This is a genomic window from Algoriphagus aquatilis (assembly GCF_042657405.1).
In the GTDB taxonomy this organism is placed as follows: Bacteria; Bacteroidota; Bacteroidia; order Cytophagales; family Cyclobacteriaceae; genus Algoriphagus; species Algoriphagus aquatilis.
This window is the reverse complement of the sequence record NZ_JBHSKS010000008.1, coordinates 114,313-171,350: the sequence shown is the minus strand read 5'-3', so window position 1 is coordinate 171,350 and position 57,038 is coordinate 114,313. Positions and strand designations below refer to the sequence as shown.

Annotated in this window: 54 protein-coding genes and 3 tRNA genes (2 of these 57 only partly in view); 29 read left to right on the top strand and 28 right to left on the bottom strand. The window is 43.7% G+C overall.

Features of this window, described 5'->3' with window-relative positions; genetic code table 11:
* Together ACFPIK_RS11830 and ACFPIK_RS11825 are read left to right on the top strand one after the other, a co-directional pair.
* Positions 1–1,256: the 3' portion of a M14 family metallopeptidase gene (locus ACFPIK_RS11830; protein WP_377915521.1), read on the top strand. The gene continues 481 nt to the left of window position 1, outside the view; only the last 1,256 of its 1,737 coding nucleotides appear in the window; its start codon lies beyond the left edge, outside the window; it ends in the stop codon at positions 1,254–1,256.
* 86 nt (positions 1,257–1,342) lie between these two features.
* Positions 1,343–1,924 (top strand): flavodoxin family protein, encoded by a 582-nt coding sequence (locus tag ACFPIK_RS11825; protein WP_377915471.1) that lies wholly within the window; start codon positions 1,343–1,345, stop codon positions 1,922–1,924.
* 49 nt (positions 1,925–1,973) lie between these two features.
* Here ACFPIK_RS11825 and ACFPIK_RS11820 read toward each other — a convergent pair whose 3' ends face one another.
* The 6 genes from ACFPIK_RS11820 to ACFPIK_RS11795 form a co-directional block, all read right to left on the bottom strand.
* On the bottom strand, positions 1,974–2,543 hold the full coding sequence (locus ACFPIK_RS11820) for a hypothetical protein (protein WP_377915470.1): 570 nt from the start codon (positions 2,541–2,543) through the stop codon (positions 1,974–1,976).
* 500 nt (positions 2,544–3,043) lie between these two features.
* Complete coding sequence (locus tag ACFPIK_RS11815) at positions 3,044–3,523, bottom strand: DUF4252 domain-containing protein (RefSeq protein WP_377915468.1); 480 nt, start codon at positions 3,521–3,523, stop codon at positions 3,044–3,046.
* 22 nt (positions 3,524–3,545) lie between these two features.
* Complete coding sequence (locus ACFPIK_RS11810; protein WP_377915466.1) at positions 3,546–4,091, bottom strand: DUF4252 domain-containing protein; 546 nt, start codon at positions 4,089–4,091, stop codon at positions 3,546–3,548.
* Complete coding sequence (locus ACFPIK_RS11805) at positions 4,088–4,522, bottom strand: hypothetical protein (RefSeq protein WP_377915464.1); 435 nt, start codon at positions 4,520–4,522, stop codon at positions 4,088–4,090. The genes ACFPIK_RS11810 and ACFPIK_RS11805 overlap by 4 nt, the downstream gene beginning before the upstream one ends.
* Complete coding sequence (locus ACFPIK_RS11800) at positions 4,519–5,010, bottom strand: RNA polymerase sigma factor (RefSeq protein ID WP_377915462.1); 492 nt, start codon at positions 5,008–5,010, stop codon at positions 4,519–4,521. Before ACFPIK_RS11800 ends, ACFPIK_RS11805 begins: the two co-directional genes overlap by 4 nt.
* A 272-nt stretch (positions 5,011–5,282) precedes the next feature.
* Positions 5,283–5,355: transfer RNA gene (locus ACFPIK_RS11795), tRNA-Phe, on the bottom strand.
* Between the two features lie 102 nt (positions 5,356–5,457).
* Between ACFPIK_RS11795 and ACFPIK_RS11790 the strand changes: the two genes are divergently transcribed.
* The 5 genes from ACFPIK_RS11790 to ACFPIK_RS11770 all read left to right on the top strand — a co-directional run bounded on the left by ACFPIK_RS11790 (position 5,458) and on the right by ACFPIK_RS11770 (position 10,675).
* Entirely contained in the window at positions 5,458–6,792 is a 1,335-nt protein-coding gene (locus ACFPIK_RS11790) for a 4Fe-4S dicluster domain-containing protein (RefSeq protein ID WP_377915460.1), read from the top strand.
* 120 nt (positions 6,793–6,912) lie between these two features.
* Positions 6,913–7,704, top strand: a complete 792-nt coding sequence (locus ACFPIK_RS11785) for a (Fe-S)-binding protein (protein WP_377915458.1) — start codon at positions 6,913–6,915, stop codon at positions 7,702–7,704.
* A gap of 78 nt (positions 7,705–7,782) precedes the next feature.
* On the top strand, positions 7,783–8,271 hold the full coding sequence (locus ACFPIK_RS11780; protein WP_377915457.1) for a hypothetical protein: 489 nt from the start codon (positions 7,783–7,785) through the stop codon (positions 8,269–8,271).
* Positions 8,272–8,309: 38 nt separating this feature from the next.
* Positions 8,310–10,241 (top strand): CHU_0125 family OmpA-like outer membrane integrity protein, encoded by a 1,932-nt coding sequence (locus tag ACFPIK_RS11775; protein WP_377915455.1) that lies wholly within the window; start codon positions 8,310–8,312, stop codon positions 10,239–10,241.
* A gap of 5 nt (positions 10,242–10,246) precedes the next feature.
* Positions 10,247–10,675, top strand: coding sequence for a DUF5946 family protein (locus tag ACFPIK_RS11770; protein ID WP_377915453.1), 429 nt, complete (start codon positions 10,247–10,249; stop codon positions 10,673–10,675).
* Positions 10,676–10,718: 43 nt separating this feature from the next.
* Here ACFPIK_RS11770 and ACFPIK_RS11765 read toward each other — a convergent pair whose 3' ends face one another.
* The gene (locus ACFPIK_RS11765) at positions 10,719–13,661 is read right to left on the bottom strand and encodes a glycoside hydrolase family 3 N-terminal domain-containing protein (RefSeq protein WP_377915451.1); all 2,943 of its coding nucleotides are present in this window, start codon (positions 13,659–13,661) and stop codon (positions 10,719–10,721) included.
* Positions 13,662–13,918: 257 nt separating this feature from the next.
* On the opposite strand from ACFPIK_RS11765, the gene ACFPIK_RS11760 reads away from it, so the two are divergent.
* Genes ACFPIK_RS11760 through ACFPIK_RS11745 form a run of 4 tightly spaced genes read left to right on the top strand, consistent with a single transcriptional unit; the run spans position 13,919 to position 17,902 of the window.
* Positions 13,919–14,323 carry a hypothetical protein gene (locus ACFPIK_RS11760; protein ID WP_377915449.1) on the top strand — a complete coding sequence of 135 codons (405 nt, stop codon included), beginning with the start codon at positions 13,919–13,921 and terminating at the stop codon, positions 14,321–14,323.
* Entirely contained in the window at positions 14,316–16,163 is a 1,848-nt protein-coding gene (gene mutL, locus ACFPIK_RS11755) for a DNA mismatch repair endonuclease MutL (protein WP_377915447.1), read from the top strand. The genes ACFPIK_RS11760 and mutL overlap by 8 nt, the downstream gene beginning before the upstream one ends.
* Before the next feature lies 1 nt (position 16,164).
* Positions 16,165–16,956, top strand: a complete 792-nt coding sequence (locus ACFPIK_RS11750) for a rhomboid family intramembrane serine protease (protein WP_377915445.1) — start codon at positions 16,165–16,167, stop codon at positions 16,954–16,956.
* A 1-nt stretch (position 16,957) separates the two neighbouring features.
* On the top strand, positions 16,958–17,902 hold the full coding sequence (locus ACFPIK_RS11745; protein WP_377915443.1) for a rhomboid family intramembrane serine protease: 945 nt from the start codon (positions 16,958–16,960) through the stop codon (positions 17,900–17,902).
* Positions 17,903–17,970: 68 nt separating this feature from the next.
* Here ACFPIK_RS11745 and ACFPIK_RS11740 read toward each other — a convergent pair whose 3' ends face one another.
* The 3 genes from ACFPIK_RS11740 to rlmN all read right to left on the bottom strand — a co-directional run bounded on the left by ACFPIK_RS11740 (position 17,971) and on the right by rlmN (position 22,306).
* Entirely contained in the window at positions 17,971–18,441 is a 471-nt protein-coding gene (locus ACFPIK_RS11740) for a hypothetical protein (RefSeq protein WP_377915441.1), read from the bottom strand.
* A gap of 51 nt (positions 18,442–18,492) precedes the next feature.
* Positions 18,493–21,162, bottom strand: coding sequence for a TonB-dependent receptor plug domain-containing protein (locus tag ACFPIK_RS11735; RefSeq protein WP_377915439.1), 2,670 nt, complete (start codon positions 21,160–21,162; stop codon positions 18,493–18,495).
* Between the two features lie 79 nt (positions 21,163–21,241).
* Positions 21,242–22,306, bottom strand: a complete 1,065-nt coding sequence (gene rlmN / locus ACFPIK_RS11730) for a dual-specificity RNA methyltransferase RlmN (RefSeq protein ID WP_377915437.1) — start codon at positions 22,304–22,306, stop codon at positions 21,242–21,244.
* Positions 22,307–22,465: 159 nt separating this feature from the next.
* On the opposite strand from rlmN, the gene ACFPIK_RS11725 reads away from it, so the two are divergent.
* From ACFPIK_RS11725 to ccsA (ACFPIK_RS11705), 5 genes are all read left to right on the top strand, one after another.
* Positions 22,466–23,887, top strand: a complete 1,422-nt coding sequence (locus ACFPIK_RS11725) for a hypothetical protein (protein ID WP_377915435.1) — start codon at positions 22,466–22,468, stop codon at positions 23,885–23,887.
* 149 nt (positions 23,888–24,036) lie between these two features.
* Positions 24,037–24,732, top strand: coding sequence for a cytochrome c biogenesis protein CcsA (gene ccsA / locus ACFPIK_RS11720; RefSeq protein WP_377915433.1), 696 nt, complete (start codon positions 24,037–24,039; stop codon positions 24,730–24,732).
* Positions 24,733–24,825: 93 nt separating this feature from the next.
* Positions 24,826–25,068, top strand: a complete 243-nt coding sequence (locus ACFPIK_RS11715; RefSeq protein ID WP_377915430.1) for a CcmD family protein — start codon at positions 24,826–24,828, stop codon at positions 25,066–25,068.
* A gap of 12 nt (positions 25,069–25,080) precedes the next feature.
* Positions 25,081–25,497 (top strand): cytochrome c maturation protein CcmE domain-containing protein, encoded by a 417-nt coding sequence (locus tag ACFPIK_RS11710; RefSeq protein WP_377915428.1) that lies wholly within the window; start codon positions 25,081–25,083, stop codon positions 25,495–25,497.
* Positions 25,498–25,523: 26 nt separating this feature from the next.
* Positions 25,524–28,043: a cytochrome c biogenesis protein CcsA gene (ccsA, locus tag ACFPIK_RS11705; RefSeq protein WP_377915426.1), complete on the top strand. Its 2,520-nt coding sequence runs from the start codon at positions 25,524–25,526 to the stop codon at positions 28,041–28,043.
* Positions 28,044–28,094: 51 nt separating this feature from the next.
* On the opposite strand, the gene ACFPIK_RS11700 is transcribed toward ccsA (ACFPIK_RS11705), so the two are convergent.
* The 8 genes from ACFPIK_RS11700 to ACFPIK_RS11665 all read right to left on the bottom strand — a co-directional run bounded on the left by ACFPIK_RS11700 (position 28,095) and on the right by ACFPIK_RS11665 (position 33,642).
* Positions 28,095–28,913: a Cof-type HAD-IIB family hydrolase gene (locus tag ACFPIK_RS11700; protein ID WP_377915424.1), complete on the bottom strand. Its 819-nt coding sequence runs from the start codon at positions 28,911–28,913 to the stop codon at positions 28,095–28,097.
* 47 nt (positions 28,914–28,960) lie between these two features.
* Complete coding sequence (locus ACFPIK_RS11695; protein ID WP_377915422.1) at positions 28,961–29,380, bottom strand: hypothetical protein; 420 nt, start codon at positions 29,378–29,380, stop codon at positions 28,961–28,963.
* A 56-nt stretch (positions 29,381–29,436) separates the two neighbouring features.
* The gene (locus ACFPIK_RS11690) at positions 29,437–31,017 is read right to left on the bottom strand and encodes a PKD domain-containing protein (RefSeq protein WP_377915420.1); all 1,581 of its coding nucleotides are present in this window, start codon (positions 31,015–31,017) and stop codon (positions 29,437–29,439) included.
* Positions 31,018–32,144: 1,127 nt separating this feature from the next.
* Positions 32,145–32,226, bottom strand: a tRNA-Ala gene (locus tag ACFPIK_RS11685).
* Positions 32,184–32,459, bottom strand: coding sequence for a GIY-YIG nuclease family protein (locus ACFPIK_RS11680; RefSeq protein WP_377915520.1), 276 nt, complete (start codon positions 32,457–32,459; stop codon positions 32,184–32,186). Before ACFPIK_RS11680 ends, ACFPIK_RS11685 begins: the two co-directional genes overlap by 43 nt.
* A gap of 58 nt (positions 32,460–32,517) precedes the next feature.
* Positions 32,518–32,591, bottom strand: a tRNA-Ala gene (locus ACFPIK_RS11675).
* A gap of 136 nt (positions 32,592–32,727) precedes the next feature.
* Positions 32,728–33,336: a recombination mediator RecR gene (gene recR, locus ACFPIK_RS11670; RefSeq protein ID WP_377915418.1), complete on the bottom strand. Its 609-nt coding sequence runs from the start codon at positions 33,334–33,336 to the stop codon at positions 32,728–32,730.
* A 12-nt stretch (positions 33,337–33,348) separates the two neighbouring features.
* A complete protein-coding gene (locus ACFPIK_RS11665) occupies positions 33,349–33,642 on the bottom strand; it encodes an ATP-dependent Clp protease adaptor ClpS (protein ID WP_377915416.1) in 294 nt (97 codons plus the stop codon).
* A 52-nt stretch (positions 33,643–33,694) separates the two neighbouring features.
* On the opposite strand from ACFPIK_RS11665, the gene ACFPIK_RS11660 reads away from it, so the two are divergent.
* Positions 33,695–35,140: a sodium:solute symporter gene (locus ACFPIK_RS11660; RefSeq protein WP_377915414.1), complete on the top strand. Its 1,446-nt coding sequence runs from the start codon at positions 33,695–33,697 to the stop codon at positions 35,138–35,140.
* Here the strand turns inward: ACFPIK_RS11660 and ACFPIK_RS11655 are convergent.
* Together ACFPIK_RS11655 and ACFPIK_RS11650 are read right to left on the bottom strand one after the other, a co-directional pair.
* Complete coding sequence (locus ACFPIK_RS11655; protein WP_377915412.1) at positions 35,137–35,475, bottom strand: MGMT family protein; 339 nt, start codon at positions 35,473–35,475, stop codon at positions 35,137–35,139. The genes ACFPIK_RS11660 and ACFPIK_RS11655 overlap by 4 nt on opposite strands.
* On the bottom strand, positions 35,456–36,349 hold the full coding sequence (locus ACFPIK_RS11650) for a mechanosensitive ion channel family protein (RefSeq protein ID WP_377915410.1): 894 nt from the start codon (positions 36,347–36,349) through the stop codon (positions 35,456–35,458). The genes ACFPIK_RS11655 and ACFPIK_RS11650 overlap by 20 nt, the downstream gene beginning before the upstream one ends.
* Before the next feature lie 58 nt (positions 36,350–36,407).
* Between ACFPIK_RS11650 and ACFPIK_RS11645 the strand changes: the two genes are divergently transcribed.
* From ACFPIK_RS11645 to thrC, 6 genes are all read left to right on the top strand, one after another.
* Positions 36,408–37,085, top strand: coding sequence for an SDR family NAD(P)-dependent oxidoreductase (locus ACFPIK_RS11645; RefSeq protein WP_377915408.1), 678 nt, complete (start codon positions 36,408–36,410; stop codon positions 37,083–37,085).
* A 2-nt stretch (positions 37,086–37,087) separates the two neighbouring features.
* Entirely contained in the window at positions 37,088–37,549 is a 462-nt protein-coding gene (locus ACFPIK_RS11640; RefSeq protein WP_377915406.1) for a nuclear transport factor 2 family protein, read from the top strand.
* Positions 37,550–37,554: 5 nt separating this feature from the next.
* Positions 37,555–38,010 (top strand): hypothetical protein, encoded by a 456-nt coding sequence (locus ACFPIK_RS11635; RefSeq protein WP_377915404.1) that lies wholly within the window; start codon positions 37,555–37,557, stop codon positions 38,008–38,010.
* A 445-nt stretch (positions 38,011–38,455) separates the two neighbouring features.
* Positions 38,456–40,906, top strand: a complete 2,451-nt coding sequence (gene thrA, locus ACFPIK_RS11630; protein ID WP_377915402.1) for a bifunctional aspartate kinase/homoserine dehydrogenase I — start codon at positions 38,456–38,458, stop codon at positions 40,904–40,906.
* Positions 40,906–41,835, top strand: coding sequence for a homoserine kinase (locus tag ACFPIK_RS11625; RefSeq protein ID WP_377915400.1), 930 nt, complete (start codon positions 40,906–40,908; stop codon positions 41,833–41,835). Before thrA ends, ACFPIK_RS11625 begins: the two co-directional genes overlap by 1 nt.
* A 75-nt stretch (positions 41,836–41,910) precedes the next feature.
* Positions 41,911–43,209, top strand: a complete 1,299-nt coding sequence (gene thrC, locus ACFPIK_RS11620) for a threonine synthase (RefSeq protein WP_377915398.1) — start codon at positions 41,911–41,913, stop codon at positions 43,207–43,209.
* On the opposite strand, the gene ACFPIK_RS11615 is transcribed toward thrC, so the two are convergent.
* The 3 genes from ACFPIK_RS11615 to ACFPIK_RS11605 form a co-directional block, all read right to left on the bottom strand.
* The gene (locus ACFPIK_RS11615) at positions 43,181–44,155 is read right to left on the bottom strand and encodes a Fic family protein (RefSeq protein ID WP_377915396.1); all 975 of its coding nucleotides are present in this window, start codon (positions 44,153–44,155) and stop codon (positions 43,181–43,183) included. The genes thrC and ACFPIK_RS11615 overlap by 29 nt on opposite strands.
* A gap of 73 nt (positions 44,156–44,228) precedes the next feature.
* Complete coding sequence (locus ACFPIK_RS11610; RefSeq protein WP_377915394.1) at positions 44,229–44,633, bottom strand: type II toxin-antitoxin system VapC family toxin; 405 nt, start codon at positions 44,631–44,633, stop codon at positions 44,229–44,231.
* Positions 44,630–44,881, bottom strand: a complete 252-nt coding sequence (locus tag ACFPIK_RS11605; protein WP_377915392.1) for a DUF6364 family protein — start codon at positions 44,879–44,881, stop codon at positions 44,630–44,632. Before ACFPIK_RS11605 ends, ACFPIK_RS11610 begins: the two co-directional genes overlap by 4 nt.
* 122 nt (positions 44,882–45,003) lie before the next feature.
* Here ACFPIK_RS11605 and ACFPIK_RS11600 point away from each other — a divergent pair, with 122 nt between their 5' ends.
* Positions 45,004–46,086 (top strand): glycoside hydrolase family 43 protein, encoded by a 1,083-nt coding sequence (locus ACFPIK_RS11600; RefSeq protein WP_377915390.1) that lies wholly within the window; start codon positions 45,004–45,006, stop codon positions 46,084–46,086.
* Between the two features lie 75 nt (positions 46,087–46,161).
* Here ACFPIK_RS11600 and ACFPIK_RS11595 read toward each other — a convergent pair whose 3' ends face one another.
* Entirely contained in the window at positions 46,162–47,085 is a 924-nt protein-coding gene (locus tag ACFPIK_RS11595; RefSeq protein ID WP_377915388.1) for an SGNH/GDSL hydrolase family protein, read from the bottom strand.
* A gap of 220 nt (positions 47,086–47,305) precedes the next feature.
* Here ACFPIK_RS11595 and ACFPIK_RS11590 point away from each other — a divergent pair, with 220 nt between their 5' ends.
* Complete coding sequence (locus ACFPIK_RS11590) at positions 47,306–47,866, top strand: C40 family peptidase (protein WP_377915386.1); 561 nt, start codon at positions 47,306–47,308, stop codon at positions 47,864–47,866.
* Between the two features lie 43 nt (positions 47,867–47,909).
* Here the strand turns inward: ACFPIK_RS11590 and ACFPIK_RS11585 are convergent, their stop codons facing one another.
* On the bottom strand, positions 47,910–48,884 hold the full coding sequence (locus tag ACFPIK_RS11585) for a polyprenyl synthetase family protein (protein WP_377915384.1): 975 nt from the start codon (positions 48,882–48,884) through the stop codon (positions 47,910–47,912).
* Between the two features lie 156 nt (positions 48,885–49,040).
* On the opposite strand from ACFPIK_RS11585, the gene ACFPIK_RS11580 reads away from it, so the two are divergent.
* The 3 genes from ACFPIK_RS11580 to ACFPIK_RS11570 all read left to right on the top strand — a co-directional run bounded on the left by ACFPIK_RS11580 (position 49,041) and on the right by ACFPIK_RS11570 (position 52,335).
* Positions 49,041–49,520, top strand: a complete 480-nt coding sequence (locus tag ACFPIK_RS11580) for a DUF4199 domain-containing protein (RefSeq protein ID WP_377915382.1) — start codon at positions 49,041–49,043, stop codon at positions 49,518–49,520.
* Between the two features lie 81 nt (positions 49,521–49,601).
* Positions 49,602–51,299: a 1-acyl-sn-glycerol-3-phosphate acyltransferase gene (locus ACFPIK_RS11575; protein ID WP_377915380.1), complete on the top strand. Its 1,698-nt coding sequence runs from the start codon at positions 49,602–49,604 to the stop codon at positions 51,297–51,299.
* A complete protein-coding gene (locus tag ACFPIK_RS11570; RefSeq protein WP_377915378.1) occupies positions 51,277–52,335 on the top strand; it encodes an NAD(P)H-dependent glycerol-3-phosphate dehydrogenase in 1,059 nt (352 codons plus the stop codon). The genes ACFPIK_RS11575 and ACFPIK_RS11570 overlap by 23 nt, the downstream gene beginning before the upstream one ends.
* Before the next feature lie 225 nt (positions 52,336–52,560).
* On the opposite strand, the gene ACFPIK_RS11565 is transcribed toward ACFPIK_RS11570, so the two are convergent.
* The 3 genes from ACFPIK_RS11565 to fbp all read right to left on the bottom strand — a co-directional run bounded on the left by ACFPIK_RS11565 (position 52,561) and on the right by fbp (position 56,151).
* Entirely contained in the window at positions 52,561–53,724 is a 1,164-nt protein-coding gene (locus tag ACFPIK_RS11565; protein ID WP_377915376.1) for a PQQ-dependent sugar dehydrogenase, read from the bottom strand.
* Positions 53,725–53,884: 160 nt separating this feature from the next.
* On the bottom strand, positions 53,885–55,042 hold the full coding sequence (locus ACFPIK_RS11560; protein ID WP_377915374.1) for a PQQ-dependent sugar dehydrogenase: 1,158 nt from the start codon (positions 55,040–55,042) through the stop codon (positions 53,885–53,887).
* Between the two features lie 71 nt (positions 55,043–55,113).
* A complete protein-coding gene (gene fbp / locus ACFPIK_RS11555; RefSeq protein ID WP_377915372.1) occupies positions 55,114–56,151 on the bottom strand; it encodes a class 1 fructose-bisphosphatase in 1,038 nt (345 codons plus the stop codon).
* A 55-nt stretch (positions 56,152–56,206) separates the two neighbouring features.
* On the opposite strand from fbp, the gene ACFPIK_RS11550 reads away from it, so the two are divergent.
* Positions 56,207–57,038 carry the 5' portion of an aspartate kinase gene (locus ACFPIK_RS11550; protein ID WP_377915370.1) on the top strand. It continues 437 nt past the right edge of the window, so only the first 832 of its 1,269 coding nucleotides appear in the window; its start codon is at positions 56,207–56,209; its stop codon lies off the right edge, out of view.

Below are 57,038 nucleotides of genomic sequence, written 5' to 3'. Positions count from 1 at the left end.
AGGAGCCAAACACTGCCAGTTCGCCAAGATCGGGCATGCTCGTTTTGGACAATGACGGAGACGGACAGGCAGGTGAGGACATGATGAATGACCTCGACGGCGACGGTAGCATCACCATGATGATCCGCAAGTCACCGACGGGCAGATTTATCAAAGATCCCCTAGATCCCAGAAGACTGATGCAAGTCGGACCTGATCAGGTAGGAGAATATGAAATGCTGGGTCAGGAAGGCATTGATAATGATGGTGACGGCGAGGTCAATGAAGATGGTGTAGGGTACTATGATCCCAACAGAGATTGGGGCTGGAACTGGCAGCCGGACTACATTCAGCGTGGTGCCTTGAGGTATCCGTTTACCCTGCCAGAAAATCGTGCTGTGATGGAGTTTGTGATGAAGCATCCCAACATAGCCGGAGCTCAAAGTTTTCACAACTCAGGAGGGATGATCCTCAGAGGTCCAGGTGCCGAGGAAGATATCAATACTTACAATCGTGAGGATATCCGAATCTACGATGCTATCGGCAAAAAGGGGGAAGAGATGATCCCGGGATATCGCTATTTGACAGTTTACAAAGACTTGTATTCCGTATTTGGGGGTGAATTGGATTGGTTTTATGGTAACCGAGGCATTTTCACCTATACCAATGAGCTAATGGTTTCCTACCTGTATTTCAATAAAGAAGCAGGCAGAGGTAATCAGGAAGAGCAGCTAAAAGTTGATGAACTGCTCACTTTTGGTGATGCTTTTGTCAACTGGAAGGAATTTAAGCACCCACAGTTTGGTACAGTAGAGATCGGAGGATTCAAAAAGAATTTTGGCAGAGCACATCCAGGCTTCTTATTGGAGCAAGACGCTCATCGGAATGCAGCTTTCACCATTTATCACGCCTACCATACTCCCAAATTGTCTGTGATGGATGTAAAAGAGGAAGATCTCGGGGGAGGTTTGAAGGCCATCACCGCGACCATCTTTAATGAGCGGATGATGCCTACCCATGCCAGTCAGGATTTGAAGTACAAAATCGAACGTCCCGACTATGTGACGATCTCTGGTGCTAAAGTCATCGCCGGATTTGTGGTAGAAGACGAAGACATGAAGAAATTCAAGGAGCAGAAAGCCTCTCCTGAAAAAATGGCTGTGGAAAATATTCCGGGCATGGGAGCTGTGAAAGTAAGATGGATCGTCTCTTCGGCTTCCAATTACAGCGTTACTGTGGATTCTGCCAAGGGTGGAAAAGCCACCTGGAAGAAGTAATTGTAACTTGCGATAAAGAAGTCCCCATTTCATTGTTGAGATGGGGGCTTTTTTTTGCCAACTTGTCTGTTCTAAATAGCCATTCCATGAGCCTAAAAATTTCCCTTGTTGGTTTGTTGATTTTTCTATCCATAGCTGGCTATAGTCAGAATTCCCCGTCTGTCCTGATTACCTATTATTCTTCATCAGGTAGTACCAAAAAGATGGCAGAAGCGATTTATGAAGGCGCAAAATCTGTGGAGGGTGTTCAAGTGAAACTTTTGCCTGTCTCGGAAGTAAAGTCCCAGGATTTGATGGAGGCTACCGCAGTGATAGTCGGCTCACCGGTGTACAATTCTAATCCTGCGCCTCAGGTACTGGAATTTCTCAATTCATGGCCCTTTGACGGAAGACCGATGAAAGATAAACTTGGAGCCGCCTTTGCCACCGGTGGAGGCATTTCGATCGGTGAGGAAGGGGTCATGTTGGATATTTTGCGTACAATGCTGATTCACGGAATGATCGTGATGGGCGGAGAGGAAGTTGAATCTGCTTTTGGAGCATCTGCGATCACGGGTGAGGGACCGTTTGGAAAAGAAAAAGTAGATGATCTTTTTTTGAAAAAAGGAGCCGGATTGGGGAAAAGGGTCGCTCAAAAAGCGCTCAATTGGAAATTGATGACAAAATAAAACCCCGCCAAGGTTACCTCAGCGGGGTTTCGAACTAAGTTGGTTTAGCTTATTTGGATGCTACGTAAGCAGAAAAGCCAGTTGAAGTAGATACTTTGAAGCTGATTGCCTCTGGGAAACCTGGTCTGTTGATGGTGTACACTTTGTGAAGTCCCTGAGGATTGTCTACCTGCTCCGTGTGAATCAGCTTGTCTCCGTCAAAGATTTGAACCGTCACTTCTTGAGCTACCAAGTTGGCAACCAGGAGTCTGTACTGATTGTCTCCCAGTGCAGTTACTCTTGAAAATACCTCAGGCTTGGTTTTCACCTCGGTATTGAAAGTAGCCGTTCTCAAAGTACCGCTGGCATCAGATACTTCGATAGAATACTGTCCTACCGGAAGGGCATTCAGATCGTATCGCTTTGCAAAAGCTTCAGTTTTTGAGATTCTATCTCTGAGTACGAGCTGATTTTGAGCGTCTGTGATTTTCACTACAAGAGTGCTCTGTGGAGCCTCAGCCACTGCTATCATTACTTTGGCAGGCTCAGTCTGTCTGATTTCTACCGTTTTTTCGTCATTGTAAGCAAACGCTCCTGATGCGATCCCCGCAACAAAAAGCATGGTCATTAATTTTCTCATTGTTTTAGTTGGTTTAATAAGTTGTACTTGATTGAATAAATTCTTGGAATTGCTCCAAGTGGTTTGAGTTGAAATAGGTTTCTAGATTTTTTGTAACCACAGGATGGACGATTCCATCAGGGGAGGAGATTTTGGGTTACAGGGCCTTCGATGCAATTCGAATTACTGTACAAAGGTACCAAACGGAATCAATATTGCAATAGTTTCAATGAAATGATTAAAAAATTTTCAAAATGGCAATTAATATCAATAAATTTTAACAATAATATAAAATCACTTCGCAATCGATCGCATACCTGTTTCTATTTTGAGTTTTTGACTGTTTATAGAATTTAATTCTGATTTACTTTAAAAAAACAAATAAATAAGGCTAAATGAATCTCGGAAAAAGCCTCTCCGCAATCGATTGTATGGAAATGAAAAAAAATCAACTTTTTTGAATAAGTAAAAAAAAGGCCCGGAAACTCGGGCCTTGAACAGTAAAATGAAGCGCTTTAAACTCAGTTAAGTTGGGTTTTAGCTTTGGCTAGCATCTCTTGAGTGAAGCTTCCTTTGAGTTCTACCACTACCAGATCTCCTTCTTTTTCATCTCCTACCAAGATGACTAAGTCAGATAGTGTTCTAGCACCTTTTCCATAGATCAAAACGCCGCTTTTTCCCTCAGCTGCTTCCATGAGCAAGTCATAATTTTCTCGTTCGAGGCCTTTTTGGAGGGATTTATATTCGGTGATAGCTTGTGCACCTTCCGGAAGTGTGAAGAAATTGAGCTTTTCGACAGATTTGGCTACAGTTGCCATGTCATTTTTGTCCATGTTGATTTTAAAGCCGTCAGCAAAATTCATGAAGTTGCCTCCGAGTTCCAGTTGGAAGAAGTCATCATGGCTTTTGTATTTCTCTTTCAGGGCAGCGATACTTTTGCTTTGTGCCTGCACACCCAACACGACGGCAAATAGCATGAGAGTTAAGATTAGCTTTTTCATTTTTAGATTGGTTTAGTTTAAATTATTTAGGGCCTTTCGGTCCTTTTGAGCCTTTGTTGTATTGCTCCATGCCGGGAATGTTGGTTTTTTCCGAGAGCATGTTTAGGTCATCATAGGTAAAGCTTCCCAACATGGAAATCAGGGAGAAACTTTTGGTATCTCCGGAGATCATGGTCAATTCCTTAATTAGCCCACCTTCTTCTCGGATCATAAATTTTAAGCTGCTCCCTTTGTCCTGCACATCCATGAGCTCCTCATACCTATTTCGGCTGAGCGTACTCATGGCTTCGGTGTAAAGCGTTTTGCCATTTACTTCTTCAGAAGAGAGTATGCGGATACCTTTGATTTTTCCGATCAAGGCTCCAAGCTGCTCTGCATCCTTGTCGCCTTCTGCATTGTTTTTCAGAAATCCTCCGGCCATCTGCATCATTTTGGGTGAGATGTACACCCTTGAGAAACGCTCATCTTCCATGTATTTGGAAAAAAAGCGCTGGATAGCATCTTCCTGAGCAAAAGCCTGAAAGCCTATTCCTAGAGCCAAAATGGCTAATAATAAGATCTTTTTCATTTTTGTGATGTCGTTTGAAACAGCTGATTTGTTGTGTTGAGGTACTTTAGGTCATTGAGCGGCTGCATCTGTTCTTGACCTTTGGAGAGGTTGGTTTGGATCAGTGCCAAAGCTTCCATCACCTGTTGATAGGCGAGTTCTTCTTGCTTTTTTTGCTCATAATCCTGCCATACCCAAGCGGCACTTGCCAGCAAGGCGATCGAAGCTGCCCAACCTAACCACTGGATTCGGATGGTTCGAATTCGTTTTTGTTCTGGCAATTTGACCTTTTGGGGAACTTCATTTTTGAAGTCTTCCAAGATTCCGAAAAGGGCTTTCTCTTTAGGATATCCATCAGCAGCCTTGAGGAGGGATTTAAGTTCTCTCTCTTCGTCGAGGCTGGTTTCTGCTTCCCAGTATTTTTCCAAAAGGATCTCTAATCTTGTTTTCATCGGTTGATTCCTTGGTGGACTAATTTTTCTCTTACACTTTTTCTTGCTCTGTGGAGGTTGATTTTGACTTGCTCCAGTGTGATTTCCAGCTGTGTCGCAATCTCTTCATAGCTCATTTCTTCCACTTCGCGGAGGAGGAAAATCTCCTTCTGCTTCTGAGGAAGTAGGTCGACCAATGTGAAAATGTGCCTTTCCTGATCGCTACTGTCCAAGCCGTGGCTTTCAGGTTGAGGGAGTTCTTCGGTTCCTTCCAGTCCGGTCAATCTGTTTGTTTTCCGGTAGTGCATCAGGGTTTCGTTTTTTAGGCTTTTGACTAGCCAGCCACCGAGATTGGGATGGCTTTCCAGTTCCGTCTGACGCTCCACGGTTTTGGTGAAGACATTTTGAAGCAGATCCTCAGACAGGTCACGATCTTTGGTCCATAGGTAGACCATCCGATACAGCCTTCCTCTCAAGGGCCAGATGTGTGCTTCGAAAAATGACTTCATTCAGGAAGATGATGTGCGAAACAGGAAAAAGTTACAGCTGCGCGATTTTTTTTTCGATTTTTCCGAAAAAACCATTTCCAAAGGCCCATGTTATTCCTTGGTCATAAGGTTAAGGCTTGTGCAAACAGGTTAGATTGATTTTAAATTTCTTGAAAAATAGTATGCATGCAGACTATTTTATATTTTGGCAGTGATGAAAAAGGAAATCAACAAACCGAACTTCGCTGGGAAAAGGGCAAAAAAAATCCCGATCCTTGGGGGGATCGGGACCGTGGTGATAAGTGGACTCGAACCACCGACTCACGGATTTTCAGTCCGATGCTCTACCAACTGAGCTATATCACCATCGTTTAAAGTGTTGCAAAGGTAGAAAAATGAGTATTCCCTACAAATCCTTTTCAGAAAAAATAGACCCAAATTTTACAAAAACCAGTTAATCCGATCAATATGAGCATTTTACCACAACTCGCTTTTGTCCTCATTTTGGGTGTTGCGGGCTATATTTTGAGCAAAAGGATCCAATTTCTCCGGAGAAACATCCTGCTCGGTAAGGCTGAGACCCGCAACGACCAATCTGAAAATCGCTGGAAGACGATGCTTCTGGTAGCCTTCGGTCAGCAGAAAATGTTTTCAAGAATTGTTCCTGCTTTCCTACACTTATTGATATATGTGGGTTTCCTCGTGATCAATTTGGAAGTACTCGAATTCGTCTTGGATGGGCTATTGGGTACCCACCGACTTTTTGCTCCGTTCCTTGGAAGTGCCTACACGGTAGCGATCAATATGTTTGAATTTCTTGCTGTAGCGGTTTTAGTTTCTTGCGTGGCTTTCCTGATCCGCAGAAATGTGATGAAAGTCGAGCGATTCACCAAGCCGGAGTTGAAAGGTTGGGCTACCTTGGACGCCAATCTGATTTTGGTGATTGAGATCATCTTGATGTTTGCCATTTTGACAATGAATGCCACAGATCAGCTTTTGGCGACAAGAGGAGACGAGCATTATTTGGCTTTGGGAACCCTGTTTTTCAGCGGCCTCCTTCAGCCGTTGTTTGAAGGATTTTCCAACGGTGCCTTGGTAGCTATCGAGCGTTTTGCTTGGTGGTTTCACATTGTGGGAATTTTGGCTTTCGCAGTGTATGTCACTTATTCTAAACACCTACACATTTTCTTGGCTTTCCCCAATACTTGGTATTCCAACCTCAGGCCTAAAGGCGAAATGCAAAACATGCCTGAAGTGAGCAATGAAGTGAATATGATGCTTGGAATCCCGGTGGAAACTCCTGCAGCTCAACCGGCAGAAATAGGTCGATTTGGAGCCAAAGACATCAATGACCTGAGCTGGATTAATGTGCTCAATGCCTACTCCTGCACCGAGTGCGGTCGCTGTACGTCGGAGTGCCCTGCGAATTTGACAGGGAAAAAGCTCTCCCCAAGAAAAATCATGATGGATGTGCGTGATCGAGCAGAGGAAGTAGGAAAAAGCATCGATGCAGGTGGTCCGGGATTGGCGGATGGCAAATCACTCTTGGGAGACTACATCACCAAAGAAGAAATCAATGCCTGCACCAGCTGTAATGCCTGTGTGGAAGCCTGTCCAGTCAACATCGATCCGCTTTCGATTATCCTCCAGCTTCGTCGCTATGTGGCCATGGAAGAGTCCGGTACTCCGGCTCAATGGAACTCCATGTTTCAAAATATGGAAACCAGCTTCTCTCCTTGGAAATTCAGCCCTTCCGACCGCTTCAATTGGGCTGATCAAGTGAAAGATGAGGAAATGAAATAGGAGAATGTCCGATGTCGGATGACTGATGTCCGATGAAATCAGGAAAGTTGAATTTCAAGGAAAGGTCAAAAGCTTCTCAGCCCCTCGTAAATCGTAATTCTAAAATCGTAAATCCAAATTATGTCTACTTATAAAGTTCCCACCATGGCCGAAATGGCCTCTAATGGCCAAACCCCAGAAGTACTTTTTTGGGTGGGATGCGCCGGTTCATTTGACGAACGCTACAAGGCCGTCACACAGGCTTTTGTGAAAATATTGAACAAAGTCGGAGTTAGCTTTGCGGTCCTCGGACACGAAGAGACTTGCACTGGAGATCCGGCCCGCCGTGCCGGAAATGAGTTTCTCTTCCAAATGCAAGCGGTAGCCAATATCCAAGTCATGAACGGTTACGAAGTCAAAAAAGTCGTGACGGCATGTCCTCATTGCTTCAATACCATCAAAAATGAATATCCTGCCTTGGGAGGAAATTATGAAGTGATCCACCATTCCCAGTTTCTCCAGCAGTTGATCAATGAAGGCAAAGTAAGATTGCAAGGTGGGGGTGAGTTTAAAGGAAAAAAAATAACTTTTCACGATTCCTGCTACCTCGGTCGGGCAAACAATGTCTATGAGGCCCCACGTGAAGTCATCAAAGCGCTCGATGTGGAGCTTGTCGAAATGAAGCGCTGCAAAACCAAGGGCTTGTGCTGTGGTGCCGGCGGGGCACAGATGTTTAAGGAGCCGGAAGCAGGCAAAAAAGACATCAACATCGAGCGTACCGAGGAGGCCTTGGCTACCGGAGCGCAAGCGATTGCAGTAGGTTGTCCGTTTTGCCTGACCATGATGATGGATGGCGTCAAAAACAAGAACCGGGAAAATGATGTCCAAGTGTATGACCTTTCCGAAATGATTGCCAAAGAAATGGGCATTTAGAAATCCTAAGTTTGAATCAATTCAACCCTTTTTGCCGTTATGCAGAAAGGGTTTTTCTTTGAAAAAATATTCCACCTTATGCTTCTTCCATTTAACCAACTGCCCGACTATTCAAGAGTATGGGTCTATCAGGCCGAGCGAAAGCTAACTGAGCAGGAATTAGAATTAGTCAGGCATCGACTTTCCCGTTTTTGTGAAGGATGGAACACGCATGGAAATGGCATGCCAACCTCTTTTGAGTTATTTGATAGCCAGATTTTGGTTTTGGCAGTAGATGAAAGTGGATTGGGAGCGAGCGGTTGCTCCATCGATAGTTCGGTAAGGGTTCTCAGAGAATTGGAATCACAGCTTGGAATTAATCTGACAGACCAGGGAAAAGTAAGTGTTCGCAATTCCAACGGAGACTTAAAGGTATTTCCGGCTTTGGGCCTAAAAAGCAAAGTCCAGGCTGGAGAGTTGACCCTGGAGCAAGAAGTAATCAATCCGATGATTCGAACTAAAGCCGATCTTCACCAGCTATGGCAGCCTGTCCGAAATAGCTGGTTGAACAAATACTTTCCAAATTAATTAGTAATATTCAGGACTAGACCTTCAATCGCCAGTACATGAAACAGTATTTTTTATGGATTTCGACGTTTGCTCTCCTTGGCTTGGTAAGCTGCAAAAGCTTGGTCGAAAAAGGAGATAATCAATTTCTTTCTGGCCAGTATCACTATGCTATTTCCACATTTGGCCAAATCCTTCAAACCGATTCTACCAATCTAAAGGCCAATCAGACCATTGCCGAAAGCTACCGACTCTCCAATCGAATCGAAAAAGCAGAACCGTATTATCGCCAAGTGGTCGAGCAGGAACCCACATTTAACAATTACTTTTTCCTTGGCCAAAGCTTAAAAGCCCAGCAAAAGAATGCCGAGGCAAAAGAAGCCTTCGACAAAGCAAAGGGCTATACGTCTGATGAAAGTCTCCTTGCCCGAACCCAACGAGAAATTGAAGCTATCAAGCTAGCCGAAGGAATTTCAGATTATTGGCCAAACCACGTGTTGGTAAATTTTAAGGAGCTGAATACCCAAGGAGCAGATTATGCCCCTGTTTTAAGTGAGGATTTCCTCTATTTCACCTCAGGGAGACAAGCTTCGGGAATCTATGCTGCTACAGGTACACCTTACCACAAGCTGTTTAGAACCAGAGCGGATGGGTTGAAAGTGGATGTATCTGGAGTGCAGGCATTACCTGAATTCAAGAATGAAGAAGGGTTGAATCAGGCAGCAATAGCTATCAGCCCGGACGGAAATACGATTATTTATGCCCGAGGAAACTCAACTTCTTCCAAAGATCTACCCGACGTAGCGCTATTTGCATCCTATTTTCGAGGAGCAGGATTTACCCAGCCGATCTGGATGCCTGTCAATGAAGATGAATATTGGTGGAATTCTACTCCGGCGTTTAGCCCGGATGGCTCCGAGCTTTATTTTGCCTCCAATAGACCCGGAGGATTTGGGGGGATAGACCTATACAAAGCTACCAAGTTGGCTAATGGAGATTTTGGAAATGCGGTAAATCTTGGACCGTCTATCAATACCCCTGGAAATGAGATGTTCCCCAGACCTGCCCGTGATGGTAAGTTTTTCTTTGCCTCCGATGGACATCCCGGTTATGGAAAGCTCGATCTTTTTGTAGCTGAAAAAGACAATACTGGAGGGATGGTAATCAAAAACCTAGGTCAAAACTTCAACAGCAAGGATGATGACTTTGGGATTTTTTTCACTGAATATCCAAAAGCCGGCTTTATTTCTTCCAACCGTGAAGGTGGCGTTGGAGATGATGACATTTACTTTTTCGAGGATAAAACCCCAAAACCAAAGATTGTCAACGTTCTCCTTAATGTATATACCAAGGAATCCAAAGGGGAGGGCACTCCGGCAGTACTGTCTCAAGCCAGAGTAACTTTGTATGGTTCAGATAATAAGCAGCAGGGGGGTGACTTCTCCAATGCTCAAGGAAGAGTGAGATTTACCATGGCACCGGAGCAGGACTATACCATTATGGCTTCCAAGTCAGGGTATTTCTCCAAATCAATTCCTTACACGACTAAAGGAAAAACTCCTGACCCGAAGACGCTGGTTCAAGAGGTTACCAATGTAACTTTAGATACCACCATCATTCTGGATCAATTGATTTTGGAAAAAGCCATCGTGTTGGATAACATTTACTATGACTTGGACAAGGCGGAAATCCGAAGTGATGCAGCCGTCGAGTTGGATAAATTGGTAAAAATCCTCAAAGACAATCCTGCAATCCGAATCGAACTGAGCTCACATACTGACTCTAGATCCAGTGATGCCTATAATTTGGATTTGTCACAGCGGAGAGCACAATCTGCAGTGGACTACATGGTATCCAAAGGTGTTGCGGCAGAACGATTGGTGGCAAAAGGCTACGGCGAAACCCAGCTGATCATCAAAGATGCAAAGACCGAAGAGGAGCATCAAACCAACCGACGAACTGAATTTAAAGTGATCGAAATTAAGGAGTAATTCAAGTGGCTCATCTGATGTCAGAGGAGGATAAATTGCTCCATGAACTTTCGTTTTACACCCTATCTCATGCTTCGCCGGATTTTATCCATCAGCAAATTGTAGATGCCTATGGTGCTCAATCCGCGAATGAGACTACCAAGCCCATTCGAATCCTATTTTCTTTAGTAGGACTATACTTATACGTTGAAGAGGGTTTCACAGGCAAGGAAGTCCAGCTTTTTCATCAAAAAATGGCAAGGCAAAAAAAGGCTTGGCCGAAATTGCACCTTCCGAAGTTTAGAGGGGAAATCAAAATAGGGGATGTATTAAAAGCTGCTCCAGGAGAAGATCGGGATCGAATGATTAGGTTGTGGAGTGAAGATGTTTGGAAGGCTTTTCAAGATAATAGAACCACAATTATCGATTTGATTCAAGAGTATCGAGTACATTGACATGAAAAAGGGCTTTGATAATTTTTCAAAGCCCTTTTTCATGTCATTTCTCTATCGCTTCATAGATCAAATCATGGATTTGTGTCCTGATTCCGACATCCAATAACTTGTTGTTTCCTCCATCAGGATGGACTCGATTGGAGAGAAAGACATAAATCAGTTCATTTTCAGGATCAGCCCAAACACAGGTACCTGTGAATCCAGTGTGACCAAATGTGCTCTTTGGAGCCAATTTTCCGGCTGATCCGCCTTTCCCTTTTTCAGGTTCGGGCTTATCCCATCCCCACCCCCGTCTACTCATGTGGGATTGACGCTTGGTAAATGCTTCAATGGTTTCAGGTTTGATTATAGAGACTTCACCATAAGATCCTTTATTAAGCATTAGTTGCATCATGACCGCAAGATCATTGGCAGTACCAAATAGCCCCGCGTGACCGGCTACACCTCCATACATGGCTGCCCCCGGGTCATGTACATAGCCTTGAATTTGTCTTTTTCTAAAGGAAAAATCATTTTCAGTAGGGGCGATTCTTTCAATAGGCATTTTCTGAGCAGGATTAAAAGTGAGTGTTTTCAGCCCAAGGGGTGAATAGAAAATCTGATCTACAAACTCATCCAAAGGTTGGTTGACGATTTGCTCCACCACAGCCTGCATAAAATACATGGTCAGATCAGAGTAGACATATTTGTTTGGCTTGGGAAGGAGTTCGGATTTTACCGTCCAGTGCCAGATGCTGTCTCGGAGGCCATTCATGGCATACATGTCATTGGATACTGGCCTGCTGAAACCTGGGCTAGGGCTCGGTTGGTAATAGGTTGGCTTCCACTGCCCGCCCTGAACGGTATGGACAAAATGAGGAATAAATGCCTTTAATCCAGCTTCATGTGCCAACACATCTTTGAGTACAAGAGGAGCTTTGTTGGTTCCTTTCAACTCTGGCAGGTAGTCACCCAATGTTTTGTTCATGTCCAGTTCGCCGCGGCTGTGAAGAAACATGACTGCCTGAGTTGTGGCGAGGACTTTGGTAATGGAGGCAAGATCATATACCGTTTCAGGTGTTACTGGAGAAGATTGCTGGTAGTCCAAGTGCCCATAGGATCGCTCAAAGACTACTTTCCCATTTTTTACCACAAGCACATTAGCACCAGGAGCAGCCTGCATCTGAATCATTTGATGAGCGACTTCATCGATCTTACTTAATTTTTTGCTGTCTAGGCCTACGGTTTCAGGTACTCCATAAGAAAGTCTTCTTAAATCAGCCAAGTAGCCCCCTACTCCGTGAGAAAACTGACCATTTACAGTTACAGGCAGTATACCTTTTGCAGACCTTCCCCCAAATAATACCTGAGGCACCAGTTGCTGGGTGATGGAGTTATTCTCATAGGCTAAGACCACATGCCCCATTCCTTCGAGTGCATTTGCTGCGTAAGCATTGCCAAAGAGAACTGTGACTACCTGTTGTCGTTTCTCTAAGTTTCGGATCAGTTCCACATCTCCGGGTGCCACTCCAAATGCCCTTTGGGGACTGTTTGTTATTCCCATCATACCTACTATCACTACATCATAATCCTCCAGCTGTTTGATTATGTTGTAATGAGTGGTTTCGTTGGCTGCTTTAGGAATGAAAAAATGATCTACGTTAGAGTATTTATTTAGGTATTGGCTAAATACACCTCCTTCATCTCCAATAGTCAAGCTGGCCATCTTTTTCAGATCAAGGTGCTTGAATGGCAAAAGATCATCTTTGTTGGAAGCTACTGTAATTGCCTCAGCATACAGTTTTTCGACCACTTCTTTGGTCTTTTCGGTAGTGATCCGGTCGGCTATTTTGTAAGTATCCAAAGGCTTGTATTCATTCAATCCTGCCCAATATTTGGCCTTTAGGATTTTTTTGACCCTTCGGTTAATTTCATTTTCACTGATCATTCCCCGGGCTACGGCATCTTTGATGAGGGCTTTGGCTTTGGTCACATCCTGCGAATAGAGGAGCACATCATTTCCTGCCAATAAGGCTTTAAGATCCACCTCACCAGGCCTACTAGTATTTGCTACCCCTTTCATGTTCAGTGCATCTGTAAAAATCAGCCCTTGGAAATTCATTCGGTTTTGAAGCAAGTCGGTCACCACGGGCTTGGAAAGGCTGGTTGGAATATTGGCGCCATTATCCAGACTTGGGACATTGAGATGGGCGACCATGACGGACATGAGATTTTCCCTGAAGAGTGTTTGGTAAGGATACAAGTCAATGTCCCATATTCTTTTTTCGGCATGTTTGATTACAGGCAAAGCATAATGACTGTCCGTCTCCGTATCTCCGTGTCCCGGAAAATGCTTGGCGTTGGCAATGATGCCGTTTTCCTGAAGTCCCTTCATATAAGCCACGGCCCTTTGAGTGACTCGGTCTTTGTTTTCGCCAAATGCACGAAAACCGATGACTGGATTTAGGGGATTAGAATTGACATCCACTACAGGAGCAAAGTTGACATGCATACCCAGTTCTTTAAATTGCCTTGCAATTTCAGACCCCATTTCATAAATCAACCGGGTATCTTGTATCGCTCCAAGAGTCATGGCTTTTGGAAAATTCAAGACGGAGTCAAGTCTCATTCCTATACCCCATTCGGCATCCATGGCAATCATGAGGGGAGTCTTGGCTTGTGCCTGATAGTAATTGGTCAATCTGGCTTGACGGTTTGGACCACCCTGAAAAAAAATCAGTCCTCCCAGATTTTCCTCCTTGACCAATTTGCTGATTTCATCCACATGCCTCTGGTCCTTATTGGAGTAGGCAGCAACCATAAAAAGTTGTCCAATTCGCTCTTCAAAAGTCATCGCCTTGAAGACACTGTCTACCCAATGGAGTTGATGTTGGTCATCTTTGCTCTCCAAAGGATCTTCATTGGCAACGAAGGGATCAGACTTTCCGGAGGAAAAAAGCCCAATCAACGCGGTCAATGAGAGTAGTATCCAATGCTTTTTCTTCATGCAGGAGATTGATTTTATTTCCTTGACTTTTAAAGTAAATTTGTCTTTGAGGTGATTCTAAACCTAATTAGAATCGCATTCTGATGTTGGTTTAGCTTTGTCGAAAACGAAAAGCTCACTATCCAAGATACTAAAGATCGCCTAACAAATGGCCAACTTTAAGGTTTAATTGATCATAAAGTTGATAGTCGACAGATCCTAGGATTTTTGTTTTAGTATAGACAAAACGGCCAATCTCACTAAAAATTGATCGGATTATGAAACTTCCTTCCATATTCAAAACTCCCAATTACCAAAGGTTTGATATCAAACCGAGGTACTACGATCCGATTAAGGAAGAGATTGAAGAAAGGACAGCAAGGATCAAAAAGGAATTGGAACAGGAAAGTGGTCTTCAAGAGGAAGAAGGTTTGGGTAATTACCACCGTGCTTCCATTAAGGGATCATTTGCATCCTATAGAGGAGGAAAGTCAAGTCAATCCGCTTCTGTTTTTAGCTCAATTTCCTTGATCAGAACTTTCTTCTTTTTCGGGTTGATCATCGCTGCATTTGGCTATCTGTATATCGGACCCGAGATTTTTACCTATTTATCCGCAATGGTTCTTCTTATAGTTGTGGTTTATTTCTTTTTCAAATACATCAAGAAAGGAAAAAATGAGTGATATCATCCAGCTTCTCCCTGATGCGATTGCCAATCAGATTGCAGCAGGAGAAGTGGTACAACGACCAGCTTCCGCACTCAAAGAACTCCTCGAAAATGCGATCGATGCGGGTGCCACACAAATTCAAGTTCTTGTCAAAGATGCGGGAAAGCAGCTCATCCAAGTCATTGATAATGGCAAGGGGATGTCTTCCACGGATGCAAGGATGAGTTTTGAAAGGCATGCCACCTCCAAAATCAGAACCTCCCAAGACCTTTTTGCCATTCGTACGTTTGGATTTAGAGGAGAAGCCCTAGCCTCGATTGCGGCAGTTGCCCAAGTCGAGTTGAAAACTCGCCAAGCAAACAGTGAGTTGGGTACTTTAATCCAAATAGAAGGTTCGGAAGTTAAAAAGCAGGAGCCTGCTGCTCTTCCAGTGGGAACCTCAGTGTCCATGAAGAATCTTTTTTTTAACGTTCCGGCACGTAGGAACTTCCTTAAATCTAATCCTGTGGAGATGCGCCATATCGTAGATGAATTCCAGCGAGTGGCACTTTCTTATCCTGAGGTCAGTTTTACGTTGTTCCAACAGGATCTTGAGACGTACAACCTGACTTCAGGCAAGTTGAGTAACCGCATCGTGGGGATTTTTGGCAAATCCTACCAAGGACAGCTCATCCCCTGTGACGAACTCACCCCTCATGTCAATGTCAAGGGGTATATCGGTAAGCCTGAGCATGCTAAAAAAACCAGAGGAGAGCAGTTTTTCTTTGTCAATAACCGCTACATCAAAAGCAGCTACCTGCATCATGCGGTGAGTTCGGCTTTTGAAGGATTGATTCAGCCCGATCAACACCCATTTTATGTGCTTTTCTTGGAAATTGATCCTGCCCATATCGATATCAATGTGCACCCCACCAAAACGGAGATCAAATTTGACGACGAGCGGACGGTCTATGCGGTCATCCGATCTGCGGTGAAGCAATCTCTTGGAGCGCACCATGTAATGCCTGCCTTGGATTTCAGCGTAGATGTCAATTTTCAGGAAAACTGGACCAAAAATCCCGATACTGCTGTTCAAGTGGATCGCGAATACAGCTACAAGACATTCAATACACCTGAATTTAAGAAGTCTTCTGTATCCGGCTGGCAGCGACTTTTTGAAGGTAATGTTGATTTTCCAAAAGACCCGACCCCTAGGATACTTACGGAGGAAGATCAGGAAATCCTGACTTTTCCAAGCCGAGTGAGTACGGATGAAAGCAGGTTTTCGATACAGCCGCTGGAAGTAGAGGCGACGGGCACAACCTTTCAGGTGGAGCTAAGCTATATCGTTGCCCAGATGTCTACAGGCCTTCTCATTGTCGATCAGCAGATGGCACATGAGCGCATTCTCTATGAGCGCTATGTCAAGCAGCTTCAATTGGCACAGGGAGCATCTCAGCAATGTCTCTTTCCATCTACTTTGGCCCTTAATCCTTCCGATTTTGCCTTGGTGATGGATATGCTGCCCGAGTTGCACAGCTTAGGGTTTGTGGTGGAGGAGTTCGGCAAAGACACCGTTTTGATACAGGGAGTGCCTGCTGATGTGCAAGTGAAAAATGAGAAAGAATTGTTTGAAGGATTGATAGAGCAGTTTAAGAATTTCAAAAATGAATTGTCTCTTGACAAAAGAGAAAATCTTGCGCGCTCACTTTCCCGTAAATCTTCTCTGAAGAAAGGTCAAAAACTCAATTCTCAGGAAATGGAAACCTTGGTGGGACAGCTTTTTGCCTGCCATAATCCCAACTATTCGCCCGCGGGGAACAAAACATTCGTAAAATTGGATTTATCTAGCATTCACGCCTTCTTCGGTAAATAATATGTTTAGAAATATCACGCCGGTCGTTCAAAATCTGCTGCTGATCAACATTGCAGTCTATTTGGTGGCAAGTTTTGTCCTCCCAGTGCTCAACGATTGGTTCGCCTTATACTACATCCAAAGTCCTTATTTTAAGCCTTTTCAGTTTTTGACGTACATGTTTATGCATGCCGATTTTTGGCATTTGTTCAGCAACATGTTTGGACTATTGATCTTTGGTCCGCTATTGGAGCAGTTTCTTGGACCAAAAAAATTATTTACCCTTTGGATGGTATGTGGAGTTGGGGCCGGAGTTCTTTACTCTGGCTACACGATGTACCAGTATAAAAGTCTTGAGGAGAAAATTTCGACGTTCGAAGCTTCCCCAGATCCGGAATACTTCAACCGGCTGGTAATAGAAAATAGGGGGTACTTTTCCCCAGAGGTTTTTGACTTTGTCGATCAGTATAGCCGAAATCCAGAAGACCCCATGTATATCGAGCGCGCAGAAAAAACGCTAAGTGCGATTTTGAGTTTGCATGCCAACCAGCCCATGGTAGGAGCTTCGGGTGCGCTTTTCGGAATTTTGGTTGCATTTGGGATGCTTTTTCCCAATACCCAGCTCTTTTTGCTTTTTCCTCCCATGCCGGTCAAAGCAAAATACTTGGTCTTGTTTTATGGACTTTACACGGTTTACAATGTATTGCTTAACAGTCCCACAGACAATGTCGCACACTTTGCACATTTGAGTGGTCTGCTGATCGGAGCAGTATTGGTTTACAATTGGAAAAAAGACAGAAACTCTTTCTATTGATATGTACGGTAGCTTTTGGGACAATTTGAGAAACGCATTCAAGTACCGCGATAACAGCCTTTACAAGCTAATCGCGATCAACCTGATTGTGTTTTTTTCTGTCTTGATTGTCAGGGTTTTTATGACAATAGGAGGCTTTGGTGAGTGGTATCAGGCCGGCTTGCGATACCTCATGATGCCTGCCTCACTCTCTAAATTGGCCACGCAGCCTTGGTCTGTATTTTCTTATATGTTTTTGCACGAAGGTGTCTTTCACATCTTGTTCAATATGCTTTTTCTGTACTGGTTTGGATTGCTAATCCATCAATACCTAGGCAGTCGGAAACTCGCCAACCTTTACATTTTGGGAGGATTATTTGGAGCGGTTTTCTATGTGTTGATTTATAATCTTGCCCCTTATTTCAGTTCGTCGGTAGATTCTTCCATGATGCTGGGTGCCAGTGCAGGCGTTTTTGCCGTGGTCGTAGGTGCGGCTACCTTGACTCCCAATACCACCTTTTTTCTATTGCTTCTCGGTCCGGTCAAGATTGTGTATATCGCGGCGTTTTACGTGATTCTATCCTTTGCCAATTCGATTGGTGCCAATGCCGGTGGGGAAATCGCCCATCTTGGAGGTGCCCTGTTAGGCTATCTCTATATTGTCCAGTTGAGAAGAGGGATGGATTGGGGAGTGCCTCTTCAAAAAGTAGGGATGGTTTTTGAGAATCTTTTCAGTGGAAGGAAGAGTAAAGTGAAGGTTAGCTATCGTAGAGAAAAGGCCTCCACTTCTTCAGCTAGTCCATTTGATCGATTCAAATCACAAAAAACTGAACCTGAAGTTTCTGCTAAAAAAGAACTTATTACTCAGGATGAAATCGACCGGATTCTTGATAAAATTGCTGATAAGGGTTATGATGGCCTAAGCAAAGAGGAAAAAAGGAAACTTTTCGAGTTCAGCAAAAAGTAATACTTAGTCAAAGCAAGAGCGGCTTTCCTTCGATGGAAAGCCGCTCTTTTTTGAAAGGAATTCAAGGATTAAAGCGGAAAAGCCAACCCAAAACGGAAATACGTCTGCCGAAATCCCTGACTTTGAAACTTAAACTCTGTGCTCAAAGCTACCCATTCCACGATGGGAACTACTGCACCTACCCCGACATTAGCACCGCTTTGATTTCGTCGGGTACCTGCCGATCCGGGTTGTGGATTTTCACTGGTTAGGCTGTATCCAGTCATAGCATACACTTGGGATTTGCCGGTGGAGAGGTAATATCGAAGATCCGCGCTAAAGTTACTTGCATTGCCCACATTGGGAAAAATGCGTGTATAGTTGGGCATAAAGCCAAACTTCTCCGCAAAGAAATATTCCCAACCCAGTCCGATGCCCGGTTCATTCAATCTTAACCCATATTGCCCCAAGGCGTGCAACCGAGATTCTCCTTGGGTCTGTGCCTGAGTTAGGGAAATGGTACCAAATCCGATCAAAAGGAGTAAAAGAAGTTTCTTCATCTGATTCTGTTTTTGGGGAAAAAGGTAGATGGCTTTGGCTGATTTAGCAAATTATTGCAGGATTTTGACCATCCTTCCAAGCCTACCCAGACTGTCCATTCCTTCGATGACAATGAGATGACGTTTGGCTGAGTCTGAGTTGAAATAAGAAAAAGCCGCCTTTCCATTTTCGTCCGTTTTGACCAACGGATTCCAATACAGTGTGGCTCGTTTGTCTGTCACAGCGGTAGCCGGAGATTTTTCATCATACTTTTGGGAGTAAAATTCCCTTGGAGTAGCATACCCGCCGTATTTGGTGACAAGTGTACCGCCTACGCTTTGGTATCGAATCCCAGCGCCTGATTTGGTGTAGATTGCCACGGCTCCATTTGAACCTTGCGAACCAAATATTGCCGTGCGGGCAGGATCTTTGAATATTTCTATACTTTCTACATCTCTTGGACTCACTTGACCGAATGTAGCGGCATCTACAGGAACATTATCCAATAAATAAAGTGGCTCTGAACCCGATTGGAATGAATTTGACCCCCTGATCAATACGCTTCCTGAGAAACCATTGTAGGTGACTTGAACACCGGCTACTCTTCCTTGGATCATCTGAAAGACACTGACAAAAGCCACCGCTCCTGGGATTTTGTCCGGTTTGATAGAGGCATCTCCTTCTCCATAAAGCTTTCGAACCGAAGTTTCTTCTTCTTGAAGAGTTTTAGCTCCGACTGTGACACCTTCTAAGTCAATGATTTTGGAATCCGTTACCAAAGCCTGCATCAGATTACGTTCCCGAACCGTGGAGGTAAGTCCTGCTGGCCATGCTACTTCGGTGGGATATTTACCAGGGATGCTTTTAAATTGTGCCTCAGGTAGGATCAATTCGATATCTACAAAAGATCGTGCTCGTTGGTCTTCCGCTGTCAGGGTCACTGTGACCGAATCCTGATAAAGCAGGTCAGTCAGAAAAAATGATCCTTCGGGTCCGAATCCACTTGTGATCAGTTCAATACCTTCTCCGATCATCGCGCTTATTTTCCCACCAGCAAGACCCTTTTTGGTCTGACTTTGCTCCTTGACCTTGCCTTTAATTGATATGCCTTGCTCTATAAAAAATCCTCGGTCAGGGTAGATTTCTTCTCTTACATCTTTCCATGTAAATCTACTCCAACCGTGTGTGAGCATGACTAAGTCAAGAGCCTCTTTTGTTTCAGGTTTGTTGTCCTTGAAATATACTCCAGGGCTGTAAATAGTTCCTTTGAGATCTGAGCTCAACAATAGGAAAGAATACAGGTTGCCATAGAGATCACTTTCTTCCAAGACTTGATCTCCATCACCCACCGCTATTGAAAAACTTCCGGTAACAGGAATATTGGAATATGCTGAGCTGAGGTTTAACTCTACTTTTCCCCTGGAATTAATCTTTGAATCAGTATCTAATTCCAAGGTAAGCGCATCTTGGGCTGTGATAAAAACCAAGCGTTCAAGCAGAGGTTTGCCTTCCTGATTGAGTACCGTGATCGAATTGATTCCAGAGGGGAGGTTCTTTTTGGGAATACGCGCTCCCCACACCCCATTTGCTAAGGATCCTTTGATCAGGTAATTGATTATTCCCCGGGTATGTGACACCAAAAGCAAGTTTTCATCAAAATTGCTGCCTTGCACAAAAACAGAAATAAAAGCACCTTCTTCGGGATTTTGAACTTGCATGCTCAGGCCCGACGAGGCTGCCTGAGGAAGAGGGATTTTCCTTATTTCTCCAAATTTCTGCGATTCTACCACCGCATTTAGTGGTTGACTTGTGGGGATAAGATCGAGCTTGCCTAGTCCGGCAAAATTGGAAGAAAATTCAGTGTTGGGGATTCCTTCGATACTGCCAGACAAGGGCACCGGTAATCCATCTGGATCAACAGCTCTAAAAGCTAACTTTGCCTTTTTCCCAACTACCCAGTTTCCTCCTTCGGGTAAAAACTGAATATCCGCAAACTGGAATGCATAAGGCAGACGTACGGATTGGGTGACCGGATAATTTTCATTTTCCTCAAAGATGAGCTCCAATCGTTGGGAAGAATGAACTTTCTCAGGTATTGAAAAACCAAATTCCACCTCCCCATTAGCATTTAGCTGTACTTGCTGTGAGGCTAGGATTTCATTGCTCCCAATGGCCCGTACGTCAAGTTTTTTGTTGGAAAGGGGTTCTGCTTTTTCATTGACTGCCTGGATAGTGAGTTTATATCTGATTTTTCCCTCCGAAACAGTGATTTCCTGGAAATTGACCATAGGAAGAAAAGATCCTCCTGAGCCATCTATCACCTGAATGTTTTGACTGAAAAAATACTCCTCTCCAAAATTCTTCATCCAGGAGGTATAGGCTTTGATTTGATAGGTTCCAGCCTTTCCGAAATTTGGAATTTTGAAATCCCCTGCGCCTCTCCCATTTTCAATCAGAATCATTTTTTGGGTGAGTAACAGCCCATCTCCATCAAACAGATCCACATAAAGTGTCTTGCTCATCGGAGAAGGCACTTGTGTGCCCCCGGCGACCAAGTAGGCACTAAACCAAAGATCTTCCCCCAAAGTATAGGTATGTTTATCCAGATGGAGGTAAGCTTTTTCTACCGGAAAATCCTCTTGATACTTGTTTAGGTAGTTTTGGATCCGATCTGGCAGCTCATTCTGAGCAAAGACTTGAATAGATGAAAAGAGAAAAAATGCTAAAAAAAAGGCTCTCATAAAATTTGGGTTGGTTTAGGTTTACGGATGTATACACCGTAATTAAACTAAGGTTCTCATCTGAAACAAATAAAAAATGTTAATTGGTGGCTAGTTGAGCCACTTCATTTTTGTTGGCGAGCTGACCACAAGCCGCATCGATATCTTGACCTCTTGATTTTCTGACTTTTGCGATGATTCCTTGTGATTCGAGCACCCGAACGTACATTTCCACCGCTTCCTGTTTTGCCTGGCGAAATTCTCCTTCGTCAATGGGGTTGTATTGGATAATGTTGACCTTTGAAGGGATGATTTTGCAGAATTTGGCCAAGGCCTTTGCGTGTTTTTCGTCGTCATTTACACCCTGCCAGATGACGTACTCATAGGTGACTTTACGCTTGGTCTTTTGGTACCAGTATTTCAGTGATTCAGCAAGGTCTTCGAGCGGATTGGAGTCATTGATGGGCATGAGACGGGATCTGGTCTCATTGATGGCAGAGTGGAGAGAGATGGCGAGATTAAATTTCACTTCATCATCTGCCATCTTTCGGATCATTTTGGGGATGCCAACGGTGGATAGTGTGATTCTCCTTGGTGCCATGCCAAGTCCTTCGGGTGAGGTGATTTTGTCTATGGCTTCGATGACATTGTTGTAGTTGAGAAGCGGCTCACCCATTCCCATGAAGACGATATTGGTCAGTGGACGCTGGAAGTAAGTTTCGGCCTCGTCTTTGATGGCGACTACCTGATCGTAGATCTCATCTGGATTGAGATTTCGCATCCGCTTCAACCTAGCCGTAGCACAAAAATTACAGTCCAAACTGCAGCCTACCTGAGAGGAGACACAGGCGGTAATTCGCTTGGTCGTGGGGATGAGTACTGATTCTACAATCTTGTTGTCATAAAGTTTGACCGCGTTTTTGATGGTACCGTCACTGCTGTGCTGCATCAAATCCACATGAATGTGGTTGATCGCAAAGTGAGTTTTGAGCAGTTCCCTAGTGGAAAGTGAGATGTTGCTCATCTCGTCAAAATTTTTGAGAGACTTATTCCAGAGCCACTCATAGACTTGCTTGGCCCGGAATTTTTTCTCTCCATGCGCTAAGAAAAACTCTTCCAGCTCAGCCAAACTGAATTTACGGATGTCTTTTTTTTGATTTTCCACGGGGCAAAGTTAGATAAAGCAATTTGATTTTTGGGACTATGCTTTAAGCTGGGAAAAGGAGTCTTTGGTTGTAAAATCATAAAATTTCAATCCTTTGATTAGATTTGATTTTGGTCTCTTGTCCCATCATTAGGTAAATAGTAACAAACAATAGTCTTTTTGAGAGTCTTTCTGAAATATTTCTATTTCCCCTTGACGCTTTTTGCGATTGATTTTATCTTTGGATTACAAGTTTATTCAAATGATTTTTTTGGATATCTAGGATTGGTTACCATTATGGATCTTGATGATCTATCTACTTTTTACAATGGAGTTTATCCGCCGGGGTTTGTTTGGGTATTAAAGTGTATTCTAAATTTTAGTGATGAAGTAATCCTGTTGACCAAAATCTTAAATTATTTGAGTTTAGGATTAGTGTTTTATTTTATTTCTTCTAAAATTTTCAAAGAGCTAAATTTTTATTTGGTTTTCTTTTGTCTTGTAGTTCTACTAGTTTCTAATGAGATTTTTCTATCCAATAGTTTGTCTCCTGGTTCCTATGGTTTTTTTTTAGTATCCCTGATTGTTGGTACATCACATTATGAAGACAGAAGCAAATTTTCTGCTTTAATTAGTGTTTCAAGCTTGGTTATTGCCACACTGTTCAGATTTGAAGCATTTATTTGGTTGATCTGTCTGTGGGGTTCTGGGTTATTTTTCTTCTCTGGTCATTCAAAAAATCTTAGGGGATTTTTGACCATAGTCCTATCTGTTTCTGTTCTATTTCTGATTAATTTTTGGGGAACTTCTTCGTTAGTTGCGACCAAGCATTTTTTAACTTTCGAAAAGCCAAATTGGGTAGAGTTAAATCCTTTCACAAAATTCGAGAAGCAGTCTTTTTATGAATTTTCTCTAGGTTATTTGAATAACTTGGTTCGAAATGTTTTATACTTTTCTACTCTGATTATTTCATGGGTATTCCTCAAGTCATTTAGGAGATTGATTCTAACCTGCTTGTTTTATTTGTTACTAATCAACTTTCATCCTTCCCCAAGAGGAGTTTTTGCCATTCTACCTTTTGTTTATATTTTTTTAGGCCTCCTTTTCTTTTCAATTTGGGAAAGGCAAAAAAGGGTTGCTGTGGTACTTTCGATTTTTCTAATTCCAACTTTCCTATATTTCTCTTTAAGCAATTATTACCACAAAAGGACATCTCAAGTCCTGCAAAGTAGTTTTAAAAAGATTGGTAAGGTTATTACCAGAGTTGATAAAAGTTATTCAGCAGAATCAATCTTCACCAATTCTCATGATTTCTACATTAGAGATCAATTGCCAGACTTACCTCAAGTAAATGGTGGCTGGATTAAGCTGATCGACCGGTTTTATATTAAAAATCCTAATTTTGATTTGAGTCACCCAAATAACTTTTATGACGGTTTAAAAAGTCAAAAAGTGAAATTTTTGGTAATCGATAAAGTCTTACTTCATACCTCAATCTATTCTCAAAAAGACTTATTGATGTTTGAGGAACTTGGAAATTCTGAATTTTTCAACTTAATAAGTCTGGTAGATGACAGATTTATGATTTACAGCGTCAAATAATGAATTTATCCAGAAAGTCATTTTCGATTTTTTGTAGAAAAAATCCTAGTTAACATTGGTTCAGTTGGCAGAAGTGTTTTACAATATCGTACTCATTCCTTTTATCAGAAAAAGAAGCAGATTCAGGAACTTATACCCTATTTTTGCCCTTGAATAAGCAAATCTCGACTATGCGCCAATCCTGGTGGAAAATCCTGACTATCGGACTCTTGTTGTACACGTTGATTGCAGGATTATTGCTGGACGTTCCCCGTCTTCCTATTCTCAATGAGACCATTCGAGCCCTTCACTTTCATGTGACGATGTGGTTTGGAATGATTTTGATGCTGATCGTAGCAGTAGTTTACAGCATCAAGTACCTCCGAAGCAATGATTTGAAACATGACGACATGGCCTTGGAGTTTACCAATGCGGCCATCTTGTTTGGGGTGTTGGGAATAGTCACGGGAATGCTTTGGGCAAGATTTACCTGGGGAGATTACTGGAGTGGAGATCCTAAGCAAAACGCTTCGGCCATCGGTCTGCTGATGTACTTTGCCTACCTGATCTTGAGGGGATCTATCACAGATTCTCAGCAACGGGGAAGAATAGGTGCAGTTTATAATATTTTCGCCTTTGCGGCTTTCATTCCCCTGATATTTGTATTACCAAGGTTGACGGATAGCCTTCATCCGGGTAACGGAGGCAATCCCGGTTTCAATGCTTATGATTTGGACTCTAAGCTCAGAATGGTTTTCTATCCGGCAATCATTGGCTGGACCCTTTTGGGTACTTGGATTGCGACTGTTCGGGTGAGAGTCCGAAGAGCGGAACGAGTACTTGAAGACAGACTGATAAATTCTTGAAAGATGAAATCGAGCATGACACGTGTGTTAAATACAACATGGTTCTTAAGCAGGCAAGATTCCATATGGCCTAAAAAAACAATTTAAATACACATGAAAAAGATAGTGACAATAGCACTTTTGGTTTTTTCTCTGAGCGCCCTAGCCCAGGAAAAAATCGCGGTTACGGAAGCTGATTATGCTAATAATTCGGTGGAAATGGCAGATAAAATGCGTGCTGAAGGAAAAATTTATGTGTTGGTGGGAGTGATCGCAATCATTTTTGCGGGAATTACCGTGTATGTGATCAACACGGATCGAAGGATCTCCAAACTTGAAAAAAATCTACCCTCTTAACCTTGCTTGTCTATGAAAAAAGGACACATCATCGGACTTGGAATAATTGCCATCGCAATTGTTATCATCATGACCTCTATCGGAGATGCGAGTAGCTACGAAAGCTTCAGCACCGCTTGGGAAATGAAAGAAGACGGAGAAGATAAAGCCATTCATGTGGTAGGGCAGTTGAAAAAAGATGAAACCGGCCAAGTTGAAGGAATCGAAGTCCGAGAAGACAAGACTTCATTTACTTTTTTATTGGTAGACAATGAGGGTACCGAGCAGAAGGTCTTTTATAATGAACCTGTACCGGCTGATTTTCAGCGTTCGGAGCAGGTGGTGGTGATTGGATCCTACCGTGATAAAGATATTTTCGTGGCTGATAAAATCCTGATGAAGTGCCCTTCCAAATATCAGGAGACTGATGTGCAGGCGGCAGGAATGTGAGGTTGACTTATACTAAGTAAAAAATCATGATCAATACCTTTGTGGGTAATTTGGGCCATTTGATGACTATCGTGGCTTTCGTCAGTGCGCTAGTTTCGGCATTTGCCTATATCCAATATTTCCAAGCCAACGAGATCGATAAAGCTAGCTGGAGACGATTTAGCAGGATCAGTTTTTATATTCACGCGGCATCTACAGCGATGATCGCATTTTCTCTTTTTGAGATTATTTACAATCACCGCTACGAATATTTCTACGCTTATTCTCACAGTTCCAAAGCGCTTCCGGTTCATTACATGATTTCCAGTTTCTGGGAAGGGCAGGAAGGTGCATTCATTCTTTGGGCATTTTGGAATGTGGTCTTGGGTGTGATTTTGATTCACACCAACAAGTTTTGGGAGGCACCGGTTATGGTGGTATTTGCTTTGGTGCAAGCCTTCTTGGTCTCGATGATTATGGGTGTGGTGATTGGCGATTTGAAAATCGGAAGCTCACCGTTTATTCTTTTGAGAGATGCGACTCAGGCTCCGATTTTTGAGCTCAACCCTGATTTTGTACCTGAGGACGGAACAGGTCTGAATCCGCTTTTACAAAATATCTGGATGGTTATCCATCCTCCGACGCTGTTTTTGGGATATGCTTCTACCTTGATTCCCTTTGCCTTCCTGATTGGGGGTTTGGTGACCAAAAGATACTCTGAGTGGATCCGTCCTGCTTTGCCATGGGCGATTTTCTCAGCTATGATTTTGGGAATGGGGATTATCATGGGTGCCTATTGGGCCTATGTGACCTTGAACTTTGGAGGCTATTGGAACTGGGATCCGGTGGAAAACGCTGTCTATGTGCCTTGGCTGATCTTGGTTGCGGCGATTCACACCATGATCACTTTTAAGAAGAGTGCTACCGCCCTGAAGACATCTATTGTCTTGGTGATTCTGAGCTTTATTTTGGTGCTCTATGCCACGTTCTTGGTGCGTTCGGGCGTATTGGGAGATGCTTCTGTACACTCATTTACCGATCTTGGGCTATCCGGTCAGCTGCTTTTATACATGCTGTTCTTTATGGCGATTGCCATCTTTCTGGCCGCGAGAGCATGGAAGCATATTCCTACTTCCGAAAAAGAAGCCTCTGTTTATTCCAGAGAGTTCTGGATTTTCCTTGGGGCAGTGACCTTGGGATTAATGGCATTTCAAGTAATTCTTCCAACATCTATTCCGGCATGGAATGCCTTGGTAGAGAGCTTCGGTGGTATTTCCAATATGGCTCCTCCTGCGGATCAAGTGGAGTTTTATACCAAGTTTCAGCTTTGGTTTGCAGTGGTGATTGCCTTGCTTACAGCGGTGGGCCAATTTTTCTGGTGGCAAAAAATGGATAAAAAGGCTTTGAAAGATGCCTTGGTTACCCCTTATGTCATCTCTGTTTTGCTTTCTGCTTTGGTGATTGTTTTGGCTAAAGTTTACGATTGGAAATACATTATCATCGTTTTGGCGGGGATGTTTACGATCGTGGCCAACTCCGTGATTTTGGCAAGACTTTTCAAAAAGACCACCTTCAAGTTGGCAGGAGGCTCCTTAGCTCATATCGGTTTAGGGATGATTTTGATTGGTATCATGTTTAGCTCCGGTTATTCGGATGTCATTTCTATCAATATGTCCGGGTTGACTTATAGCAATAGCTGGGAAGATGAAATGAACAAAGAGCACGTGCTACTTTGGATCAATAAGCCCACGCAGATGAAGGATTACACAGTTATTTATCGTGGTCGTCAGAAAAAAGTGGTGGGTGTTCCTGAATATGTTCCTGCCAAACTTTTAGAATCCACCGGCAATGTCAACGAAGCGGTCGCATTGGCCGATTACAAGGACTATTTCAAAAAGGGGGATGTGGTAACCTTGGTTTTGGAGGAAAATGACTATTTCAAAATCGATTATTTGCAAAATGAGACCTTGAAGTTTTCGCTTTCCCCAATGTCCCAATTCAATGAAGGAATGGGAGGATTGATTTCTTCTCCGGATTCAAAAATATACCTCAATCGTGACCTCTATACCTATGTGGCGGCAATGAATGATTATGCCGATCCGGATTGGAAAGAAGATGAAAATTATGAAGTGTCGCCGGGAGAGCAGTTTCACATTGCTGACTTTGTGACTTATTTTGACGGGGCAGAGGTACTCAAGGAAATAGAAGGATACACCCTTCAGGAGGGTGACGTGGCGGTCAAAGCCAAGTTGCGTGTGTTGGATTATGATGTGGAAAAAGTGCTTGAGCCAACTTTCATCATCCGAAATAATCAGGTAGGAAAGCTTCCCGTCATAGATACCGAGCTGGGATTAAAAGTCAGTTTGGAGAATATTATTCCCGAGCAAAACAAATTTGTCTTCAAAGTCAATCAGTACCAAAAAGACTATGTGGTGATGAAGGCTATCGTGAAGCCATATATCAATGTTCTTTGGATTGGTACCATCGTCATGCTGATTGGCTTCACAGTCGCGATCTTCAGACGATTTGACGAGTTTGCCAAGATGAGAGATAAAGGGTTGGAGTAAGGATCTATACTACCAATAAATGCATGGAGGGGCTGAAAATGATTCAGCCCCTTATTTTTTGGATTCAAGAATTCGAGACAAGGTTTCAGCTACTCCGTCTTCTTTGTGATGGAGTGTGACTTCATTAGCCACCGCTTTGACTTCAGGTCTTGCATTGGCTACAGCGACACCCCAACCTACCTTTTGCAACAGATCAATGTCATTGTAATTGTCGCCAAAGGCAATCACCTCCTCCAACCCAAAGTCAAATCTCGCATTTAACAAGACCTCCAATCCTGTTGCCTTAGAGATTTTCCTTGGAGCTATTTCTATATAGGTATCCTTAGAACGGTACAGGTGGAGCTCTTTTCCATGATGAAGGTGGAGCTCGCCAAATAGCCAACTGATGTCATTTGATTCTCCCATCACCATGATTTTGTGGGCTCCGAGATTGTCTTTTGTCCAAAGATCCAACACCTCGGTCGTTGGCATCCAGGTAGGATTGACTTTGGTGTTTTGGATTTCTCTCTTGGACCAATAATCCTCTTTGGCTTCGTACCAATGTTCTCCATGAAATAAGCTGATATGAATTTCCGCTTTCTTGGTCCATTCGATGATGGATTTCACAAGGACCAACGGGATGGTGACTGATTCCAGGACTTCTCCCTTTCCATCAAGAACTAGCCCGCCATTATAGGCTACCATGGGATCAGATTCGCGGCCCAGGTCTTTCAAAAGATGTCTCATGGCATCAGGCATACGTGAGCTTGCCAAAATGACCGGAATTTCTGGAGAAAGTGATTTGATTAGATTTTTAAGTCTTGGAGAAAGGTCTCTTTCTGAATTGAGTAGAGTCCCATCCACATCAGAGCAAATCGCTTTGAATTTCATGATTCTTGGGATAATGGTAGGTGAAATTTTTGGGCTCTATAGGGGAATCAAAAATCGTTTACTTCAAACGTGTATTCTTCAAGAGCCATGTTTTGAGGGTCGTTGGGATCAGTTTGTACAAACTGAATCGTGATTTTTTGGTAATCACTGGCTTTTTCAAAATCTCTGAGGTAGAGTTCCGCACATTTTCTTGCCAGAATCTCTCGTTGACCTGAGAGTTTGTCGGGATCGCCATTTTCTAATCTCAGGAAAATCACTGATTCCAAGATGCCATTTTCTGAGGATTGGCCTAGCTGCACACTCATTCCTTGAAAATCACCCAAGGATTGAATTTCAGTGGAGGGTAAAAATCCTTCTCCGATAACACTTTCCATCCCTGAAAAGGCCAACTGGATCACATCTTCTGGATTACAAGCACAGCTGCTCAGTGAACAGGCGATGCATAGACTCAAAAAAATCTTTTTCATAGCAATAGATTTAAGACCCAAGTTAAAAATTAGCTCTGAGAACCTATGCTATTTGATTATTCAGATCGGATAAGCTTAAAGGATTCTGAATGGTTTTTCCATTGGATTCTCAAAAGGGTCAATCCTGAAGGAAGCTGCCCGATCAGTTGATCTAGCATGAAGGCATCATCGTAGCCTATTACCACTTCAATATTCTTGACGAAGTTCCCTCCATTGATTGCTTGGATTTGGATTTTTTCACCGAAGGCTAGATTTCCGTTGATGAATTTGAGGTTGACATTTCCGTCACGGCTTGGGTTGGGGTAGACTATCCAGTTACCATCTGGCTTCACCTCAGGGTCTCTTTTCACCATTTTCACTTCAGAATAGGTTTTGGTATCGCCTGAAATGTGCACTATTCGGTAGTAAATAAGGTCTTCAAACATTGGGAAAGTCTCATCTGAGAAAGAATAATCTACAGGGTCTTGAGAATTTCCTTTTCCATTTACTTCTCCGATTTCATAGAAACTGCTGGCATTGCCAAAGCTGCGTTCGATCACATAAACGCTACCTTCTTTTTCACTGTTCATCTGCCAATTGATTCCGACTTTGGCTCGGGATTCTTTGACCTCCACAGCTTTCCAATATATCTCCAAAACAGAAGCCACATCCATGATGTATTCTACAGTTTGGGTACATCCGTTTAAGTCAGTCACGGTCAATCGATACAGTCCGTCAGCTAGGTTATAGATGTCTTTACTGGTGCTGGTAAATCCATTTGGTCCTACCCAAGAGTAGGAGTAGGGCGCAGTACCTCCGGTCACACTCTGGACGTAAATGATACCGGTATTTCCATTCACTTTGGTCGGGAAAATATTCACCTGAATTCCAAAGTTGGGATCGATAAAGATGTTTTTAGTAATGGTGGTGATGGAGGTACCATCATTAACAGTCATTCGTATAGGGTAGGTACCAGTACTAGGGAAATTGTAAAGCGGATTAGCCAAGTTGGAATCAATGATTCCGTCATTGTTGAAATCCCAAGAATATGAATAGTTGTAAGGAGGAGTGCCCCCTATGGTTTGACTGGTAAATTGAATGCTGGTTTTACAAATACCGTTTGAGGCAAAGTTGAATTTTGGAAAAAGAGGTACTGCAGCGGTAAATCCTTCTGGGTTGCTGTAGCATTGTGCATTCACATTATTCTTCAAAACAATATTGCAAGTAGTATTGGGTTTTGCAGTGCCAGTCTCCCAATACATAAAGATGTCTCTGATTTGTATGACATCCCCCCAATTCCATGAAATATTCCTCACTTTGGTCCACACATTTTGTTGAATCTGAGTTCCTGAGAATATACAATCTACTTGGTCATTTGAGGATTGATTACCATTGATAAAGACATCATAATACATGGTCAGATTGTATCCGTTGGTGGTTGAACCTCCAAAATTGACCCAGAGCTCTCCCGAAATTGGTTGTCCTAATTGATAATTGTCAGTTACCGAAAATACTTGTCCCGATTGATTTCTAAGCTGATAACCGGTTACAACGATGTTGTTCTGGGAACATTGAGCAAAAAGTACAGCAGAAAAAGCAGTTGAAATACTGATTAGAGTAATTAGTATAAAGCTTTTTATATTTATGTAGCGTCTCATTTTTACTTCCCTCCTTTCTAGAGCAGAAATCTTACATAAATATATAATGACTTATATTAAGTCCTTGTAAATGGCATTGATGTGTAAGTGAAGTGCTATTCAAAATGCTATTTTTTGAAAAAATGAAACGCTTTTTTATAAGGTTGAAGTAGTTTTTGATCTATGTAATATGCATAAAATTGCATTTATTATAATTGATAATAAAATACAACATTATGTAAATAAAGTGCTTATGATCTGTAAACCGCCTTGAAATTTGGAAAGAAAATGAAGCTTTTTAACTTTAAAAAGCTTCATCCTAATTAATTGGAAAACAAGCGATTATATGCTTTTTGATGTGATTTTGCCATATTTTTTGTAGGTCTATGTATTAAAAATGTATTTTATATAGGGTTTTTATAGATCCTCTTTACAGGTAGACGAAATAGAGATAATGAAAATAAATTGATTTCTATTTGTAGATAAAATTCTCTAATCTATTTCTATCTCTAGTCAGAGTGATGGGCCTTTATAATAAAAATTGTGTGCTATTTTAATTTCTAAAATGGTAACTGTACTTAAAGAATAAGAACGATCCCTACCTGCTGGGAATTTAGATTTCACTGTTGTATTTATTTGAGGGCAATTGTTATGCATACCTGACTTTGACCTGAGGGGTATTCAAGCGTATTAAATTGGTAGAAAGTAGGTAATGCTTTTACGATTAGGAAAGACCTGCGTGGAGATTAGTAGCGCATTTCCGGTAAAGTGAGGGATTCGAACCGTTAGCCTGTCCAAAAGATTCTTGGGAATCTTCCCGCTAGCTAGCGGGACGCTCTATTCCCGAAGAATTTCGGGAAGCTAATTAACCATTCGATGTATCGTTTACTTTTTTTGTTTTTGATTTCTAATTCCCGCTTCAAAGCGGCAGTTCGATCGGGCAAAGTTTCTAAGTATTTGATTTCCCAATAAGGAGCTTCTGATTTGGTAGAGGGAGTTGCTCCAGCATTATGATGCTTTCATCTTGCTTCAGTATTGTCTGTAGAACCGATGTAGTACTTGCCAGACTTTGAGCTAAAAGTATATAGACAAAATACATGGCTAAAATGGTCTTAAAAAGAAAAAGACAAGCACTAAACTTGTCTTCGTGGAGGATAACGGATTCGAACCGATGACCTTCCCGCTAGCTAGCGGGACGCTCTAGTCCCGAAGAATTTCGGGAAGCTAATCAACCATTCGATGTATCGTTTACTTTTTTTCTTTTTGATTTCTAATTCCCTTTTCAAAGCGGCAGTCCGGTCAGTTAGCGATTCCATATATTTCAGCTTCCAATGAGGTGCACCGGATTTTGTAGAAGGTGTTGACCCTGCATTATGGTGCTTCAATCGCGATTCAATATTTTCTGTAGAACCGATGTAGTATTTCTCGGTTTTTGAAGAGTACAATATGTAAACGAAGTACATAGCGATCTAAAAAATAACAAAATGAAAGGGCAATTATGAAACTGCCCATTTTTAAAAGTGGAGGATAACGGATTCGAACCGATGACCTCTACACTGCCAGTGTAGCGCTCTAGCCAACTGAGCTAATCCCCCATTTATATTTTGAATTCGAACCGTTGACCTTCCCGATTGCCATCGGGACGCTCTAGTCCCGAAGAATTTCAGGAAGCTAATCCCCCAATTCGAGGTGCAAATATAGACTGAGATTGGTTTGAACCAAATAATTTCTTTAATCCTGAGAATAATTTATCCTCGTCAATATACTTCTGCCCAAGGTAACCTCGTCTGTAAATTCCAATTCACCTCCTACTGGAATGCCGCGGGCAATTGTACTGACTTTCACCTTGGAGTCCTTAAGTCTTTTGCTTAAATAAAAAGAGGTGGTATCTCCCTCCATCGTAGCTGAAAGGGCCAAAATAACTTCTCGGATTTCCCCCTCAGTAATTCTCGAAAGCAAGCTTTCAATTTTAAGTTCCTCTGGACCGATTCCTTGAATGGGGGAGATCACTCCTCCCAATACGTGATAAAGTCCTTGATATTGATTGGTGTTTTCAATGGCCAATACGTCCCTAATATCTTCTACCACACAGACTAAAGAACGGTCTCTCCGGTGGCTTTGACAAATACTGCATTCTTCATGGTCGGAAATATTGTGACATGTTTTACAGTAATTGATCTCCTCACGCATCCTTGTCAATGCTAAGGCTAGCGCCTCTGTCACGGCTCCATTCTGTTTGAGCAGATGTAAGGCAAGTCTCAGAGCTGTCTTTTTGCCAATACCAGGAAGACGAGAAATCTCTGTGACAGCATCTTCGATTAATTTGGAGGGGAAATTCAAGTTGGGGGAAAATTAAACTATGGCAGCTTGTATACCGGCGTTCAAGATAGCCTCACACATGGGCTTCAATTCTTCGCGGGAACCTTTCTTCACTGAACATTTGCCTTTGTAGTGAATGATCAGTGTACATTGCTCTGCTTGTTCATGAGTATGCTTACACACTTTTATCAACACTTGGATCACGTGCTCAAAGGTATTCACATCATCATTGAACACGATCAGATCGAGTGCATCCTGATCGATCAATTCTTCAAGGAGAAGTTCGATCTCTTCTAGTTCCGGAAGAGGCATGCTGAATTGGTTCATTTGGCAAAATTAAGAATAATGGGCAACTTAGCGAGTGTCAGATCCTAGCTTTATGAATCCCCAAATCGTACTCTTGGTCATTTCGGCCTATTTTCTTTTACTTTTTTTGATTTCTTGGTTTACCTCACGCAAAGTTACCGCAGACACTTTCTTTACAGGTGACAGGCAGTCTCCCTGGTTTTTGGTTGCCTTTGGCATGATAGGCGCGTCTCTGTCAGGCGTGACCTTTATCTCGGTTCCCGGAGAAGTCGGAAATAGTAACTTTTTTTACTTTCAGGTTGTATTGGGATATACCTTGGGTTATTTCACCATTGCCAAGGTGCTTTTACCCCTTTATTACAGGCTCAACTTAGTTTCTATTTATTCCTACTTGGAGGATAGATTTGGGTTTTGGTCCTACAAAACGGGTTCTTTTTTCTTTATCCTGTCACGCGCTTTAGGTTCTTCTCTACGGATGTATTTGGTGGCAAGTGTACTGCAATTGATCCTTTTTGATTCTTTGGGTATTCCATTTTGGGTTTCTGTCCTGATCACCGTTGGTCTGATTTGGCTATATACCCACCGTGGAGGGATCAAAACTGTCGTGTGGACAGACACGCTGCAAACTGCATTTATGCTTGCCTCGGTGGTCATTACGATCATACTCATCGGAAAAGACCTTGAGATCAAAAGCCTTGGAGACTATATTTCAGCAGTGGCTCAGGATGATCGATCTAGGATTTTTAACTGGGACTGGAAGGCCGGCACCAATTTTTTCAAGCAGTTTATTTCAGGAGCATTTATCACCATAGTCATGACAGGTCTCGACCAAGATATGATGCAGAAAAATTTGACTTGCCGCACCTTGGGAGATGCTCAGAAAAACATGTTTTGGTTTACCATCATTTTGGTGGTCGTAAATATCCTCTTTCTATCGCTTGGTGTGATGCTATATCTCTACGCAGAGACAAAAGGTATAGCCATGCCGGCCAAATCAGACCAACTTTTTCCATTGTTAGCCACCCAGCACTTTTCTTCTTTTACAGGGATTGTGTTTGTATTGGGGATCATCGCGGCTGCGTATTCTAGTGCAGATTCCACATTGACCGCTTTGACGACCTCCTTTTGTTACGATTTTCTCCAGATCGAACGCAACTACGCTCCTGAAAAGCGGGTGTCAATTCGTAAAAAAGTCCACATCGCGTTTACAGGCTTGATGTTTTTCTTAATCCTGGCCTTTTATTGGCTCAACGACCAAAGTGTGATCAATTCGGTGTTTATCATTGCCGGATACACGTATGGGCCTTTGCTGGGGCTATATTCTTTTGGGCTTTTTACTAAATTTCAAGTCAAGGACAACTGGGTGCCCTATCTGGCAGTGGCTGCTCCCTTGCTTACTTTCATGGTCAGCTCAAATTCAGAAAAATGGCTTTGGGGGTACAAATTCGGCTTTGAGGCTTTGATTTTAAATGGAGCCCTGATGTTTTTGGGATTGTATCTGGTTAGGAAAAAATCTTAGATACCCAGCTCTTTCTCAGGATCCCAAAAGACCTTTTCAAAGTCGACCACTTGGTCGTTTTCCACTTTTACTCCATCCGATTCTAACAGTTCCTGCATGAGAGTGGGTGTGCTAAAATGATGCCTTCCTGTCAACAATCCCTGTCTATTGACTACACGCTGTGCCGGTACATCAGGCAAACCATGGGATGCACTCATGGCATATCCCACCATTCGAGCGCCACTTTTCAGGCCTAGGTAGTGGGCGATGGCACCATAGCTTGTTACCCTTCCTTTTGGGATCTCGCGGACTACTTGGTAGACCAAATCAAAGTAATTAGGCTTGTCGTAATTCATGTCTCCAGTCGATGAGGGCTTGGTTTAGCGCTTTCTTTACTTGAATTTCGGTGGGTTTTTCTCCTGTTTTGATCGGGAACTGGAACCTCACCAAAATGGTATCCGCTTTCCTTTCCAGAATATTCAACTGAGCTCCTTCTTTGATCACAACTTCAGGGTATTTTTCCAGCACTTCCTCCAATTTTTCCTCCAATTGATTCAGATATATTTCAGTAGTGGAGGATATCTCCGTGTCAAATATGACTTGATGGGTATTGTTTTTTGAAAAATTCACCACATCTGTGGTCAAGGCCATCGAGTTGGGGATTAGAATGATCTCCCCTGAGTCATTTTTTAAGACCAAATTGATCAAAGTAATGTCTCTGATAAACCCAATGTGCCTTCCCACTTGGATTTTATCCCCAATCTCCAGCTGATCCGAAAACATCATAATCAAGCCATTGACAATATTGGTAATGTAATCTTTGGTGAGTAGGGCAATGGCCGCGGCCACGATAGTTATACTCGTCAAAAACTCCAAAGGACGGATCCCAAATGCCAGCATTAACGAAATTAGTACGGCAAGCATATTGAGAAGAGTCGCTATCCTGTCAATTCCGATCACAAAATTCGGCTGAACTTTAGTCTCCTCACGCTGCTGCAAGTAAATACTCAGGGTGATAAATCTTCCTAGGGAGAAAATCAGATTGGCACTCAACAGGAAAATCAAGGCCCGGATGATGTGTGTTAAAATTTCGTATTGCTCGAGAAAAGGCCTCAAAAAGGTGTCCCCTGCATAAAAAATTTCAAGAATAATCAGAAGAACTAGTTTGAATGCAAAGTTTCTTCGGCGGACATTTTCCTTGATGCGGATACTGCTTTTGAGGTGATTCATCGTTCAATCGAAAAATTAAGGCTAATTTTAGCAAATATAGGACGGATTAGAAGGACTGATGAGCAGAAATATAATCGTAACCGGAGCGGCAGGTGCCCTTGGCAGTGCTGTGGTAGAAAAATTCAAGCGTGAAGGCTATCACGTGATCGCTTTGGTGAGGCCTGACGCCAATGAAGTGTCCGAAGAAGCAGACGACACCTATGAAATAGATGTGACTGATGAGAAAGCAGTCACTGAATTCGTCAGAGAGTACCAAGTTCAATATGGAGAATTGGATGCTATTGCCATGATTGTGGGTGGATTTGCGATGGGGACACTTGAGACTACTACCCAAAAGGATCTAATGGCAATGTTTCAGCTCAATTTTTTTAGCGCATTTTCGATGGTCAGTGGCTTTCTTCCATTGTTCAAAAAACAGCAAAGCGGAACTTTCTTATTTGTAGGAGCTCGGCCAGCTTTACAACTACATGATGCTACGCAAACAGTTGCCTACTCATTGAGTAAAAAATTGGTCATTTCGCTTTCAGAAATAGTCGCTGAAGAAGTGAAGGGAACAGATATCAGGACTCATGTGTTTGTCCCAAGCATTATGGACACACCCGCCAATCGAGCAGCTATGCCGGAGGCCGATGCAAGTAAGTGGGTCAATCCTGCGGATATCGCCGAGGCCATGCACTATGCAGTAAACACACCAGCGTTACGACAGATGACATTCAAACTTTACGGAGGAGTTTAAGTATGTATAAGAAATTGATTTTATCAGCCCTTTTGGCATTTATGTTCTGTTTGTCGGGCTTTTCCCAATCGGAAGAAAAAGCCGTGGAGGACGTCATCCGAAGCCTTTTTGAAGGCATGAAAACAAAAAATGCAGAGCAGGTATCGGCAGCATTTTATTCCGAAGGACTCATGCAAACTGTCCAAGCAAAGCCCGAAGGAAGTTCGGTGGGTAGCAACTCTGTGGCAGATTTTGTGAAAAGAATTGCCACAACTCCGGCAGAGACCACTCTGGATGAGCGCATTTTAGATTATCAAATCAAAGTAGATGGAACCATGGCTTCTGCCTGGACACCTTATCGATTCTATGTCAATGGAAATTTCAGCCACTGTGGAGTTAATTCCTTTCAGTTGGTCAAAATGGCCGAGGGCTGGAAAATTGTCTACATCATCGATACCCGAAGAAAAGAACCTTGTGAAGAGTAAATTTTATGAACGAATTCAAAGCGAAAGTCTATCAAACTGCCATCGATCAGCTAAAACAAAAAGAAACCCTTTTGGCTGAGGAGCGAAAAAATATCATTGAGAGTATTCTTGAGGAGGAAAAAAACAGTGCCGGTGACAAATACGAAACCAGCCGTGAAACGATGACTCAGGATCTTAACTCACTCGAAAAGCAAATCAAACAAAGTAAACTTGACCTAGAGGAACTGTACCGATTAAATACCATCAAAGAAACTCCACCAACTGTGCAAGAAGGAGCTTTGGTAAAATTGGGTACCGAATGGTTTCTACTCGCTGTTAGCATCGGTCAGATCAAGGTAGATGATGCAAAAGTGTTTTTACTCAGCAAAAACTCACCATTGGGCGAACTCCTGATCGGAAAGAAGAAAAAAGAGCAAATCAATTTCCGAGGTAAAATGCAGGTGATCGAAGAACTGGCCTAAATACCTTTCTCTCTCAATACAAAACGCTCATCGTTTCCATAGACCATTTTGGAAGGATGAGCGTTTCCTTTTTTCGTTCTTTTTTAAACTTGCTTTCTTCTAGATTTTTGTAAAATTTTATTTTGAAGAAATTGCTAAAAGGACAATTTTTTAGACTATTCAGTGAAAAATATCTAAAAAAATCCCATTCGATTGAATTTTCTTTTGGTCAATCGGTTTTTTCGCTGTAAGATTGTCAAGTCAATTCACCGACCTATGGTATTTGCAGCTCAATTGTATCTTTTTTCTGATTCTTCCCGCATGACGGGTGAGGCGGCTGCTTTTTTGATGACATCTACAGGCATGATGACCACGATGATTACGGGGTGACCCGTCGTGATCATTGAGTACCCGCCCCTGAGGCCTTTTTTGGCCAGATATTAGTTTCCAGCAATCTATTCTTACTATGAAAATTATCAAGTTTGGAGGTTCTTCCGTAGCGAACCCCGAAAACATCAAAAAGGTCTTTGCTATCCTCCAAGACAAGCTTAAAAGTCACGAAATAGCGGTCGTTTTTTCCGCATTTGGAGGAGTTACGGAGAGCTTGCTTACCATTGCAAGACTTGCCCGTGAAGGCGATCAGGCCTACAGAGACCTGCTTCAAACCCTCGAAGAAAAGCACTTGGAAATCGTCCGTCAGCTCATTGCCGTCCAAAATCAATCCACCGTCATGACCTATGTCAAGGTGAGATTCAAAGAGTTGGAGGACCTTTTCCACGGCATTTTTCTGATCAAAGAAAATTCGGCTCGGACTCTTGACTATGTGGCCAGCTTTGGAGAACGGCTTTCGGCGTTTATTTTAGCTGAAGCCATGGCCGGAAAAGGCATCAAAACGCAGTTTGTAGATGCGCGTGATGTCATCCGTACCAATGACCGCTTTGGCCAAGCCAGAGTAGATTATGAAGTCACCAATGCTCAGATTAAGGAGTATTTCGCCAAAAACGACGGGGTAAAAGTCATTACAGGATTTATCGCTTCTACTGCAAAGGGAGAGACCACCACGTTGGGGCGTTCTGGATCTGATTACACCGCAGCCATTTTTGCAGGAGCTTTGGAAGCTACCGATCTGGAAATCTGGACCGACGTTTCCGGGGTGTTGACCTCAGATCCCAAGCTGGTGTATACTGCTTTCACCATTCCACAGCTGAGTTACAACGAGGCCATGGAGCTTTCGCACTTTGGTGCCAAAGTGATTTTCCCAGCCACGATGCAGCCGGCGATGAAGAAAAACATCCCGATCTACATCAAAAATACCTTCGAACCCGAAAATCCAGGCACCCTCATCAACGGGGAAGTCAGCCATGGAGCCCTGATCAAAGGGATCAGCTCGATGTCCAATATTTCCATCGTGACTGTTCAGGGTGCAGGACTTATCGAAGGTGGTGCGACCGTAAGCCGGGTTTTCAAAGCCTTGGCAGAAGCCAAAGTCAACATCGTATTGATCTCACAGGCTTCCTCCGAACACAGCATTTGCTTGGCGATCAAAACTCAGGAGTCCTACATGGCTAAGGAATCGATCGAGCGTGAGTTTTTTTATGAAATCAAATCCGGTGAAATGGATCAGGTTTCGCTCCTCCATGGCTTGGCAACTGTCGCAGTCGTGGGTGAAAATATGAAGCAAAACCCGGGAGCTTCAGGCCGCATGTTCCGCGCATTGGGGCAAAACAACATCAACGTGGCAGCCATTGCTCAGGGGAGTTCGGAGTTAAATATCTCGGCGGTAATTCCTCAGCCCGATTTGCAAAAAGCGCTCAATGCGCTCCATGAGGCATTTTTCCTTTCTGAAAACAAGGTACTTCACGTCTTTTTGGTAGGCACAGGTTTGATTGGAAAGGCTCTGATGAAAATGATTGCTCATCAGCAGCACAAGCTTTTGAATGACAACGAGCTCGATGTGCAGATTCACGGCATGGCCAATAGCCGATACATGGCTTTCCATGAGGATGGCTTTGACCTGAAGCAGCCTTATGAGCTAAGCGAAAGCGATCAGACCATGGATATGGACAAGTTTATTACCAAAATGGAGGAAATGAACTTCTCCAACTCGGTCTTTGTGGACTGTACCGCTAGTCAGGTGGTGGCAGATACTTACGCCAGAATTCTGGAAGCAAAGGTTGCAATCGTGACTCCTAATAAGAAGGCTAATTCTTCTTCCATGGATAATTACAGATCGCTGAAGCGAATTGCAAAACGCCGAGGGGTAAAATTCCTCTACGAAACCAACGTGGCCGCGGGTCTTCCCGTCATCAATACCCTGCAGGATTTGATGCTCTCTGGAGACAAGGTGATCCGTATCGAAGCCGTGCTCAGTGGCTCGATGAACTTTATTTTCTCCGAACTTGAAAACGGAGCGCCTTTCTCCGAAGTGGTCAAAGTCGCCAAAGAAAAAGGCTACACCGAACCAGATCCTCGTGATGACTTGAGTGGAATGGATGTGGCCAGAAAAATCCTGATTCTCGGCCGTGAAGCAGAGCAGGAACTCGAATTTGACCACATCACCATTCAGAGTATGGTGCCGGCAGACTGCCAGCACACCCAGTCGGTGGATGAGTTTTTTGAAAAGCTCAAAGGGCACGATGCTGACTTTGCCAAGCTTCTTGCTGATGCAAAAGCCAAGGGAGAGAAGCTGAGATTCATGGCGACCTTGGAAGACGGAAAGGCCAAAGTCGGCTTGAAGTCACTGCCTGAATCTCATCCTTTCTCCAGTTTGAAAGGCAGTGACAATATGATCCTGCTGACCACGGATCGCTACCATGACCGTCCAATGATCATCCGCGGACCGGGTGCAGGGGCAGATGTGACCGCTGCCGGAGTATTCGCTGACGTGATTCGAATCGGTAACTATACCCGAGAGTAATGAATTCGGTTAGAGCTTTTGCGCCGGCTACGGTCGCCAATGTGTCTTGTGGATTCGATATTCTTGGATTTGCAATCGATGCAATGGGCGATGTGGTGGAGGTGAGGGAGAAAAAAGATCCCGGCTTGCAGGTTGTTTCCATTACCGGTGATGGAGGTAGATTGCCTTTTGAGGCCGAGAAAAATACCTGTGCGGTAGCCATTCAGGCCATGCTTGATGAGTTAGGTCATCAAGTTGGAATGGAAATTTACCTCGAAAAAGGTCTTCCGCTAGGTTCCGGAATGGGTTCGAGTGCAGCTAGTGCCGTCGCTGCACTTGTCGCTGCCAATCGCCTTTTGGGCGAGCCTTTTGAGAAAAAACAACTGCTGCCCTTTGCGATGGTGGCTGAGAAAGTCGCCTGCGGTGCCGGACATGCGGATAATGTTGCCCCGAGTTTGTTGGGTGGATTTGTCCTGATTCGGGATTACCATCCACTGGACGTGATCAAGCTTCATGTGCCGGACGGTTTGCATTGTACGCTTTTGCATCCGCATTTTGAGTTAAAGACTTCTGATTCCAGATCGGTTTTGCGCGATAGCGTCTCTTTGAAGCATTCCACCATCCAATCCGGAAATGTGGCCGGATTGATCGCAGGGCTGTTTCAGGAGGATTTCGAACTGATTGGTAGATCCCTTCGGGATGTGATTGCGGAGCCTTATCGGGCTACTTTGATACCCGGATTTTATGAAGTGAAAGAAGCAGTGAAAGCTGCCGGAGCACTGGGAATGGGAATTTCGGGTTCGGGCCCCACGCTTTTCGCCTTATCCAAAGGAGAAAAAACCGTCCAATCCATCATCGACGCTGCCCAGCAAGTGTACGACTCCATCGGTCTTGGTGTGGACGCCTATCACTCTGCGATCAATACCCAGGGGGCTTTTGTTCTTGAATAACTAGAATTGTCAACAGTCAACGGTCGACAGTCGACTGCAAAATTGTGAGACTGTTGGCGGAAAAGGAATAATCGAATGCAGTACTACAGCACCAACAATCCTGATCATAAAGTTTCCCTTTCCGAAGCGGTCATCAAAGGACTTGCACCGGACAATGGCCTCTACATGCCCGAGCGGATTCCTGTTTTGTCAGAGGAACTCATCGGAAAGATGTCGGAAATGAGCTTCCGGGAAATTGGCTATGCCGTGATCGGGGCCTTGTTTTCGGAGGATTTGAGTGAAAAGCAGATCCATGAACTCGTCGATCATACCTTGACTTTTGATGCACCAATCGTAAAACTGGAGGAGGATGTCTACAGTTTGGAACTGTTTCATGGGCCGACTTTGGCCTTCAAAGACTTTGGTGCTAGGTTTTGCTCAAAGTTGATGAGCATGCTGGTAGGAGAGCAAAGCCAAAAAGTTCGTGTATTGGTCGCTACTTCAGGGGATACCGGAAGTGCCGTGGCCAATGGCTTTTTGGGCGTTCAAGGCGTGGAGGTGATTATTCTTTTTCCGAAGGGAAAAGTCAGTCCACTTCAGGAAAAGCAGTTTACGACCTTGGGCCAAAACATTACCGCTTTGGAAGTAGATGGTGTATTTGATGACTGTCAGACGCTGGTGAAGCAGGCCTTTTTGGATCAGGAGCTAAACCGAAAGTTGCTCTTGACCTCCGCCAATTCAATTAACATTGCCCGTTGGATTCCACAGTGTCTGTACTACTTCTATGCTTATTCCCGATTGCCAAAAGGAGGGAAAAAGGTCGTTTTTGCAGTGCCAAGCGGAAATTTTGGAAATATCGGAGCGGGGATTTTGGCACAGCAGATGGGCTTGCCGATCGACCGCTTCGTAGCCGCTACCAATGTCAACAAGGTCGTGCCCGAGTATTTGCATGGCTTTCCTTTCCAAGCCAAGCCATCAGTGCCCACCGTTTCCAACTCCATGGATGTGGGCAATCCGAGCAATTTTCCAAGGCTTCAGGCCCTGTATGGAGGCGATGAGGAGCTGTTTCGGGAACATGTCAAAGGCTATTTTTACACGGATGAGCAAACCGTCGAGGCGATTCAAGCTGTGCAGCCCCTGGGCTACACCCTCGATCCGCACGGGGCAGTGGGGTATTTGGGTTTGAAAGATTTTATCGCTGAGAATCCAGGCTTTGTGGGAGTATTTCTGGAGACCGCCCATCCGGGCAAATTCCGTGATGTGGTCGAGCAAGCTTTGGGAGAAAAATTGGTGCTACCGGAGCGATTGGCGGCTTTTCTGCAAGGAGAAAAACAGGTGATCCCGATGGGAAAAAGCTTTGAAGAGTTTAAGGGGTTTTTGGAGAGGTTGGATTGAGAATGTAAAAAGTCTTATTCCCAATCCCTTCTGCCCTAAGTTTTTCCTCCTCCACCGCTTTCTTCAAATCCCTACTTGCCGTAGCTGTAGAGATGGTCTTAAACACTTCCATGTAATCTTTTCGGGTGAAAGGGCTTTTACCCAAAGATAAAAAGTAAGTCATTCGATCTTCCGGATGGATGGTTTTTCCTTTGAAGCGAAGCAAATCTTCCAATGCTGCATCGAGAATTCGTAGCATGTACTCGATGAAAGCCGTAGATTTACCCGTTTTGTCACTTAGCGCTAAAGTCTCGTAATACTCCGATTGTGTCTTGTGGATCAAAGTTTCAAATGGGAGAGATTCGAAGACAGGATACTTTTCCTTTAGAATTACGGTTTGCCACAGCCTTCCCATCCGGCCATTACCATCCAAAAAAGGATGAATGAATTCCATTTCGTAGTGAAAAACACAACTTTTAATCAAGACAAGTTCTTGGTCATCCTTTAAGTATTTAAAAAGATCTTTCATCAAACCGGGGACATTTCCAGCAGGAGGGGCGAGATGTGCCACTTGTGAGCCTTTGACTACTCCCACACCACGAGTTCGATAGTTCCCTGGATTTTCTATTAATCCGTTCATTAAAGTGGCGTGAGCAGAGAGGAAGGATTTTTCAGAAGTAGATTTCAGCGAATCCAAATTTTCATAAAGAGAAACTGTATTGAGCACTTCCAAAATGTCTTTTTGCGGCCCAATCACCCGTTTATCCTCCAAAAGTGCTGTAATCTGGTCCTCGCTTAGGGTATTTCCTTCGATTTGAAGAGAAGAGTGGATCGTTTTAATCTGATTCTGTTTCCTGAGTTGGGGAGAAGGTTTGCTCAGAAAAAGTGCATTTGCCTCGCCTATCTTCTCCGAAATGGAGCTTATCCATTTTAAAATCTCAGGAGTGATATCATAGGGAGGCTTCATTGATAGTATCATTTGATACTATCAAAGGTAATTTTATTCTTGATTTCTTGTCTTGGAAAAGGGAAGAATCAGGCTAAATCACCTCCCAAGGCTCAAAAACCGGGATTTGACTGGTTTTGAAGTCTTTCTTGTTCCGTGTGATGATTCCTTTTATTTCCGGAATACTGGAAGCACAAAAATGCTGTACTCCATCTTCCAAGTCTTTAAAATCTGATTCTAGCGCTTGTTGAATATGGGCCTTTTGAGTTGGCTGTATTTCCAAAAAATTGATGAGCCTGCTGATTTTTATTCTGCTTTCCGCTTCTTCGATTTCCTTTGAAATGATGTAATAGCTAGTAAGAATCGAATTGTCAGATGTCCAAAGTTCCCATTCCTTGAGACGGGATTTGTTAAGAACTTCTAGGGCATATTTCCCAAAAGGCTGCCGATTTCCCAAAAAGTCCAATAGGATATTGGTGTCCAAAAAGTATCGGTTCATCCCTTGTGTTTTTGGCTTAAAATTTCCCGGATTGCCTCTTTTTCATTTAGGTCGGCGGGTAAATTGACCGAACCAAAAAGCCCTTTAAACTCCTCCGGTATGTTGGCTTCCTGCAATTCAGCTTCTGCAATCTCTTTTTCCAAGTATCGCTCTACCAGATCTGAAAGGCTTTTTCCGGAGTTGCCCGCAAATTCCTTCGCCTTTTCAATCACTGATTTTTCAATGGTGAGGGTAAGCTTAGTTTTCATTACACGTATGATTTGATTCAATATACGTGTTATCGTCTTTTCTTGATTCTAATTCTTGAGAAAATTTAGAAAAAGGGCTATCCTTCACTATTTTCAAGGCCTAACTCAAACCTAATCTAACCATGCGTCAATCAATCCCTTACTTCAGTATTCTACTTTTAGCAGGACTTGCCTGTTCACAGCCAAAAGAGGTTGTCCAGACAGTAGAAGCTGATTCCACCGTTTCCAAATTTGCACATGCTCCTCTGGTCGAGCATATCTACACAGCTGATCCTTCTGCGCATGTTTTTGGAGGAAAAATCTACATCTATCCATCACACGATATCGAAACCGAAGTAGCTCAAGATGACATGGGGTCACACTTTGACATGAAGGATTACCATGTTTTTTCCATGGAAAGTCCCGGAGGAACGGTCACCGATCATGGTGTCGCGCTTAAACTGGAGAATGTGCCCTGGGCAGGTCGGCAGCTTTGGGCACCGGATGCAGCCGAGAAGGATGGAAAATACTACCTCTACTTCCCTGCAAAAGACAAGCAGGACATCTTCAAAATCGGAGTGGCTGTTTCGGATAGGCCTGAAGGGCCTTTCAAAGCCGAACTGGAACCGATTAAAGGCACTTTTAGCATGGACCCCTCCGCATTTCAGGACGGGGCGGAGTATTATCTGCTATGGGGAGGCATTTGGGGAGGTCAGCTTCAATGGTATGAGGACCAGAAATTAGTAGCCGGAAGAAAAGGTCCAACTGACGGAATTCCAGCACCTGAGGAAAAAGCCCTGATGCCCTACATTGCCAAGCTCGGAGCCACGATGACCGAATTGGCGGAAAAGCCCCGTGAACTCCTCATCCTAGACGAAAACGGTGAGCCCATCAAAGCAGGGGATAATGCCCGACGATTCTTTGAGGCCGCGTGGATGCACAAGTACAACGGGAAGTATTATCTGTCTTACTCCACGGGCGACACGCACTTTATCGCGTATGCGATTAGTGACAATCCGTATGGGCCATTTACCTATCAGGGCAATGTACTCGAGCCGGTGGAAGGCTGGACCAATCACCATTCGATTGTAGAGTTTCAGGGGAAATGGTACCTCTTTTACCACGATACTCAACTCTCAGGTCAAACTCCACTCCGCAACATCAAAATGACCGAACTAACGCATCTTCCTGATGGGAAAATCCAGACCATTAATCCAATGAAGTAATTATAAGCCGGTGTGAAGCCGGCTTTTTTGATTTAGGAGAGTGGAAAAATTTGAAGATGACTTTCCGAGAATAGGTTAAGGAAAAATTAGTTTACGGATTTGAAGATTAAGCCCGACTACTTTTTGCTGAGCTTCTTCCAACGAAAGCCCTGTCGGGATTCCCGGGCGAAGGTGTCCTGTGGCACTCAACCAAGCCAGTTTTTGGATTTCCTGGCGCTGCTCAATGAGGGCGAGTACTTGCATTCCATGGGGGAAAGGGGAGAGTAGTTCTTCTATGGTTTTGGCATTAGTTACATTTTCTCCAAGGCCAGTAAGGAGAATTTTTACCATCAAAAAGTGCCCTGATTCATCGGGATGTATCCCGTCTTTTGCGAAAGCAAACTCGGGATTCACACTCCGCTTTTCCTCCAATTCTCTTCGCATGGGCCAGTGGAGATCGATCACCTTCCAGTGTTGGGTGTAGCGTAAGCTGACCAGCCAATCCGAGTAGATGTCCAATACATTGGCGTAGGCGGCACCTTTTCGCTCATCGTAGATCGGTGGGGTGACGTGGATGATTTCTGCTCCGGAAGATTCTATCGTCTGATGCATCCAAGCCATTCCTTTTTTAAAGGCCTCAAACCGCTCTTCTTCAAAGGGAAGGTAAATGCCATCGTTCATCCCATAATTGGCGATTACCAAATCCGGCTCGAGTTGCTCCAAAACTCGATCCAGACGCTCCCGAAGCTCAGGTCTTGGGAATTTTCCATCCGCATGACCTTCTTCCGAGAGCCCGGAGACCGTTTCGCTGGGGAGGCCTACATTGATGATTTCCAGATTTTTCTCGGGGTACTTCAAGGAAAGATAAGCGTCGAGGTAAGAAACAAACTTCCCATTGTAGGTAATGCTGTTGCCGAGAAAAACGATTCTTTTGGTGCTCTCAGGGATGGAATAGTTTTGGGTGAACCCCGCTTGCTGGAAAACAAAGAAGAACAGGAGTAAGCCAAGGACTTTGTTCATGGTCGTAAGGTATTTCCTCTAAGATAAGTCCAAAAATTCAGTTGGATGGGTAATGTATTGCTATCGTGTTTTCCAAAAGTTGAGATTACCTAACATTACAAAATCAAATTTCAAGTAGGGTAGTTTTGGAACGATTTATTTTTGGAGGCAGTTTGCCAGAAATAAGTCCTTGAATGACAGTCTACACTCGCATAGACTTTTCCTTTTCATCCAATTCCACATGGTGAATTTCAATAAAACCATCTTTCTAAAAATCTCTATAGCGGCAGTGTTTCTTCTTGGTATCTTGGGAGTGATTGCTTCTCGGTTTCCAACAAAACCCTACAAAGGCCAAGCAGAAATCTCGGTTGAAACCATAGAACCAGTAAAGTCTGACTCAGTGGAAGCCGATACCCTATTAAGGGATAGTCTGGAGCAGTTTGGGAAAACTTTCCTGGATGTACCCTACGTGTATGGAGGCACGAGTTCCAAAGGCTTCGACTGCTCGGGTTTCGTTTATTATGTCTATCAAGAATTTGGAATCAAAGTCCCTAGGACTTCCGCTCAGTTTGCTGATTTTGGCAAAGAAGTTCCAATCGAAACCGTGAAAAAGGGAGATATTCTAGTTTTTTTGAGTCCAACTCGTAATGCCATCGGACATATCGGGATCGTAACTGATCCAAAAGGAATGGAAAGCGAGTTTATTCACGCCTCCTCGAGTAAGGAAATGAAAGTGATGATTTCCAGTCTCAAGCAGCCCAGTTACACCCGTAGGTTCATCAAGGCGGTGCGAGTTATATAAGCTTAAAAATTTGAATTCGAAAGTGCAGACTCAGGCTCCACTTTTATTTTCTCCGCTCGATAGAATAGCTTACCAGGTCGCCAAGGGAGGTTTTGTAAACCGAGTCAGGAAACTCCTTCAAAATAGCCAAGGCTTCTTGGTAGAACCCGTTCATTTTTTCCTTGGCATACTCTAACCCTCCGCTTTTCTTTACAAAGTCGATTACTTCGTTGACCGCTTTTTTGTCTTCAGAGCGGTTACGAATGAGGTAAATGATTTTTCGCTTGGTCAGCCAATCTGCATTTCGAAGGGCATAGATCAAGGGAAGAGTCATTTTTTTCTCCTTAATATCTATTCCCACAGGTTTACCAATTTCATCATCTCCGAAGTCAAAAAGGTCATCTTTGATTTGGAATGCAATGCCTACTTTTTCTCCAAAAAGTCGCATTTTTTCAATTGTAGCTTGGTCACTTCCCACACTGCATGCTCCTACCGAACAGCAAGATGCGATCAAACTTGCTGTTTTTTGGCGGATAATTTCATAATAGATGTCCTCATCCACGTCGAGTTTTCGGGCTTTGTAGCTTTGCAAGAGCTCTCCTTCTGACATTTCTTTGACAGCATTGGATACGATCCGCAGCAGATCAAAATCCCCATATTCTACGCTTAAAAGCAAGCCTCGGGAGAGCAAATAGTCCCCAACCAAGACAGCAATTTTATTTTTCCAGAGTGCATTCACCGAAAAAAATCCCCTGCGGTAGTTGGCATCATCCACGACATCGTCGTGTACAAGGGATGCAGTATGGAGTAGCTCGATCAGGGCAGCGCCACGGTGCGTGGATTCATTGATTTTACCGCAAACCCCCGCCGTCAAAAAAACAAACATCGGCCGCATCTGCTTGCCTTTGCGCTTGACGATGTAATTGGTGATGTGGTCGAGGAGCTTGACCTTACTTTTCATAAAGTCCCGAAACTTATGTTCAAACTGAGCCATTTCGGACTCAATGGGGACTTGTATTTGTTTTAGGTCTAGTTTCATCAGGGTATGGTGCCGTAAAAATAATACGCTTTCCGGCACAGACAAGGGTTTATTTGACCACAGCATGTGAAACGCACTCAATTGAAAATCGTTCAGGCATTTTTTGTAATTTGTTAAGGGAGGGTTAATTCCTCCATTCACCTTAACACTCACACTATGAAGAAATTTCAAATCGAAATCAAATGGGGTATCCTCTTCATTTTATCCGGATTGATCTGGATGGTTTTGGAGAAAAGCCTCGGTTGGCATGATGAGCTGCTGGATCAGCACGCAACCTACACGATGTTTTACGCACCTATTGCCATTGCCTTGTACGTCCTGGCGCTGAGAGACAAGAAGAAAACTGATTACCAGGGAAAAATGACTTACCTCCAAGGCTTGATTTCAGGGCTGCTACTTACGCTGGTGGTGGTAATTTTGACTCCATTGAGTCAGTACATTTCGCATGAGTACATTTCACCCGAATACTTTCCAAATATCAGAAAGCTCTCAGTAGAAAAAGGTCAAATGACCCAAGAGGAAGCCGAAATGCACTTTTCTCTCATGAGTTATATTCAGCAGTCTTTGATCTTTGCTGCCTTTATGGGAGTATTGACTTCTGCAATTGTGGCGATTTTCACCAGATCAAAGCAATGACCTTCAAGACCATCCCTTCAATGAACCCTTGGGATGGTCTTTTTACTTATCTTTGAGGCCTTTTATCAACCCTGAAACCACTTGGAGGAGAACTATATCAAACATCGGTACGCTCCCATTTTGCCTAAAAAGGACGAATGGCCTGTGGTAAAATTGGCCCGGGAACGTAAAGAATTTATAAAAAGAGTTGCAGAGCTGGCAGAGTCCAAAATTCTGCTCCTGAATGGGAAAAACCCTGATATTCTTAAAGAAGAACTCGAAACTACCCTCTATCGGGAAAAACTCCGGATCAAGCAAAATCCTTGGGCTGTGGACCCGGATGATGAAGGTGAATTTTGGGGTGAGGTGAAATCAGCCCTTCTCCAAATCAACACTGATTCGGGATTGACCAAAGCCAAGCGATTGGAAGCCTATCAACAGGTGTTGAGTAAAATTACCTCTCGATATGCCGAAGAGATTGCGTCCAATTTCAAGGCTTCCCATTACAAGTTTACCCGAAGCATGGTCACTTTTGGCTTCGGCCGACTGTTGAATGCCGCACGTGTAAAGGGGTTCAAATCTATATTCAGTAACCAATACACGCTTCAGGATAAAATTCAGATTACCGGTCAGACCGATCAAATCCGGGATTTGGCTACCAAAGGCACCATTGTGATGGTTCCTACTCACTTTTCCAATTTGGACAGTATTCTGATCGGATGGATCATTTCGGTGTTGGGTATGCCGCCTTTTATCTATGGAGCGGGTCTCAATCTTTTTAATATATCCATCTTCGCCTACTTCATGAACGCCCTAGGAGCGTACAAGGTGGACCGAAGAAAGAAAAACGCGCTCTATCTTGAGACCTTGAAGACTTACTCCAAAGAGGCGATTCAATTCGGTTGCCATTCGCTTTTTTTTCCGGGAGGAACACGCTCCCGAAGTGGCATGATTGAGTCTAAGCTTAAACTCGGGCTTCTCAGTACTGCTATAGAAGCACAACGTGCCAACTACCAAAGCGGAATTCAGGATATCTCAGGTAAAGTCTTTATCGTCCCTGTGACAATCAATTACCACTTTGTCTTGGAGGCTCCGAGTTTGATTCAAGACTATTTGAGTATCACAGGACAAGAGCGCTACTACAAGGAGAATGACGAGTTTTCCACTTCTTATAAAATCTCCAAGTTTCTGTTGAAGTTCTTTACCAAGGGTTCGGACATCTCGGTTTCCATAGGTCGAGCAATGGATGTCCTTGGGAATTATGTGGATCAGGATGGAAATAGCTTAGATAAATGGGGTAGGACAATTGATACCCGAGATTACTTTGTCTCAGGAGGAAAAGTGACCGTTGATGCGCAGCGGGAAGAAGAATATACCCATATGCTGGGTAAACGGATTGTCGAGGAATTTCATAAGATCAACCGAGTATTTAGCTCACATCTGGTGGCTTTTGTAGCGTTTGAACTGATTAAAGCTAAAAACAGGAAGTTGGATATTTTCGACCTGATTCGATTGCCGGATGAGGACTTGACTCTGAATTATGAGGAATTTAAATCAGGTTGTCAGCTGGTTTTGGATAGAATTACGGAGCTCAAGGCCCAAGGTAAAATAGACATGGCTCCGCATCTAAAGAGAGATATGGATTCAGTCATCGCGCACGGACTGGACAACGTGGGGATGTATCATGCCAAGCGACCTTTGCTTAAGGATCAAAAAGGCAATATTGTCACGGAAGACATGAGCTTGCTTTATTTTTACCACAACAGACTACATGGATATGGCCTCGAAAAACTCTTCTAAACCCAAGCTGATCGGTGTAGTCGGAGTAGGGAGCTTCGGTACAGCGGTAGCCAATATGCTGGCTGAAAAAAATGAAGTCCTCGTCTATGCCCGAAAGCAAGAGGTGATTGACGAGATCAATACTGACCATACTGCTTATGGTAGAGAATTAGCTCCTTCTATTCGGGCTACCTTTTCCCCCGAGGAGCTGTGTCAATCCTGTGAAATACTGTTTTTCATGGTTCCTTCTTCCGCTTTTGTGGAGGTGACCCAGACGTTTGCGCCATTTTTACATCCATACCACTTGGTAATTCATGGCACAAAAGGCCTGGCGCTAAATCTGCCAAGCGGGGAAACCTTGGAAACTGTCAAAAAAATACAGCGAAACCAAATCATGACCATGAGCGAAGTGATCGTTCAGGAAACTGTAGCCGTGCGGGTAGGATGTTTGGCGGGTCCAAATATTTCCAAAGAACTCAGCTTAGGTCAACCAGCTGCCACTGTGATTGCCAGCAAGTACAATGAGGTGATTTTGGAAGGGCAACGACTGCTTCGATCCGAGCGATTCCAGGTCTATGGAAATTCAGATATCATTGGAGTCGAGCTTAGCGGAGTCTTGAAAAATATCATTGCCATCGCTGCAGGAGCATTGGCGGGATTGGGGTTAGGTGAAAATGCCAAAGGTCTCCTGATTTCCCGAGGGATGGTAGAGATGGTGCACCTAAGCAAGGCACTGGGAGGAAGTGTGCAGTCGGTCATTGGCTTGGCTGGTATTGGAGATTTGGTGACTACTTGCAATTCGGTGGATTCGCGAAACTTTACCGTGGGCTATCGCTTGGCGAAAGGGGAATCACTGGATCAGATTTTGGAATCAATGGAAGAAGTGGCCGAAGGGGTGAATACCATCCGAATTATTGATGCATTTATCAAAACGGTGGGGATTCGTGCGCCAATTACGGAAAATCTCCATCGGGTTCTTTTCGAAGATCTTTCTATTGAAGAAGCGCTTCAATTTCTGATGAAGTATCCCTTCAGTGTGGATGTGGACTTTGTGTAAGATTTTAGCGTATTTTCAGCTATGCAAATCCGGTATCTGACTAAGGAAGCGAGTAACAAGATTCGTGAAGAGGAGTTTTTGGCACTTACGCCTGCCGAATGATTGGTAGCTTTTTTGGAACTCAGCAGGAGAATTAACCGACTCTTTCCTTCAAAGGAGACCTTTGAAGATCGCACTAAAGGGAATTTTATCCTTGAAAAGAAAAAAGAGGGATAAACCCTCTTTTCAGTTTGCCGGTAAAAGCTTGATCAGTAGCCCGGTGCCTTCTGTAACTGCGTAGATGTAGCCGTCCGGACTCTGCGCCACTTGCCTTACACGTCCAATTCCCTGCAGTAATTTTTCCTCACCGGATGCCTTTGCTCCGTTCATTTCCACTCTTGCGATGTGGGTGGCAGCAAGGGCTGCAACCAAAATATTGCCTTTCCATGCTGGATATTTATCGGAAGTCACCATCGTCATCCCGCAGGTTGCGATGGAAGGTGTCCAGTATTTTACCGGTTGCTCCATGCCGTCCTTTTCAGTAATGTTGGTGATAGGAGTGCCATCGTAGTTGATTCCATAGGTGATCACTGGCCATCCGTAGTTTTTCCCTTTTTCCAACACATTCAATTCATCTCCACCTCTTGGGCCATGTTCTACTTCCCAAAGACGGTTGTTGGCTTTGTCAAAATACAAGCCTTGGGGATTGCGATTGCCATAGGTCCAAATGGATGGAATGGCTCCTGATGTGTTTATAAATGGATTGTCTGTTGGAATCCTTCCGTCATCATGAATCCGGTGGATCTTGCCATGGGAGTTTTTGAGATCTTGCGCATTGTTTTGGCTGCCACGCTCTCCGTTGCTGAAGTAGAGGAACTTTTGGTTGTCGAATACGATCCGGCTTCCGTAGTGAGTGCCGCCGTTCCATACGGGAGTGGTCACGATGAGCTCCTCAAAATTAGCCACTGAGTTTCCGTTTAATTTAAATCTTCCGATGGTAGTTGCTCCGCCACTGTTGACAGGCTTAGCATAGGCGATGTAAATCCATCCATTTTGAGTATAGTCAGGATGGACAGTGATATCCAAGAGTCCTGCCTGACCGTTGGTGTAGAAGGATGGAAGTCCGGTGACTTTCTGTCCGGTGTACTTGTCGTCTTTGAAAATCAGGATTTCTCCCCGTTTTTCTGTTACCAGCATTCTGCCTTCACCAATCCAAGTCGTTCCCCAAGGGTTTTGAAAACCTCTGTGAAGTGTGTCCACTTTGATGGTCATTTTGGCAGTTTTGGTGGTAAACTTCAAGTCTGGCAATGGATCCGGATCGGTTAATTGGTCAGAAGGAGTACAAACAGTGACTGTGGAAAAAAGGGCTAAAATCAAAAAGCCCAGAAAATTGCCAAATAAAATCTTCATTGGAATCGGTTTTTATGATGAGGATATAACGGCATGTTGGATCGAGTGGTTTGACGAACCGTTTGAAAATCAAGCCTCCCTGAAAAGTGTTATAACAGAAAAGAATGAAAAAAGGCCTTTTGGAGATCCCAAAAGGCCTTTTTTAGGGCATTAAGACTAATTATTGAATCGGAAGCAATTTTACCAATAGGCCTGTGGCTTCTGTGATCGCATAGATGTAACCATCCGGACTTTCAGCTACCTGACGCACTCGGCCGATTCCCAAAAGCAATTTTTCTTCAGCGATGTGCTTATTGTCCTTCAGTACCACTCTCGCAATGTGCTGCTTGGCCAAAGCGGCTACCAAGATGTTTCCTTTCCATCCTGGATATTTGTCTGAATTCACTACCGTAACTCCGCATGTGGCAATGGAAGGTACCCAATAGTGAACTGGCTGTTCCATTCCAGGTTTTTCAGTAAACTGTGTCAATTGGGTTCCATCATAGTTAATACCATAAGAGATCACTGGCCAACCGTAATTTTTTCCCTTTTCGATGATGTTGAGCTCGTCACCGCCTTTTGGACCGTGTTCAACTTCCCAAAGCGTGTTGGTTGCTTTATCGAAGAATAAACCTTGCGGATTTCGGTTTCCGTAGCTCCAGATAGATGCTTCTGCGCCTACAGAATCTACAAATGGGTTGTCTGTAGGGATAGTGCCGTCATCTTTGATTCGATGTACTTTTCCATGAGCGTTAGTCAAATCCTGAGCATTCATCGGGATGTTTCCTTTATCTCCGTTGGAGAAATACAGGAAGCCTTCGTTGTCAAATACAATTCGGCTACCAAAGTGACGTCCACCTTTCCAGGATGGCCCGGCCACGATCAGTTCTTCCTGATTTACCGCATTATTTCCTTCCAGCTTGAATCGCATGATGGTGGTTGCAGCTGTGCTATCCTCAAAATGCTTGGCATAGGCAATGTAGATCCAGCCGTTTTCAGCATGCTTTGGATGGGCAGCAATGTCCAGCAAACCCGCTTGGTTTACATTGTGGACAGGTGGAAGACCTTGGACTTTTTCTCCAGTAAATTTATCATCCTTGAAAATCAGGATTTCGCCCTTACGCTCAGTGATTAGCATTCTGCCATCGCTCAGCCAGGTCATTCCCCATGGATTTTCAAGTTCATTGTAGAGGGTGTCTACTTTAATGACCATTTTTTCGGTCTCTGTGGTAAACGCCTGTTCAGTTCCCTGTTCGGCTTCTTTTGGGCCACAAGCCGTCCAAATGGAGAGCGTTCCGGCTACCAATGCTATGGAAAGAAAATGTTTGTTTGAAGACATAGTTTTCGAATTAAGTGGCTCGAATTTAAACCTATTCTTGAAAAATCAGAATTAAGTTTTGAATGGTGGTCTCAGGAGGTGACCAAGGTCTCCATGGGGTTCATCATTCGTTCAACTTGCTCGACTAGTTCCACAGAACCAATGATGAGAGGAGTTCTTTGGTGCAGGTTTTTTGGTTGGATGTCTAAAATGCGCTGCTTCCCTTCGCTTGCTTTTCCACCTGCCTGCTCGATAATAAATGCCAAGGCGTTTGCTTCATACATCAATCTGAGCTTTCCCGAAGGATTTTTCAAAGTGGAGGGATAAAGGTAGATGCCCCCTTTGAGCAGGTTACGGTGAAAATCCGCTACCAGACTACCGATGTAGCGAGACTGCATTTTCATTTCTTTGCAAGATTGGACAAAATCAGCTATGCCTTTCTCCCATTCCAGCTGAAGTCCCTCATTGATCGAGTAGATTGTTCCAGATTTTGGAGCTTGAATATCCGGATGGGATAGGAAGAACTCGCCGAGGCTGTTTTCGTAAGTGAAGCCATTCACGCCAAAGCCAGTCGTGTAGACAAGCATGGTCGAAGAGCCATATAGCACATATCCCGCGGCCACCTGTTCGCTGCCGGGCTGCATGATGTCCTCGAGGAGGATGGGGCTGCCGATAGGAGACTTTCTACGGTAGATGGAGAAAATCGTACCGATGCTGATATTCACATCGATATTCGAGCTGCCGTCAAGAGGATCAATAGCCACCACATATTTACCCGAGTTGTTTTGAAGGTCTACGACCGCATCTTCCTCTTCGGAGACTATGGCGCAGACTTCTCCTCCTTTGCTGAGTGCGCGCATAAATCGGATGTTGGCGATCACATCGAGTTTTTGCTGTTCTTCGCCTTGTACATTGGTCTGTCCAAAAGCACCTCCGATATTGGCAAGGCCAGCGCGGTTGGTCTCACGATTGACTATCTTCGCTGCCAAGGCAATGTCACGGAGCAATTGGGAAAGCTCTCCCGAAGCAAAAGGGAAGTCACTTTGCTTAAGTTTGATGAATCGATCGAGCGTGATGCCGACCGAATACGCCAGATGGGATTGATCGGGCTGGAAGGTGGAAGTTTTCATTCTTTGAAAAGTTCAAAACTTGGGTTTATACAGTTGAAATTAGGCAATATTCTTTATGTCAAAAACTTGGATTTATAAATTTGGCGGTGCATCGGTCAAAGATACAGTTGCATTGAAAAACTTGGCAGAAATTCTCCGTAATCGATTGCGAAATAATTTGATCATTGTGGTTTCGGCAATGGGTAAAACTACCAATGCGCTAGAAGGTATCCTCACCAACAAGTTGAAAGGACTTAATTTTTCTGAGAATAGTGCAATTTTAAAATTTTTCCACCGAGAGATCTGTGAGGAACTGTTTCCGGAGGGTCACACTGTTTTTGCCCAAGTTGACAACCTATTCGCTCTTTTGGAGAATCAACTGGAAAAACCCCTTTCCCGAGACAATTACGATGAATACTACGATCAAGTGGTTTGTTTTGGGGAGCTCATTTCGTCTAAAATCGTAGCGGAGTACCTTTGTTACCAAAATTTGATCGTACTGTGGCAGGATGCCCGAGAGGTGATCCATACGGATTCTGACTTTCGCTTTGCCAAAATCAATTGGGATAAAACCCGCAAAGCCTGTCAGTCCACTTGGAAGCCCATGCTGGAAAATTTCCCGATTTTGACACAGGGTTTTATCGGCAAGGATCCAAAAGGGAAGACAACAACGCTAGGAAGAGAAGGTTCTGATTTTACTGCAGCGATCTTGGGAACGAGTTTGGATGCAGGTTCAGTCACCATTTGGAAGGATGTGCCCGGGGTCCTTAATGCCGATCCGAAGCTTTTTCCAAACACCCAAAAATTTGAAGAGCTTGGCTACCGTGAGGCTGCTGAGATGACCTATTTTGGAGCTTCTGTCATTCACCCCAAGACAATCAAGCCCTTAGCAAATGCAGGGATACCAC

Excerpts from the sequence above, each read along its gene's own strand:
- ACFPIK_RS11610 (WP_377915394.1), bottom strand. The coding sequence starts at position 44,633 with ATGAACCGATACTTTTTGGACACCAATATCCTATTGGACTTTTTGGGA.
- ACFPIK_RS11745 (WP_377915443.1), top strand. The coding sequence starts at position 16,958 with ATGTACGGTAGCTTTTGGGACAATTTGAGAAACGCATTCAAGTACCGC.
- ACFPIK_RS11715 (WP_377915430.1), top strand. The coding sequence starts at position 24,826 with ATGAAAAAGATAGTGACAATAGCACTTTTGGTTTTTTCTCTGAGCGCC.
- ACFPIK_RS11780 (WP_377915457.1), top strand. The coding sequence starts at position 7,783 with ATGCTTCTTCCATTTAACCAACTGCCCGACTATTCAAGAGTATGGGTC.
- ACFPIK_RS11655 (WP_377915412.1), bottom strand. The coding sequence starts at position 35,475 with ATGAATTACGACAAGCCTAATTACTTTGATTTGGTCTACCAAGTAGTC.
- fbp (WP_377915372.1), bottom strand. The coding sequence starts at position 56,151 with ATGAAAACTTCCACCTTCCAGCCCGATCAATCCCATCTGGCGTATTCG.
- ACFPIK_RS11650 (WP_377915410.1), bottom strand. The coding sequence starts at position 36,349 with ATGAATCACCTCAAAAGCAGTATCCGCATCAAGGAAAATGTCCGCCGA.
- ACFPIK_RS11665 (WP_377915416.1), bottom strand. The coding sequence starts at position 33,642 with ATGAACCAATTCAGCATGCCTCTTCCGGAACTAGAAGAGATCGAACTT.
- ACFPIK_RS11570 (WP_377915378.1), top strand. The coding sequence starts at position 51,277 with ATGGCCTCGAAAAACTCTTCTAAACCCAAGCTGATCGGTGTAGTCGGA.
- ACFPIK_RS11815 (WP_377915468.1), bottom strand. The coding sequence starts at position 3,523 with ATGAAAAAGCTAATCTTAACTCTCATGCTATTTGCCGTCGTGTTGGGT.
- ACFPIK_RS11765 (WP_377915451.1), bottom strand. The coding sequence starts at position 13,661 with ATGAAGAAAAAGCATTGGATACTACTCTCATTGACCGCGTTGATTGGG.
- ACFPIK_RS11600 (WP_377915390.1), top strand. The coding sequence starts at position 45,004 with ATGCGTCAATCAATCCCTTACTTCAGTATTCTACTTTTAGCAGGACTT.
- ACFPIK_RS11560 (WP_377915374.1), bottom strand. The coding sequence starts at position 55,042 with ATGTCTTCAAACAAACATTTTCTTTCCATAGCATTGGTAGCCGGAACG.
- ACFPIK_RS11635 (WP_377915404.1), top strand. The coding sequence starts at position 37,555 with ATGAACGAATTCAAAGCGAAAGTCTATCAAACTGCCATCGATCAGCTA.
- ACFPIK_RS11775 (WP_377915455.1), top strand. The coding sequence starts at position 8,310 with ATGAAACAGTATTTTTTATGGATTTCGACGTTTGCTCTCCTTGGCTTG.
- ACFPIK_RS11680 (WP_377915520.1), bottom strand. The coding sequence starts at position 32,459 with ATGTACTTCGTTTACATATTGTACTCTTCAAAAACCGAGAAATACTAC.
- ACFPIK_RS11760 (WP_377915449.1), top strand. The coding sequence starts at position 13,919 with ATGAAACTTCCTTCCATATTCAAAACTCCCAATTACCAAAGGTTTGAT.
- ACFPIK_RS11735 (WP_377915439.1), bottom strand. The coding sequence starts at position 21,162 with ATGAGAGCCTTTTTTTTAGCATTTTTTCTCTTTTCATCTATTCAAGTC.
- ACFPIK_RS11580 (WP_377915382.1), top strand. The coding sequence starts at position 49,041 with ATGAAGAAATTTCAAATCGAAATCAAATGGGGTATCCTCTTCATTTTA.
- ACFPIK_RS11740 (WP_377915441.1), bottom strand. The coding sequence starts at position 18,441 with ATGAAGAAACTTCTTTTACTCCTTTTGATCGGATTTGGTACCATTTCC.
- ACFPIK_RS11690 (WP_377915420.1), bottom strand. The coding sequence starts at position 31,017 with ATGAGACGCTACATAAATATAAAAAGCTTTATACTAATTACTCTAATC.
- ACFPIK_RS11625 (WP_377915400.1), top strand. The coding sequence starts at position 40,906 with ATGAATTCGGTTAGAGCTTTTGCGCCGGCTACGGTCGCCAATGTGTCT.
- ACFPIK_RS11810 (WP_377915466.1), bottom strand. The coding sequence starts at position 4,091 with ATGAAAAAGATCTTATTATTAGCCATTTTGGCTCTAGGAATAGGCTTT.
- thrA (WP_377915402.1), top strand. The coding sequence starts at position 38,456 with ATGAAAATTATCAAGTTTGGAGGTTCTTCCGTAGCGAACCCCGAAAAC.
- mutL (WP_377915447.1), top strand. The coding sequence starts at position 14,316 with ATGAGTGATATCATCCAGCTTCTCCCTGATGCGATTGCCAATCAGATT.
- ACFPIK_RS11805 (WP_377915464.1), bottom strand. The coding sequence starts at position 4,522 with ATGAAAACAAGATTAGAGATCCTTTTGGAAAAATACTGGGAAGCAGAA.
- ACFPIK_RS11750 (WP_377915445.1), top strand. The coding sequence starts at position 16,165 with ATGTTTAGAAATATCACGCCGGTCGTTCAAAATCTGCTGCTGATCAAC.
- ACFPIK_RS11695 (WP_377915422.1), bottom strand. The coding sequence starts at position 29,380 with ATGAAAAAGATTTTTTTGAGTCTATGCATCGCCTGTTCACTGAGCAGC.
- ACFPIK_RS11785 (WP_377915458.1), top strand. The coding sequence starts at position 6,913 with ATGTCTACTTATAAAGTTCCCACCATGGCCGAAATGGCCTCTAATGGC.
- ACFPIK_RS11605 (WP_377915392.1), bottom strand. The coding sequence starts at position 44,881 with ATGAAAACTAAGCTTACCCTCACCATTGAAAAATCAGTGATTGAAAAG.
- ACFPIK_RS11660 (WP_377915414.1), top strand. The coding sequence starts at position 33,695 with ATGAATCCCCAAATCGTACTCTTGGTCATTTCGGCCTATTTTCTTTTA.
- ACFPIK_RS11565 (WP_377915376.1), bottom strand. The coding sequence starts at position 53,724 with ATGAAGATTTTATTTGGCAATTTTCTGGGCTTTTTGATTTTAGCCCTT.
- ACFPIK_RS11640 (WP_377915406.1), top strand. The coding sequence starts at position 37,088 with ATGTATAAGAAATTGATTTTATCAGCCCTTTTGGCATTTATGTTCTGT.
- ACFPIK_RS11825 (WP_377915471.1), top strand. The coding sequence starts at position 1,343 with ATGAGCCTAAAAATTTCCCTTGTTGGTTTGTTGATTTTTCTATCCATA.
- ACFPIK_RS11700 (WP_377915424.1), bottom strand. The coding sequence starts at position 28,913 with ATGAAATTCAAAGCGATTTGCTCTGATGTGGATGGGACTCTACTCAAT.
- ACFPIK_RS11615 (WP_377915396.1), bottom strand. The coding sequence starts at position 44,155 with ATGAAGCCTCCCTATGATATCACTCCTGAGATTTTAAAATGGATAAGC.
- ACFPIK_RS11800 (WP_377915462.1), bottom strand. The coding sequence starts at position 5,010 with ATGAAGTCATTTTTCGAAGCACACATCTGGCCCTTGAGAGGAAGGCTG.
- ACFPIK_RS11645 (WP_377915408.1), top strand. The coding sequence starts at position 36,408 with ATGAGCAGAAATATAATCGTAACCGGAGCGGCAGGTGCCCTTGGCAGT.
- ACFPIK_RS11820 (WP_377915470.1), bottom strand. The coding sequence starts at position 2,543 with ATGAGAAAATTAATGACCATGCTTTTTGTTGCGGGGATCGCATCAGGA.
- ACFPIK_RS11595 (WP_377915388.1), bottom strand. The coding sequence starts at position 47,085 with ATGAACAAAGTCCTTGGCTTACTCCTGTTCTTCTTTGTTTTCCAGCAA.
- ACFPIK_RS11790 (WP_377915460.1), top strand. The coding sequence starts at position 5,458 with ATGAGCATTTTACCACAACTCGCTTTTGTCCTCATTTTGGGTGTTGCG.
- thrC (WP_377915398.1), top strand. The coding sequence starts at position 41,911 with ATGCAGTACTACAGCACCAACAATCCTGATCATAAAGTTTCCCTTTCC.
- ACFPIK_RS11590 (WP_377915386.1), top strand. The coding sequence starts at position 47,306 with ATGGTGAATTTCAATAAAACCATCTTTCTAAAAATCTCTATAGCGGCA.
- ccsA (WP_377915426.1), top strand. The coding sequence starts at position 25,524 with ATGATCAATACCTTTGTGGGTAATTTGGGCCATTTGATGACTATCGTG.
- ACFPIK_RS11585 (WP_377915384.1), bottom strand. The coding sequence starts at position 48,884 with ATGAAACTAGACCTAAAACAAATACAAGTCCCCATTGAGTCCGAAATG.
- ACFPIK_RS11710 (WP_377915428.1), top strand. The coding sequence starts at position 25,081 with ATGAAAAAAGGACACATCATCGGACTTGGAATAATTGCCATCGCAATT.